This window comes from Mycobacterium sp. JS623, from assembly GCF_000328565.1.
Lineage (GTDB): Bacteria > Actinomycetota > Actinomycetes > Mycobacteriales > Mycobacteriaceae > Mycobacterium.
In genome coordinates this window covers 6,240,339-6,295,825 of the sequence record NC_019966.1, presented here as the reverse complement: position 1 = coordinate 6,295,825, position 55,487 = coordinate 6,240,339, and the positions used below count along the sequence as shown (strand labels likewise).

At 65.7% G+C, this 55,487-nt stretch carries 58 protein-coding genes (1 of these 58 only partly in view); 28 read left to right on the top strand and 30 right to left on the bottom strand.

The features are described from left to right. Positions 1 to 109 precede the first annotated feature (109 nt). Positions 110 to 466, top strand: a complete 357-nt coding sequence (locus MYCSM_RS30580; RefSeq protein WP_015310062.1) for an STAS domain-containing protein — start codon at positions 110 to 112, stop codon at positions 464 to 466. Positions 467 to 487: 21 nt separating this feature from the next. On the opposite strand, the gene MYCSM_RS30575 is transcribed toward MYCSM_RS30580, so the two are convergent. After that, positions 488 to 2,122, bottom strand: a complete 1,635-nt coding sequence (locus tag MYCSM_RS30575; RefSeq protein WP_015310061.1) for an L-lactate permease — start codon at positions 2,120 to 2,122, stop codon at positions 488 to 490. Positions 2,123 to 2,274: 152 nt separating this feature from the next. Between MYCSM_RS30575 and MYCSM_RS30570 the strand changes: the two genes are divergently transcribed. Genes MYCSM_RS30570 through MYCSM_RS30555 form a run of 4 tightly spaced genes read left to right on the top strand, consistent with a single transcriptional unit; the run spans position 2,275 to position 6,092 of the window. Then, on the top strand, positions 2,275 to 2,538 hold the full coding sequence (locus MYCSM_RS30570; protein WP_015310060.1) for a hypothetical protein: 264 nt from the start codon (positions 2,275 to 2,277) through the stop codon (positions 2,536 to 2,538). A gap of 37 nt (positions 2,539 to 2,575) precedes the next feature. Next, positions 2,576 to 4,162, top strand: coding sequence for a S53 family peptidase (locus tag MYCSM_RS30565; protein WP_015310059.1), 1,587 nt, complete (start codon positions 2,576 to 2,578; stop codon positions 4,160 to 4,162). Beyond that, a complete protein-coding gene (locus MYCSM_RS30560; RefSeq protein WP_015310058.1) occupies positions 4,159 to 5,373 on the top strand; it encodes a hypothetical protein in 1,215 nt (404 codons plus the stop codon). Before MYCSM_RS30565 ends, MYCSM_RS30560 begins: the two co-directional genes overlap by 4 nt. After that, positions 5,370 to 6,092 carry a hypothetical protein gene (locus MYCSM_RS30555; RefSeq protein ID WP_015310057.1) on the top strand — a complete coding sequence of 241 codons (723 nt, stop codon included), beginning with the start codon at positions 5,370 to 5,372 and terminating at the stop codon, positions 6,090 to 6,092. Before MYCSM_RS30560 ends, MYCSM_RS30555 begins: the two co-directional genes overlap by 4 nt. Here MYCSM_RS30555 and MYCSM_RS30550 read toward each other — a convergent pair whose 3' ends face one another. Then, on the bottom strand, positions 6,093 to 6,695 hold the full coding sequence (locus tag MYCSM_RS30550) for a sigma-70 family RNA polymerase sigma factor (protein WP_015310056.1): 603 nt from the start codon (positions 6,693 to 6,695) through the stop codon (positions 6,093 to 6,095). 460 nt (positions 6,696 to 7,155) lie between these two features. Between MYCSM_RS30550 and MYCSM_RS30545 the strand changes: the two genes are divergently transcribed. Together MYCSM_RS30545 and MYCSM_RS30540 are read left to right on the top strand one after the other, a co-directional pair. Further along, positions 7,156 to 8,430 (top strand): GAF domain-containing sensor histidine kinase, encoded by a 1,275-nt coding sequence (locus tag MYCSM_RS30545; RefSeq protein WP_335337502.1) that lies wholly within the window; start codon positions 7,156 to 7,158, stop codon positions 8,428 to 8,430. 123 nt (positions 8,431 to 8,553) lie between these two features. Beyond that, entirely contained in the window at positions 8,554 to 9,942 is a 1,389-nt protein-coding gene (locus MYCSM_RS30540; protein ID WP_015310054.1) for an HNH endonuclease signature motif containing protein, read from the top strand. 111 nt (positions 9,943 to 10,053) lie between these two features. Here MYCSM_RS30540 and MYCSM_RS37425 read toward each other — a convergent pair whose 3' ends face one another. The 3 genes from MYCSM_RS37425 to MYCSM_RS30530 all read right to left on the bottom strand — a co-directional run bounded on the left by MYCSM_RS37425 (position 10,054) and on the right by MYCSM_RS30530 (position 13,023). Continuing rightward, positions 10,054 to 10,221 carry a hypothetical protein gene (locus MYCSM_RS37425; protein ID WP_015310053.1) on the bottom strand — a complete coding sequence of 56 codons (168 nt, stop codon included), beginning with the start codon at positions 10,219 to 10,221 and terminating at the stop codon, positions 10,054 to 10,056. A gap of 116 nt (positions 10,222 to 10,337) precedes the next feature. After that, positions 10,338 to 10,802 (bottom strand): hypothetical protein, encoded by a 465-nt coding sequence (locus MYCSM_RS30535; RefSeq protein WP_232425692.1) that lies wholly within the window; start codon positions 10,800 to 10,802, stop codon positions 10,338 to 10,340. A gap of 28 nt (positions 10,803 to 10,830) precedes the next feature. Then, on the bottom strand, positions 10,831 to 13,023 hold the full coding sequence (locus tag MYCSM_RS30530; protein WP_015310051.1) for an elongation factor G-like protein EF-G2: 2,193 nt from the start codon (positions 13,021 to 13,023) through the stop codon (positions 10,831 to 10,833). 204 nt (positions 13,024 to 13,227) lie between these two features. Here MYCSM_RS30530 and MYCSM_RS30525 point away from each other — a divergent pair, with 204 nt between their 5' ends. Next, on the top strand, positions 13,228 to 13,803 hold the full coding sequence (locus MYCSM_RS30525; RefSeq protein WP_015310050.1) for a DUF305 domain-containing protein: 576 nt from the start codon (positions 13,228 to 13,230) through the stop codon (positions 13,801 to 13,803). Between the two features lie 59 nt (positions 13,804 to 13,862). Continuing rightward, positions 13,863 to 14,231: a nuclear transport factor 2 family protein gene (locus MYCSM_RS30520; RefSeq protein ID WP_015310049.1), complete on the top strand. Its 369-nt coding sequence runs from the start codon at positions 13,863 to 13,865 to the stop codon at positions 14,229 to 14,231. Positions 14,232 to 14,235: 4 nt separating this feature from the next. On the opposite strand, the gene MYCSM_RS30515 is transcribed toward MYCSM_RS30520, so the two are convergent. Next, positions 14,236 to 14,646, bottom strand: a complete 411-nt coding sequence (locus MYCSM_RS30515) for a TIGR03668 family PPOX class F420-dependent oxidoreductase (protein WP_015310048.1) — start codon at positions 14,644 to 14,646, stop codon at positions 14,236 to 14,238. Next, positions 14,646 to 15,293 (bottom strand): hypothetical protein, encoded by a 648-nt coding sequence (locus tag MYCSM_RS30510; RefSeq protein WP_015310047.1) that lies wholly within the window; start codon positions 15,291 to 15,293, stop codon positions 14,646 to 14,648. The genes MYCSM_RS30515 and MYCSM_RS30510 overlap by 1 nt, the downstream gene beginning before the upstream one ends. A 196-nt stretch (positions 15,294 to 15,489) precedes the next feature. Here MYCSM_RS30510 and MYCSM_RS30505 point away from each other — a divergent pair, with 196 nt between their 5' ends. The 4 genes from MYCSM_RS30505 to MYCSM_RS30490 all read left to right on the top strand — a co-directional run bounded on the left by MYCSM_RS30505 (position 15,490) and on the right by MYCSM_RS30490 (position 19,569). Continuing rightward, positions 15,490 to 16,617: an ABC transporter substrate-binding protein gene (locus tag MYCSM_RS30505; RefSeq protein ID WP_015310046.1), complete on the top strand. Its 1,128-nt coding sequence runs from the start codon at positions 15,490 to 15,492 to the stop codon at positions 16,615 to 16,617. Positions 16,618 to 16,643: 26 nt separating this feature from the next. Further along, positions 16,644 to 17,486, top strand: a complete 843-nt coding sequence (locus MYCSM_RS30500; protein ID WP_015310045.1) for an ABC transporter permease — start codon at positions 16,644 to 16,646, stop codon at positions 17,484 to 17,486. Then, entirely contained in the window at positions 17,483 to 18,304 is an 822-nt protein-coding gene (locus MYCSM_RS30495; RefSeq protein WP_015310044.1) for an ABC transporter permease, read from the top strand. Before MYCSM_RS30500 ends, MYCSM_RS30495 begins: the two co-directional genes overlap by 4 nt. 227 nt (positions 18,305 to 18,531) lie before the next feature. Further along, positions 18,532 to 19,569 carry an ABC transporter ATP-binding protein gene (locus tag MYCSM_RS30490; protein WP_015310043.1) on the top strand — a complete coding sequence of 346 codons (1,038 nt, stop codon included), beginning with the start codon at positions 18,532 to 18,534 and terminating at the stop codon, positions 19,567 to 19,569. Here MYCSM_RS30490 and lysA read toward each other — a convergent pair. The 3 genes from lysA to MYCSM_RS30475 form a co-directional block, all read right to left on the bottom strand. After that, the gene (gene lysA / locus MYCSM_RS30485) at positions 19,504 to 20,910 is read right to left on the bottom strand and encodes a diaminopimelate decarboxylase (protein WP_015310042.1); all 1,407 of its coding nucleotides are present in this window, start codon (positions 20,908 to 20,910) and stop codon (positions 19,504 to 19,506) included. The two genes, MYCSM_RS30490 and lysA, sit on opposite strands and share 66 nt — an antisense overlap. A gap of 86 nt (positions 20,911 to 20,996) precedes the next feature. Continuing rightward, positions 20,997 to 21,572 (bottom strand): orotate phosphoribosyltransferase, encoded by a 576-nt coding sequence (pyrE, locus tag MYCSM_RS30480; protein ID WP_015310041.1) that lies wholly within the window; start codon positions 21,570 to 21,572, stop codon positions 20,997 to 20,999. A 14-nt stretch (positions 21,573 to 21,586) separates the two neighbouring features. Next, positions 21,587 to 22,387, bottom strand: coding sequence for a HugZ family pyridoxamine 5'-phosphate oxidase (locus MYCSM_RS30475; RefSeq protein WP_015310040.1), 801 nt, complete (start codon positions 22,385 to 22,387; stop codon positions 21,587 to 21,589). A gap of 174 nt (positions 22,388 to 22,561) precedes the next feature. On the opposite strand from MYCSM_RS30475, the gene MYCSM_RS30470 reads away from it, so the two are divergent. Continuing rightward, positions 22,562 to 23,524, top strand: coding sequence for a hypothetical protein (locus MYCSM_RS30470; RefSeq protein ID WP_157681423.1), 963 nt, complete (start codon positions 22,562 to 22,564; stop codon positions 23,522 to 23,524). A gap of 22 nt (positions 23,525 to 23,546) precedes the next feature. Here the strand turns inward: MYCSM_RS30470 and MYCSM_RS30465 are convergent, their stop codons facing one another. Continuing rightward, entirely contained in the window at positions 23,547 to 23,936 is a 390-nt protein-coding gene (locus MYCSM_RS30465; RefSeq protein ID WP_041315317.1) for a hypothetical protein, read from the bottom strand. A 228-nt stretch (positions 23,937 to 24,164) separates the two neighbouring features. On the opposite strand from MYCSM_RS30465, the gene treS reads away from it, so the two are divergent. The 5 genes from treS (at position 24,165) to MYCSM_RS30440 (ending at position 31,242) form a co-directional block, all read left to right on the top strand. Beyond that, on the top strand, positions 24,165 to 25,943 hold the full coding sequence (gene treS / locus MYCSM_RS30460; protein WP_015310037.1) for a maltose alpha-D-glucosyltransferase: 1,779 nt from the start codon (positions 24,165 to 24,167) through the stop codon (positions 25,941 to 25,943). Next, positions 25,940 to 27,292, top strand: coding sequence for a maltokinase N-terminal cap-like domain-containing protein (locus tag MYCSM_RS30455; RefSeq protein WP_015310036.1), 1,353 nt, complete (start codon positions 25,940 to 25,942; stop codon positions 27,290 to 27,292). Before treS ends, MYCSM_RS30455 begins: the two co-directional genes overlap by 4 nt. A 105-nt stretch (positions 27,293 to 27,397) precedes the next feature. Next, complete coding sequence (locus MYCSM_RS30450) at positions 27,398 to 28,762, top strand: flavin monoamine oxidase family protein (protein WP_041312874.1); 1,365 nt, start codon at positions 27,398 to 27,400, stop codon at positions 28,760 to 28,762. Between the two features lie 43 nt (positions 28,763 to 28,805). Next, positions 28,806 to 29,294 carry a YkgB family protein gene (locus MYCSM_RS30445; protein ID WP_041312872.1) on the top strand — a complete coding sequence of 163 codons (489 nt, stop codon included), beginning with the start codon at positions 28,806 to 28,808 and terminating at the stop codon, positions 29,292 to 29,294. Between the two features lie 19 nt (positions 29,295 to 29,313). Further along, positions 29,314 to 31,242, top strand: coding sequence for an ArnT family glycosyltransferase (locus MYCSM_RS30440; protein WP_015310033.1), 1,929 nt, complete (start codon positions 29,314 to 29,316; stop codon positions 31,240 to 31,242). Position 31,243: 1 nt separating this feature from the next. Here MYCSM_RS30440 and MYCSM_RS30435 read toward each other — a convergent pair whose 3' ends face one another. The 3 genes from MYCSM_RS30435 to MYCSM_RS30425 form a co-directional block, all read right to left on the bottom strand. Then, positions 31,244 to 31,996, bottom strand: a complete 753-nt coding sequence (locus MYCSM_RS30435) for an ABC transporter permease (protein ID WP_041312870.1) — start codon at positions 31,994 to 31,996, stop codon at positions 31,244 to 31,246. Between the two features lie 67 nt (positions 31,997 to 32,063). After that, positions 32,064 to 32,900: an ATP-binding cassette domain-containing protein gene (locus MYCSM_RS30430; RefSeq protein WP_015310031.1), complete on the bottom strand. Its 837-nt coding sequence runs from the start codon at positions 32,898 to 32,900 to the stop codon at positions 32,064 to 32,066. Next, entirely contained in the window at positions 32,897 to 33,349 is a 453-nt protein-coding gene (locus MYCSM_RS30425; protein WP_015310030.1) for a MarR family winged helix-turn-helix transcriptional regulator, read from the bottom strand. The genes MYCSM_RS30430 and MYCSM_RS30425 overlap by 4 nt, the downstream gene beginning before the upstream one ends. An 84-nt stretch (positions 33,350 to 33,433) precedes the next feature. On the opposite strand from MYCSM_RS30425, the gene MYCSM_RS30420 reads away from it, so the two are divergent. Then, positions 33,434 to 34,063, top strand: a complete 630-nt coding sequence (locus tag MYCSM_RS30420; RefSeq protein WP_015310029.1) for a PAS and ANTAR domain-containing protein — start codon at positions 33,434 to 33,436, stop codon at positions 34,061 to 34,063. Here MYCSM_RS30420 and fabG read toward each other — a convergent pair. Beyond that, entirely contained in the window at positions 34,060 to 34,836 is a 777-nt protein-coding gene (fabG, locus tag MYCSM_RS30415; RefSeq protein ID WP_015310028.1) for a 3-oxoacyl-ACP reductase FabG, read from the bottom strand. The two genes, MYCSM_RS30420 and fabG, sit on opposite strands and share 4 nt — an antisense overlap. A gap of 53 nt (positions 34,837 to 34,889) precedes the next feature. Between fabG and MYCSM_RS30410 the strand changes: the two genes are divergently transcribed. Next, positions 34,890 to 35,255, top strand: coding sequence for a hypothetical protein (locus MYCSM_RS30410; RefSeq protein WP_015310027.1), 366 nt, complete (start codon positions 34,890 to 34,892; stop codon positions 35,253 to 35,255). Here MYCSM_RS30410 and MYCSM_RS30405 read toward each other — a convergent pair. Continuing rightward, positions 35,252 to 35,812 carry a TetR/AcrR family transcriptional regulator gene (locus MYCSM_RS30405; RefSeq protein WP_041315314.1) on the bottom strand — a complete coding sequence of 187 codons (561 nt, stop codon included), beginning with the start codon at positions 35,810 to 35,812 and terminating at the stop codon, positions 35,252 to 35,254. The genes MYCSM_RS30410 and MYCSM_RS30405 overlap by 4 nt on opposite strands. Positions 35,813 to 36,136: 324 nt before the next feature. Between MYCSM_RS30405 and MYCSM_RS30400 the strand changes: the two genes are divergently transcribed. Together MYCSM_RS30400 and MYCSM_RS30395 are read left to right on the top strand one after the other, a co-directional pair. Further along, on the top strand, positions 36,137 to 36,493 hold the full coding sequence (locus tag MYCSM_RS30400) for a hypothetical protein (protein WP_015310025.1): 357 nt from the start codon (positions 36,137 to 36,139) through the stop codon (positions 36,491 to 36,493). A gap of 45 nt (positions 36,494 to 36,538) precedes the next feature. After that, on the top strand, positions 36,539 to 36,886 hold the full coding sequence (locus tag MYCSM_RS30395) for a hypothetical protein (protein WP_083906441.1): 348 nt from the start codon (positions 36,539 to 36,541) through the stop codon (positions 36,884 to 36,886). Between the two features lies 1 nt (position 36,887). Here the strand turns inward: MYCSM_RS30395 and glgX are convergent, their stop codons facing one another. Beyond that, the gene (gene glgX, locus MYCSM_RS30390) at positions 36,888 to 39,044 is read right to left on the bottom strand and encodes a glycogen debranching protein GlgX (RefSeq protein ID WP_015310023.1); all 2,157 of its coding nucleotides are present in this window, start codon (positions 39,042 to 39,044) and stop codon (positions 36,888 to 36,890) included. A 97-nt stretch (positions 39,045 to 39,141) separates the two neighbouring features. Here glgX and MYCSM_RS30385 point away from each other — a divergent pair, with 97 nt between their 5' ends. Then, entirely contained in the window at positions 39,142 to 39,957 is an 816-nt protein-coding gene (locus MYCSM_RS30385) for an enoyl-CoA hydratase/isomerase family protein (RefSeq protein ID WP_015310022.1), read from the top strand. Here MYCSM_RS30385 and MYCSM_RS30380 read toward each other — a convergent pair. The 8 genes from MYCSM_RS30380 to MYCSM_RS30345 all read right to left on the bottom strand — a co-directional run bounded on the left by MYCSM_RS30380 (position 39,954) and on the right by MYCSM_RS30345 (position 47,680). Further along, positions 39,954 to 40,505: an isochorismatase family protein gene (locus tag MYCSM_RS30380; protein ID WP_015310021.1), complete on the bottom strand. Its 552-nt coding sequence runs from the start codon at positions 40,503 to 40,505 to the stop codon at positions 39,954 to 39,956. The genes MYCSM_RS30385 and MYCSM_RS30380 overlap by 4 nt on opposite strands. A gap of 10 nt (positions 40,506 to 40,515) precedes the next feature. Next, the gene (locus MYCSM_RS30375; protein ID WP_015310020.1) at positions 40,516 to 41,187 is read right to left on the bottom strand and encodes a PAS and ANTAR domain-containing protein; all 672 of its coding nucleotides are present in this window, start codon (positions 41,185 to 41,187) and stop codon (positions 40,516 to 40,518) included. Positions 41,188 to 41,197: 10 nt separating this feature from the next. Beyond that, on the bottom strand, positions 41,198 to 42,490 hold the full coding sequence (locus tag MYCSM_RS30370) for a hypothetical protein (protein WP_041315308.1): 1,293 nt from the start codon (positions 42,488 to 42,490) through the stop codon (positions 41,198 to 41,200). Continuing rightward, positions 42,490 to 42,918 (bottom strand): hypothetical protein, encoded by a 429-nt coding sequence (locus MYCSM_RS30365; RefSeq protein ID WP_015310018.1) that lies wholly within the window; start codon positions 42,916 to 42,918, stop codon positions 42,490 to 42,492. The genes MYCSM_RS30370 and MYCSM_RS30365 overlap by 1 nt, the downstream gene beginning before the upstream one ends. Beyond that, entirely contained in the window at positions 42,915 to 43,097 is a 183-nt protein-coding gene (locus MYCSM_RS30360; RefSeq protein WP_015310017.1) for a hypothetical protein, read from the bottom strand. Before MYCSM_RS30360 ends, MYCSM_RS30365 begins: the two co-directional genes overlap by 4 nt. After that, positions 43,094 to 44,938 carry a hypothetical protein gene (locus tag MYCSM_RS30355; protein ID WP_015310016.1) on the bottom strand — a complete coding sequence of 615 codons (1,845 nt, stop codon included), beginning with the start codon at positions 44,936 to 44,938 and terminating at the stop codon, positions 43,094 to 43,096. The genes MYCSM_RS30360 and MYCSM_RS30355 overlap by 4 nt, the downstream gene beginning before the upstream one ends. 84 nt (positions 44,939 to 45,022) lie before the next feature. Then, positions 45,023 to 46,483, bottom strand: a complete 1,461-nt coding sequence (locus MYCSM_RS30350; RefSeq protein ID WP_015310015.1) for an aminotransferase class I/II-fold pyridoxal phosphate-dependent enzyme — start codon at positions 46,481 to 46,483, stop codon at positions 45,023 to 45,025. An 18-nt stretch (positions 46,484 to 46,501) separates the two neighbouring features. Further along, on the bottom strand, positions 46,502 to 47,680 hold the full coding sequence (locus tag MYCSM_RS30345; RefSeq protein ID WP_015310014.1) for a zinc-dependent alcohol dehydrogenase: 1,179 nt from the start codon (positions 47,678 to 47,680) through the stop codon (positions 46,502 to 46,504). Between the two features lie 81 nt (positions 47,681 to 47,761). Here MYCSM_RS30345 and MYCSM_RS30340 point away from each other — a divergent pair, with 81 nt between their 5' ends. Further along, positions 47,762 to 50,080, top strand: a complete 2,319-nt coding sequence (locus tag MYCSM_RS30340) for a hypothetical protein (RefSeq protein ID WP_015310013.1) — start codon at positions 47,762 to 47,764, stop codon at positions 50,078 to 50,080. Then, entirely contained in the window at positions 50,077 to 50,829 is a 753-nt protein-coding gene (locus MYCSM_RS30335) for an SDR family NAD(P)-dependent oxidoreductase (protein ID WP_015310012.1), read from the top strand. The genes MYCSM_RS30340 and MYCSM_RS30335 overlap by 4 nt, the downstream gene beginning before the upstream one ends. Here the strand turns inward: MYCSM_RS30335 and MYCSM_RS30330 are convergent. From MYCSM_RS30330 to MYCSM_RS30320, 3 genes are read right to left on the bottom strand one after another with little or no spacing between them, the layout of a single operon-like run. After that, positions 50,811 to 51,587: an isocitrate lyase/PEP mutase family protein gene (locus tag MYCSM_RS30330; RefSeq protein WP_015310011.1), complete on the bottom strand. Its 777-nt coding sequence runs from the start codon at positions 51,585 to 51,587 to the stop codon at positions 50,811 to 50,813. The two genes, MYCSM_RS30335 and MYCSM_RS30330, sit on opposite strands and share 19 nt — an antisense overlap. Continuing rightward, positions 51,584 to 52,414 (bottom strand): DUF427 domain-containing protein, encoded by an 831-nt coding sequence (locus MYCSM_RS30325; RefSeq protein ID WP_015310010.1) that lies wholly within the window; start codon positions 52,412 to 52,414, stop codon positions 51,584 to 51,586. Before MYCSM_RS30325 ends, MYCSM_RS30330 begins: the two co-directional genes overlap by 4 nt. A gap of 12 nt (positions 52,415 to 52,426) precedes the next feature. After that, a complete protein-coding gene (locus MYCSM_RS30320; protein ID WP_015310009.1) occupies positions 52,427 to 53,809 on the bottom strand; it encodes an acyl-CoA dehydrogenase family protein in 1,383 nt (460 codons plus the stop codon). 36 nt (positions 53,810 to 53,845) lie between these two features. Between MYCSM_RS30320 and MYCSM_RS30315 the strand changes: the two genes are divergently transcribed. Then, entirely contained in the window at positions 53,846 to 54,373 is a 528-nt protein-coding gene (locus MYCSM_RS30315) for a hypothetical protein (RefSeq protein ID WP_015310008.1), read from the top strand. Here the strand turns inward: MYCSM_RS30315 and MYCSM_RS30310 are convergent. Further along, entirely contained in the window at positions 54,313 to 54,951 is a 639-nt protein-coding gene (locus MYCSM_RS30310) for an FMN-binding negative transcriptional regulator (RefSeq protein WP_015310007.1), read from the bottom strand. The genes MYCSM_RS30315 and MYCSM_RS30310 overlap by 61 nt on opposite strands. A gap of 62 nt (positions 54,952 to 55,013) precedes the next feature. Here MYCSM_RS30310 and MYCSM_RS30305 point away from each other — a divergent pair, with 62 nt between their 5' ends. Further along, positions 55,014 to 55,322 (top strand): hypothetical protein, encoded by a 309-nt coding sequence (locus MYCSM_RS30305; RefSeq protein WP_015310006.1) that lies wholly within the window; start codon positions 55,014 to 55,016, stop codon positions 55,320 to 55,322. A 12-nt stretch (positions 55,323 to 55,334) separates the two neighbouring features. Here the strand turns inward: MYCSM_RS30305 and MYCSM_RS30300 are convergent, their stop codons facing one another. Then, on the bottom strand, positions 55,335 to 55,487 hold the 3' portion of the coding sequence (locus tag MYCSM_RS30300) for a DUF222 domain-containing protein (RefSeq protein WP_015310005.1). The gene runs 147 nt beyond the window's last position; only the last 153 of its 300 coding nucleotides appear in the window; its start codon lies off the right edge, out of view — the gene reads right to left on this strand; it ends in the stop codon at positions 55,335 to 55,337.

The following is a 55,487-nucleotide window of genomic DNA, read 5'->3' as shown; positions in this document are numbered from 1 at the left end:
GCCCCGATCGAAATCCATGAGGTCTTCGAGCCGACCCTAGTCTTTGGGCCGGGAGTCCAACCGTCGAAGTGACCAAACTCCGGTGGCGATTGCCTATTAGGCTCTCCCCATGCCCGCCGAGGAAGCGATCGCCACCGCGCTCGCCTACCAGAACGGGATCGCGGTGCTCAAGGTCGATGGGGATATCGACCTGGCCACGGTCCCCGCTTTGGAAGCCGCGATCGACGAAGCGCTGATATCCAAACCGACGGGGCTGGTCATCGACCTGTCCGAGGTCGGGTTCCTGGCCTCAGCAGGCCTGCAGGCCCTGGTCGCCACCCACAACAACGTCAGCCAGAGCGCACAGTTCGCGGTGGTTGCGAACAGCGCCGCGACCAGTCGCCCGATCCAGCTGACCGGCCTCGACCAGATCTTCGAGCTGTACCCGACGCTCGAGGAGGCGTTGACCGCCGTGCGGGCCAAATAGCCTGCCCGACAACCGGTTTGGTCACGGCACCATCCAAGACAGCACCGACGCTTGCAGTGCAGACAACACGCACAAGAACGCCAGGAACGCCACACTCCACACCACCACGCGGCGGAAGATGTCGCCTTCCTTGCCGTTCATGCCGACGGCCGCCGCCGCGATGGCCAGGTTCTGCGGCGAGATCATCTTTCCGAGCACGCCGCCCGAGCTGTTCGACGCGGCCATCAGCACATCGGACAGCCCGGCCTGCTTCGCCGCGGTCACCTGAAGGGCGCCGAACAGCGAGTTCGCGGATGTGTCCGAGCCGGTGACTGCAACGCCCAGCCAGCCGAGCACCGGCGAGAGCAGGGCGAATGCCCCGCCTGCGCCCGCCATCCACGTGCCGAGTGTGATCGTCTGGCCCGACAGGTTCATCACGAACGCGAGCGCCAACACCACCATCACGGTCACGATCGCGAACCGCAGTTGCACCAGCGTGGCGCCGTAGGCCTTGATCGCGCGCGGCACGGACAGTTTCAGCACGATCATCGTGAGCAGGCCCGCGATGAGCATCTGGGTGCCGGGGGTGGTAAGCAGATTGAGGGTGAATTCGGTGAGCGACACCGGTTTTCCCTTGGGGCTGACGACGTGCAGGCCCGGCCATCCGAACTTGATGGTCGCCCTGTCGAGCAGCTTCTTGACGGCAGTGATCTGACAGATGACGAAGACCGCGATAATGATCGCGTAGGGCGCGTACGCCTTGGCGACCTCTGCCCGGCTGTCGGGATTGGTGACCCGCTGCGCGAATTCGGGGGTCGGTTCGTCGGCGGCGCCGCCCGCGACGACGGAAGGAGCCGGCTCGGCGCGCGGCCGCCAGACCCGCACCATCACGACCACTGCTGCCGCCGACAGCAGCGACGCGACCACGTCGGCCAGCGGTACCGAGATGAAGTTCGAGGTCGCGTATTGCGCGATAGCGAACACAATGCCGCAGACCAGCGCCACCGGCCAGGTCTCGCGCAGACCACGCCATCCGTCGACGATCGCGACCAGCGCGAGCGGCACGAACAGCGCGAGGATCGGCGTCTGCCTGCCCACCATCGCGCCGAGTGTGTCGCTTGGCAGGTCGGTCACCTTGGCAAGGGTCAGGATCGGGGTGGCCATCGCGCCGAACGCGACGGGTGCGGTGTTGGCGGTTAGCGCAAGAGCCGCTGCCTTGAGTGGGCGGAAGCCGAGGGCCATCAGCATCACCGATGTCACCGCGACGGGGGTGCCGAACCCGGCCAGCGCCTCCAGCAGCGCGCCGAACGAGAACGCGATGATGACCGCTTGCAGGCGTTGGTCGTCGCTGACCCGAGCGAACGACCGCCTCAAGACGTCGAAATGCCCTGTCTGAACGGTCATTTGGTAGACCCAGATCGCGTTGATCACGATCCAGAGAATCGGGAAGAACCCGAACGCCGCACCTTCGGTCCCAGCGAGCAGCGTCTGACCGAGCGGCATTCCGTACACCAGGATCGCGAGCACGATCGCCAGCGCCAGCGACACCAACGACGCCACCCAGGCGGTCACCCGCAGCGCGCCCAGCATCACGAACAGCAACAGCAGCGGCAGCGCAGCGATCAGAGAGCTCCACGCCAGGGAATGCGCTACCGGGTCGAGAACCTGTTGGTACACCGGGAGGGGATATCCCGTGGACGTGCCGTTCAACCCTCACGCGCTGAGCGACGGCTGCGTAATCACTGTGCGACTGCTAAAACATTGGATTAGAGTTCGGTTTCGCCGCATTGATCTTCAAATCCGCTGGCAGAGGTCGGGAAGGACAAATCATGGGTCGGATCGCTCGCCGTGTCGCGGCGCTTGTCGGAGGTGCCGCGGTTGTCACGATGGTGGGCTTGACCGCCTCGTGCGCCAAGGAAGAGCAGAAGGCGCCGGAGACGTCGACCACCACGACCACCACGACCACCACGTCAGCGGCCACCCCGGCCCCGCCGGCGCCGACGGAGAAGTCGATCAACCCGACCGGTGGCAACCTGTTCACGCCGCCGGTGAAGGCGCCGCCGCCCGCGACGGCCGTCCCCGGCGATCACTAGAACCGCCCCTGGCCAGCTCGGACGTACGCTGGCTTACGTGGTGGCCCGGCACTTCACAACGCTGGCGCTGATCGCTGTCGGCGTGTTCGCGCTCGTCTCCGACTTGCGCCCGTCGGTGTCGGGCACCGCCAGCCTGATCAGCGGGCCATATGCGTACCTGTTGGCCAGTTCCACCGACCTCGGGCCGTCGCACCGCACCGACACGCAGCTGACCGCTGCCCTGCGCAATTCGAGCCGGCCCGATGCGCTGTACGGCTGGGCCGATGACAACGACCTCGACGTCCGGTGGCGTCCAGGCGAGGAGTGGGCGGTCGTCGAGGGTGCTGCCGAGAATGTCGCGAAGGCCTTCGACGTCGAGGTGCACGACTACCGCGGCCAGCGCGGGCAGGTGTTCTACGCGTCACCGCAGCAGCCGGCGATCCCCGACTCGCTGCGTGCTGAGGTCACGGAGTTCGGCAGGATCCTTGGCTACACGCCGCACCACACGTCGCGGCCGTCGATCCTGCCGCTGGATGTGCCGGACAAAGGGCTGACGCCCGCAAGTTTGTTGACGACGTACAACGCGGGCAAGTTGGCGGCCGCGGGGTTCACCGGCAAGGGCGCCACGATCGTCTTCTTCGCGTTCGATGGTTTCGAACAGGCCGACCTCGACAGGTTCGCCACCACCTACAAGCTGCCAAAGTTCACCCCGACGGTGATTGGCGGGCAGCCCGGCGAGGCGCGCGGCGAAACCACGATGGACCTCGAGGTCGCCCATGCTGCAGCGCCCGATGCGCGAAAGGTGGTGTGGAACGCCCGCTCCACCGTCGAAGGCGCCGGCGGCTACGAGAAAATCGGGCAGATGCTCGAGGACGCCGACCGGCAGTTCCCCGGTGCGGTGTGGAGCTTTTCGATCGGGTGGGGCTGCGACAAGCTGATCACCGCGGCCGATCTCGCGCCGGTGCAGTCGGCGTTGAAAACCGCGCATTCGCACGGCACGACGGCCTTCAACGCCAGCGGCGACCTTGCAGGGCTGGAATGCAAGGGCGGTGAGGACTGGTCGTCGCCGCCGGGTGCGAGTGACGTCGGGCTGGATTCAGTGGCCTCGCTGCCGGAGATGGTCGATGTCGGCGGCACCACGCTGTCGACCGACACCAACGGGGTGTGGCAGGCCGAGCAGGCGTGGTTTGACGTACCGCTGTCGCAGGGCACTGGCGGTGGGGTGTCGTCGTTGTTCGACCGGCCGGATTGGCAGCGCACCGTGATGGCGCAGAAGGATCCGACGCGCAGGCTGACCCCCGATGTCGCTGCGGTCGCCGACCCGTTCACCGGCGTTCGGATCGTGTTCGACCAGCAGGACCTCGTCGGCGGCGGGACATCGCAGTCCGCGCCGATCTGGGCAGGCCTCGCCGCAGTGATGAATCAGTACCTGCTCGCCAACGGCGGGCGGGCGCTCGGCGACCTCAACCCGCTGCTGTACCGAATCGCCGAAGGTGCGCCGCTGCCAGGATTTCGCGACGTGGTGTTGGGCGGCAACGCCGTTGAAGACGCCGCCCCGGGCTACGACCTGGTGACCGGCCTCGGCACCCCCGACATCGACAACCTGGTGCGCAACCTGCTGATCGTGCAGAAGGCGACGCAATGAGTACGAACGACGAGAACGTGGGCGCCCAAGTGCCGCAGACGGAATGCCGGATCTGCAAGGTCGACGTGCCGGCCGGCGAGTACTGCGGACTGTGTGGCTGTCATCTGGAGCCGCGCCCCGGCGAGGGGCCGGATTGGTTGCGTATTCGTGACTTCGGCGCGGCGCCGGGCGAGCATCTGCTACAGCCGTCGCTTGCCAGTTCGCTGTTCCCGCATCTGCCGGCACGGTCGCGCAACGTATTCCGCGTCGGGCTCGCCTTGGTTTTGGTTGCCTTGGTGGTGTTCGCGGTCTTGCGAATGCCCGGCGCCCTGGTAGCGGTCTCGTCACTGGGCTTCCCGTTCCTGTTTCTCATCTATCTGCGCGAGTCCGATGCGCACCGCGACATTCCTGTGCGCACATGGGTACTGACCGGAGTGCTCGGCATCGTGCTGGGTGTGGGCTGGGTGTTGTTGACCGGCGCGATGGTGGCCCGGTCGTACGGAATTGGGTTGGGCGCAGGCGTCGTTGGAGCACGCCTGTTGAGCATGGGCATCGGCATCCCGCTCGGCGGAGTGATCCTGATGCTGGCGCCCGCGGTGGTCGTGCGGCTGCTGCACCCGCCGACGCGGGAAGCGTTGGAGGGCTTCATGGTTGGGGCGCTCGGTGCGCTGATGTTCACCGCGGCCGCGACGTTGACGCGGCTGGCCCCGCAGTTCGGCAGCGGAGTGGTCAGCAAGCGGCCGATGGACAGCCTGCTCGTCGAGGCGGGAATTAGGGGAGTGGCGGTGCCGCTCACCGCGGCGGCGGCGGGCGGATTGATCGGTGCCGCCCTGTGGTTCAGGCGCCCGCCGAGCAAGGAGAAGCAGCGCCCCGGTGTGGTGCGCGCGCTGCTGGTGTCGTTCGCTGTGGCGGTGCTGGCCGTGTATTTGGGGCTTGGTCTGGTCGACGTTTCCCATTTCCCGCAGGTGCTGATGCTCGTGTTGTATCTGGCCGTGGCGGGGCTCGCGCTGTTGTTGTTGCGCATCGGGTTGCACCTTGCGCTGCTACACGAGGCGCACGACGAGATCCATTCCGACCAGCCGCTGCTGTGCCCGCACTGCGGGCATGTCGTGCCCGATATGGCGTTCTGCCCCGCCTGCGGTGTCGCGACGCGGGCATCGTCACGGTCGTCGCGAACCGCACGCCGTGACACGCGCCCGGTGCGCAGCGAACAGGAGACCGACGGATCGTGAGCTCTCCCACCTTCTTTCCGGGTTACGCGGTGCCGCCGGGTACCTATGTCGCGCCCCCGGTGCGCCATTCCCGTGTCAGGGTGCTGTTGATCTGGTTCACCGCCATCGCCGTGGTGGCCGCGGTGCTCGTCGGAGTGACGCTGCTGAGATCCAAGCCACCCGCCCGATACATGTGCCCACCCAACTGCGGGCATCCGCCGACGGGCACGCCAGTGGAAACCAATCCGCGGTTCACCGCAGCGGACGGCGCCTTCTCGGTGTCGTATCCCGCCGAGGGAACGGCATACAAAATCACCACCAAACCCAATGGCGTCACCGCGGACCTGCAGGCAGGCGACGGCGGCACGCTGCAGTTGTTCAGCGAGCCTGCGGGGAACCGGTCGCCGGAGCAGATCGCGAAAAGCTTGATCAGCAAGACATTTCCGGACGCGCGCACCGCATACCAGATTCCCAATGCGATGGTCGGCTATCAGCCCGGCTACGGCGAAGCGGCCGACTGCTGGCCGCAGGGGGCCAACAGCAGCTACATGAAGATGCGGGTACTGGTGATGGTGGCCGTCAAGAATGACCTGGCCTTGGTCGCCGCCGCGGTGGGCCCGTTCCGTCAGTTCGGGCCGACCTTCGGAAGCGGTAAGCCATCGGGCGCGAATCTCCAAATCGCCTTGGACATGGGCAAGTACGTCAATAGCTTCTCGTGGCGCGGCGACCCGCCGCGGTGATCAGGCGACGTCGGTAAGACCGTAGCCGCGGTCCCTGGCCACCTCGGCCAGCAGGGAGCGCAGCCGGTGGCGCCCGCGGTGCAGCCGGGACATCACCGTTCCGATGGGGACGTCGGTGATCTCGGCGATCTCTTTGAACCGGCGGCCCTCGATATCGGCGTAATAGACTGCGGTGCGCAGCTTTTCGGGTAGCTGGCGCATCGCCGCCCTGACGTCGGTGTCGCCGAGCATGTCCAGCACCTGATCCTCCGCGGAGCGCAGTCCGGTCGAGGTGTGGCGCGCCTCGGCGAGCAGTTGACCGTCGGTGATCTCGTCGGTGAGCCACTGCGCGGGCCGTCGCTGTTGCTTGCGATAGCCGCTGATGTGCGTGTTGCGCAGGATGCGATAAAGCCAGCCGCCGAGGTTGGTGCCGTCGCGAAAGCCATGGAATCCGGCGAACGCCTTGGCCGCGGTCTCCTGCAGCAGGTCCTCTGCCTCGGTGCGGTTGCGGGTCAGCTTCATGGCCTGCGGGTAGAACGCTGAGATCAATGGGACGGCGTCGCGCTCGAAGCGCGCGGCCAGGTCGTCATCACGGAATTCGGATGGTGCGGCGGTACTGAGCATGCGTCACTCCTGTTGGCGACGGATCTTGTTGTATGCTCACAACTCTCGCTATGAGCCTTGGCGCTGTCTGCATGGCTGGCCCCCCAACGCCGGTACTGATAACCCGACCTGGTGTATACCGGTTAACCCCCATACCGGGGCCGGTGAACAGGACCTCCCAGGCAACCACCACTGCCGTCGCGGCGAGAATGACCGTCACGACGACATGGCGGACCAGGCGTGTGTCGGTGGTGGTGTCCATGTCGAGACACGATTGCGGGTTTCGCGGTGCGGGTCTTCGACGCTGGCGGCCATTCATGATTACCGCTAGCGGCACTTGACAGCCTCGCAGCCGTCCGACAGCACCTGCACAGCCGTCCGACAGCCGTCCGAGCTATCAAGGGGTGTGACCGGCCGGGTGTTGTCGTTGCTTGTGCGACCGACCGCGCCACCGATGTGGGTGGGATTGTTGGTTGCGGCTGTGGCGATTTCAGCCGAGACGCTCATGGTGGTCGTGCTGCGGACCCTTGCGCCGATGGATACCTTCGGCGTGGTCTATCTGCTCGGTGCCCTGGTGGTCGCGATCGGCTGGGGCACCGGCTTGGCCGCGGCGACGTCGGTGGTGAGTGCGCTGGGATTCGGCTACTTTCGCGACTGGCCGAACGACAGCTTCGATCCGGCCGACCTGCGCAACTGGGTGGTGATCGGTGTATTTCTCGTCATCACGTTGATGGCGAACACGCTGGCCGGGGTGGCACGGGCCAGAGCGGTAGAAGCCGAACGGGCCGCTGAGCGGCAGGCGGCGCTGCGTCGTGTCGCGACCGCGGTGGCGCAAGGGTTGCCGCCGAGTGACGTGTTCTCAACGGTGACAAGGGAATTGGCGAGCGCTCTGCGTGCTGAACATGCTGCATTGTTTCGTTATGAACCCGACGGCACCGCGGTGCTGGTTGCTGAGTCAGGTGGGCTCACGATGTCCGTCAGGCGGACTGCCCCGATCGTCGTAGACGGACAAGAATGGGGCATCGCGGTAGTGAGTTCATCCCGTGCCCAACCATTTCCGCGCGAAACCGAGGCGCGGCTGGCGGACTTCGCTCGATTGGTGGCGATGGCCATTGCGAACGCGCAGGCTCGGTCGGATCTGACTTCGTCGCGGATGAGGATCGTGACCGCTGCCGACGATGCGCGCCGTCGGCTCGAGCGCGATCTACATGACGGGGCGCAGCAGCGGCTGGTATCGCTGGCGCTCAAGGCTCGCATGACCGAGGTGGCGTTGCCCGATGGGCAGCATGCGGTCAGGGGGCAGCTGAACGAGATCGTGCAGGGTCTCGGCGATATCTGCGAGGAGTTACGCGCGATCTCGCGCGGCATCCATCCGGCGATCCTGTCCAAGGGCGGGCTCGAGCCTGCGCTGCGGTCGCTGGCGTGCCGTTCGGTGGTGCCGGTTGATCTGGATGTCGACGTGCCTGGCAGGCTGCCCGATAGTGTCGAGGTGGCAGCGTATTACGTTGTGGCGGAGGCACTTACGAACACGGCCCGGCATGCGCGCGCCGAAGAGGTCAAGGTCAGCGTGCGGACTGCCGATGGCCAACTGGACTTGATGATCTCCGACGACGGAGCCGGCGGCGCCGACCCTTCGAACGGATCGGGGCTGATCGGACTGGTCGACCGTGTCGAGGCGGTCGGCGGTCACCTGTGGGTCAACAGCCCGGCCGGGGTGGGTACGTCACTGGCGGCATCGATTCCCTGCGCGGCTTAGCATGTTGGTCTGACATTCTCTGTGCTATTCGGTGGGTTGTCCCCAGGTGCGATTTCATCCACAGATTTGTGAGGAATCTTGTAGCGGGCCGGGTTTTGACGCGTCGCTGGATAGCGTTGGGGTATGGGCGGATTGGTTACTGGGGAGGCGGCGCGGGAGCGGTTTGACGCGCTGGCCGAGCAGGTCGATGCCGCCTATGCCGAGATGCGGGGGTTGTCGTCTGATGCGGTAGGCAACGAGTTTCGGGTTGCCCTCGCCGAGCGGCTGGAGGTCCAGGAGCGCACTAATCGGGGGTTGATGTATCGGTTCTTCGGTGAGATCGCCGATCCGCCCGATGAAACCGCGATGGTGCCTGCCCTGGTCAATAGCTTGGCCGCGCGACTGCGGATCGCCCCGCGGGAGGTCAAACGCCGGATGAAGACCGCGGCGCGGTTGTCACCGCGCCGCCCACTCTCGGGTCCGCCGCTGCCACCGCAGCTGCCCTATGTGGCTGACGCGGTGGCCGCCGGTGTGATCGGTGAGGATCATTTGCAGGTGATCGGGCAGGCTCTGGAGAAGTTGCCCTCGTGTGTGTCGGCTACCGACCGCGTCGATGTCGAGCGCAGCCTGGTGCGCGAAGCGACCAAGAACGACGCCGAGATCGTCAAGACCCTGGCGCGGCGCATCGATGAGATCTTCAACCCCGACGGCGACTACGACGAATCCGACCGGGCGCGGCGGCGCGGGATGGTGCTGGGTCCGCAGGGCCGGGATGGGTTATCGCGGTTCGCCGGCTACGTCGATCCCGAAGGCCGCGCCTACATCGAGGCCGTCACCGCCGCCGCCCGGCCGGGCCGCCACCTACCCGACGGCAGCGTCACCGAAGCCCCCGATGACCGCAGTGGGGCGCAGCGCTGCCACGACGGCCTCAAACTCGGGCTCAAGGCGGGTATCGCCTCGGGCGGATTGGGAAGTCATCGCGGTCATCCGGTGACAGTGATCGTGCGCACCACGCTGGCCGAACTCAACCAGGCCGCCCACGCGGTCACCCATCCCGACATTCCGATGCCCTCGCCGGCGCGTACCGGTGGGGATGGCGTGCTGCCGATGCGCGACTTGATCCGAATAGGCGCCGATTCGATCCACTATCTGGCGGTGTTCGACGACCACACCGAACGACCCATCTACCTAGGCCGCCAGACCCGTATCGCGACCGCCGATCAGCGCATCATCTGCTATGCCCGCGACGGCGGCTGCACCCGGCCCGGTTGTCTGGCACCGGGCTATCACAGCGAGGTGCACCACAGCCCGGACTGGACACCGGATGGCAGAACCGATGCCGATTGCCTGTTCTTCGCCTGCGAGCCCGACCACAAGTTGGTCACCGACGGGCACTACCAAACCAGCGTCACCGACACCGGCCGACTGGCCTGGACCGACGGCACCACCGCCCCCGAAGTCAACCACGCGCACCACCCTGAAGAACTCCTCCACGGCAACACCGACCCACCCGAGGGCGACCAGGAGGAATGATGCTGGCGGGCAGAGTGTTTCGACTCACCGATGCCACGGTAAACCCCACGGATGCCACCAACGATCCGCGGGCCAACCGCCGTGGTAGTAGGCGTGTCCGTAGCCCCGGTCTCAGCCATGCCCATGCCCGTAACCGTGCCGGTCGGCGGGCTGAACCTCTGCGGTCGTCGAATGCGCCTGGCCCGACTCGGCGTTGGCGGCGCCCGCGCCGATGCCGAGGGTGAACGCCCCGACCACACCTGCAATCGCGACACTCCCAATCAGTCGGTTCAGATTCATAGCAGGACTCCTTCGAAATCAATTACAAGTAACGAAGATTGAGTGCTTCCCTGAGTCCAGGCTTCTCCGCGCACCGACAGGCGTCGCCCAGGTTGGCGCCCACAAGCCGCCCCCTGCTAGCAGGCAGGCGTGGCGGTCAGTACGGCCTCGACCGCGGACCAGTCCGGCGTGTGGACAACCCAGTCCGGGATTTCGCCGTCCTGCGGACCGAAAAGATAGAGATGCGGCACGACCTCGCGAATGGCGCGGTGCACATCGAGCCGGTCGTCGATCATGTGAGTGATCCCAAGGTCGCGACAGTGAACGGCCTTCTCGGCGCGCTCGCGGCAAAACCTCACATTGCCGCGTGGTAGGCCGGTGCGGCCGTAGAAGTCGTGGCGGTCCAACCACGCCACGGTCTTACGTTGAGTCTCCTCACCGCATTTCGAGATGATCCACACCCTGCCCTCGAACAACTCGACGAGCCGCGGGATGACCTCGAACGCGCCAGGCGTCGCCGGCGACTCCATCGCCTCTTCCAGGCTGGAGCCGAGAAAGCTGGTGTCGGCCGCCTCGTCCGTGCCCAGGCCGCCTTCGATCACCCGGCCGAAGTCGATGCCGAGAACCGACTCAGGCAGACGTTTTCACCTTCGCCGCTGCGGACTCGGGCATCGGCTCGTAGCGGGCGAACGCCCGGGTGAACGATCCGGAGCCGTGCGACAGTGATCTCAAATCGATTGCGTAACGGGTCAATTCGACCTCAGGGATCTCCGCCTTGATCACCGTGCGGTCCTCGCCGACCTTGTCGGTGCCGAGTACTCGACCCCGTCGCCCGGCCAGGTCGCCCATCACGGCGCCGACCATGTCGTCGGGCACGAGCACCGATACGACATCGACCGGCTCGAGCAGATTCACCCGCGTGGCCGCGGCCGCTTCGCGCAGCGCCAGCCCGCCGGCCATCTGGAACGCGAAGTCCGATGAGTCCACGCTGTGCGCCTTGCCGTCGAACAGCGTCACCCTGATATCGACGACGGGAAAGCCCGCGCCGACCCCCTTCTCCATCTGCGCGCGTACGCCCTTCTCGACGCTGGGAATGAAGTTGCGCGGCACCGCCCCACCGACGACCTTGTCGACGAACTCGAAGCCCGAGCCCTCCGGCAGCGGCTCCACCTCAATGTCACACACCGCATACTGACCGTGTCCGCCGGACTGCTTGACGTGCCTGCCGTGTCCTTTAGCGTTGCCGCCGAACGTCTCTCGTAGCGGGACCCGCAGCTCGATGGTGTCGACCGCGACGCCGTACCTCCGGTTCAGCGCGTCGAGCACGACGCCGACGTGCGCCTCGCCCATGCACCACAGCACGATCTGATGGGTCTCCGGGTTCTGCTCGATGCGCAGCGTCGGGTCTTCGGCCGCCAGCCGCTGCAGCCCGACCGACAGCTTGTCCTCATCGGTCTTGGCGCGGGGCTGCACGGCCACCGGCAGCAACGGCTCCGGCATCGTCCACGGCTTGAGCACCAGCGGATCGGATTTGTCCGACAGCGTGTCACCGGTCTCGGCCCGGCTCAGCTTGCCGATCGCGCAGATGTCGCCGGCCACCACCACGGGCGCGGGCCGTTGCTGCTTGCCAAGCGGGAACGACAGCGTGCCGATGCGCTCGTCCTCGTCGTGGTCGGCGTGAGCAGCCATCGCGCCGGAGTCGGCGTGGATGGCAGCCGAGGCGAGGAATCCTTCCGAACCGAAAAACTGCGAGAGATGGCCCGACACATGAACTGTCGCGTCGGGAGTGATGGTTCCGGAGAACACCCGCACCAGACTGACCCTGCCGACGTAGGGGTCCGACGTCGTTTTGACGACCTCGGCGAGCAGCGGTCCGTTCGGGTCGCACGTCAGCCCGGTGCGCGCCTTGCCTTGTGGGGTGAACACCTCCGGCAGCGTGTGTTCCGGCGGCGACGGGAACGCGCTGGTGATGATCTCCAGCAGTTCCAGCGTTCCGACACCGGTGCCGGCGCAGGCGGGCATCACCGGGAAGAACGAGGCGCGAGCCACCGCCTTCTCCAAGTCCTCAATCAGCACCGCCTGGTCGATCTCTTCGCCGCCGAGGTAGCGCTCCATCAGCGTCTCGTCCTCGGATTCCTCGATGATTCCCTCGATCAGGGTGCCGCGCAGCTCCTCGATCGAGCCGGAGTACGACGCGTCCGGCGCATGCGTCCCGCTGCGCTTGCCGTTGGCGTACTCGTAGTGCGTCTGTGACAGCAGCCCGATCAGCCCGGTGCACGGCGTATCGGCGGCCAGGTAAAGCGGAAGCACCTTGTCGCCGAACGCCTCCTGCGCGGCCGTCAGAGCGCTCTCATAGTTCGCGCGGGCGTGGTCGAGTTTCGTGATCACCACGGCGCGCGGCATGCCCACCTGGGCGCACTCGAGCCACAGCGACTTGGTCGGATCGTCGACGCCCTCGTTGGCCGCGATCACGAACAGTGCGCAGTCTGCGGCGCGCAGCCCGGCCCGTAGCTCGCCGACGAAGTCGGCATAGCCGGGCGTGTCGATCAGGTTGACCTTGACACCATCGTGTTGCAGCGATGCCAGTGCCAGGCCGACCGATCGCTGCTGTGCGATCTCGGCCTCGTCGAAGTCACACACTGTGCTGCCGTCGACAGTCGAGCCCTGTCTGGTGAGAACCCCGGAGGCGACCAGCAGGGCCTCGACGAGTGTGGTTTTGCCGCCACCCGATGGGCCCACCAGCACCACGTTGCGGATGGCGGCCGGACTGTCCGCGGTGGGGGCGGCTCCGGCGCCCGCAGAAGTTGTCGTCTTGTCAGCCATGACATTCCCTCCTGATGGCAGCGGCTCTGCTACCGAGGCGTGTGTTAAACCACAATTCCCCCAACCGACACCGAGCACAACCGTTTCGATGACTTTCGCGGGGGTGGTAGAAGCGGGGGCGGTAGAAGTCAGACCCGCCGCCCACCGACTACGCCGTGCGCGTGACACTGCTGCGAGCGCGACGGTAATCCGTACGCTGGGTGCATGCCGTCCGTCGGGATGCGCATCATCGCTCTCCTCGGTGCGGTGGTTGCGACCGCCGTCGTGAGTTCATGCGCGGCTTCGTCGCCGCCTTCGGATCCGCATGCGACCCAGCACAATGCGGCCGACGTCACGTTTGCCAGGAAGATGATTCCGCATCATCAGCAGGCACTCGACATGGCGGCGATGGTCCCGTCCCGAACCACAAACCGCCAACTCGTGATCATGGCCAAGCACATTGCGCTGGATCAACAGGCGCAGATCGAGACGCTGCAGGGATTGCTCCAGCAGTGGGGCGAACCGGCTGTCCCGGATCACATGGGGCACGACGACGGGATGGGCATGGACGGCATGGTCGACACGGCCACAATGGACAAACTGCCCACGCTGAAGGACGCCGAGTTCGACGACCTATGGCTGAACTCGATGATCATTCACCATGAGGGCGCGGTCGCGATGGCCGAGCCGGAAATTGCGCAGGGCCAGAACCCGGCGGCCGTCAAGATGGCCAAGATCATCGTCGAGTGGCAGCAGTTCGAGATCGGCCAGATGCATGGCATGTTGGGTCCATCGGAGTGACCGTGCAACTACCCGCCGGGTAATCGACACACGGCCGCCGCGCGGCGAGGGTTACAGCCATGACCACGTATGACGAACTCGCACAGCGCTACATCGACACCTGGAACGAGACGGACGCCGATGCCCGACGGGCCGCCGTCGATCAGCTCTACACCGAAGACGCCCGCTACATCGACCCGCAGGCCGCCGCTGAAGGACGTGAGGCGATCGCCGCCATGATCGGCGCCGTGCAGCAGCAGTTCGCCGGCTTCGTGTTCCGGTTGGCAGGCCCGGTCGACGGACACCACAACCAAGCGCGGTTCGGCTGGGAGCTTGGGCCTGCGGGTGCAGAGGCACCAATCGTCGGCTTCGACGTCGCCGTCACCGACGCCAGCGGTCGCATCCAGACCGTGCTCGGATTCCTCGACAAGGTGCCCGCCGCGGCCTGACTGGTTATGCCTGCCAGGACGCCCAGCGCTGCACTTCGACCGTGACGACCGGTCCGTCGAGCGCAATGCGTTGGTACTGAACGTATTTCTTACGGAGCAGGGCGTAGCCGGCGGCCATCTCCTCGCCGCTGTAGTGGACCGCCGCTTCGCCGTCCGCACGCACCCACCACAACTGCGTCCAGTCGTCGTCGTAATGATCGACGAGCATGCTGACTTGGGGGTTGCCTTCGATGTTCGCCAACCGGCGAAGCCGTTGCGTGGACTTACGTTTGGCGTCGACGGCGGTGTAGACGACATCGTTGTGGACCGCGAATACCACCGGGACCAAATGCGGTGCCCCGTCGGGTCCCACCGTGGCGAGCATCGCCACCGGCGACTCCGCGAACTTGGCCGCAGCGGCGTCGTCGTCGGACATCAATGTCCGTTGCGCGGACCGCGTTGCTGCGGTGCGACGCTGATCGGCAGGCGAGTGATGGGGGTGCGTGTCACGCCGATCTCCGGCGGCTTCGTCGGCCGCGGCCCGTACGTCCCGGTGGACCCGGCCCCCGGGTTCACCGGCGAGGCCACGGTCTCAGTCGGCGGCGGCGGCGGTGGCGGCGCGGGCGGACCGGGCGGGGGCGCCTCGCTGCTCGCCACCGGAACCGGAGCGACGCTCGTCGGCGCGGTCGGCGTCACCGACGAGGTGTTGTCGTTGACGGTGGCTTCAGAGCCGCGGAATACCAGCAGCACACCCGACACCACGATCGCTGCGACAGCGGCAGACGCTGCGACGATCGCCGTCATCGCCGGTTTGGTGCGGTACCACGGCACCGGCGCCGGCGTGAAGCTCCAGGTGTCGTGGTTGAACGCGTCGAAGTGACCCGCGTCGTCGATTCCCGGCTGGTTATCCCAGAAGTTGTCGTCCGGGTCGTCCCACTGATCGTCGCCAGGACCCTTCAACGGGTCGTCGGGTTCCTCTGCCGCCTGCAGCTCGAACTCCGGGTCATGGCTGGTCAACCCGCCCTCATCGGTCGGGTCATCCCAGAGGTAGTCGAAGTCCCCCGAGGCTTCGCGTTCAACCACATAGAGATGCTAACGCCCGTACCAGGGCAAATGGGCAGTCGGCTGGAATCGGACGGAGTCTGGAGGAACTCTCAGCGGCATCGACGCAGCCACGATAGGGTTCGGTCGCCCCGCCGGATCTTCATTCATCGCGCAGATCAGGCGCCGTCACCGCTGCGTCACCGTGCCGTCTCCTACCCATCGGAAGGTTTCGCCAATGAACAAGTCCATTCTGGCAGTCTCGGCCGCATCGGCCCTCGTCTTCGCGAGCTTGATCGGCTGCGCTCCGCCGCAGAAAGACAACTCGGGCGGTGAGAGCGCCAACGGCGTGAAGGTCAGCGAGGCGAAGTCCGCAGCGGATCTCGGTGGCATGGACGCCCTTGTCGCGGCGGCCAAGAAGGAGGGCGAGCTCAATGTGATTGCGCTGCCGCCGGATTGGGCCAACTACGGCGCGATCATCAAGGCCTTCGGCGACAAGTACGGCATCAAGGTCAACTCCGCCCAGCCCGACGCCGCCAGCCAGGACGAGATCAACGCCGCCAACCAGCAGAAGGGCAAGAGCTCCGCACCCGACGTTTTCGACCTCGGTCAGTCGGTCGCGCTTGCCAACACCGCGACGTTCGCGCCGTACAAGGTCGCGACATTCGACGACATCCCCGCGGCGTACAAGGATCCCAACGGCACATGGGTGAACGACTACGGCGGCTACATGTCGATCGGCTTCGACACCTCCAAGGTGCCGCCGATCGGAGGCGTCAACGACCTTCTCAAGCCCGAATACAAGGGCAAGGTCGCGCTCAACGGCGATCCCACCCAGGCCGGCGCAGCATTCTCCGGCGTGCTGATGGTCGCGTTGTCGCAAGGTGGCTCGGCCGACGACATCGCGCCGGGAGTCGAGTTCTTCCGCAAGCTCAAGGAGGCGGGCAACTTCCTGCCCGTCGACCCCACCCCGGCCACCATCGAGTCCGGTCAGACTCCCGTGGTGATCGACTGGAATTACCTGAACGCCGCGACCACCGCGAAGCTGCCCAGCTGGCAGGTCGTCGTTCCGAACAACGGTGTGGTTGCCGGCTACTACTACCAGGCCATCAACAAGGACGCCCCGCACCCTGCCGCTGCCCGGTTGTGGCAGGAGTTCCTCTACAGCGACGAAGGGCAGAACCTGTACGCCGCGGGCGGGGTGCGGCCGGTGCGCGCCGACCAGATGATGCAGGCGGGCACGATCGACAAGGCCGTCGTCAGCAAGATCCCGGTCATCGACGGCCCGGTGACCGTTCCCTCGCCCGATCAGACCGCAAAGGCCACCAAGTACCTGTCGGAGAACTGGGCGAAGGCGATCGGCTGACGTTGCGTCGCGCGCGAGGAGCGGAATTGAAGAAGCTGAGGGATGGGCTGCCGCTACTGCCGTTCCTCGCGGTGGTGGTGATCTTCCTGATCATCCCGACCGTGACGGTGATCGGCAGCGCGTTTTTCGCCGACGGGCAGTTCTCGCTGACGCGGATACAGGCGCTGTTCTCTGACACGGCGCTGGCCGCACTGTGGAAGAGCGTGCTGCTATCGGGCAGCACGGCACTCATCGGCGCGGTGCTCGGCGCCGTGCTGGCGTGGTTGATCGTGAGCAGCCCGCCGACATCGATGGTGCGCCGCGCGGTCATCTCGCTGTGCAGCGTGCTGGCCCAATTCGGCGGTGTTGCACTGGCATTCGCATTCCTGGCCACGGTCGGTCTCAACGGGGTGTTGACGTTGTGGGTGCAGCAGGTGTTCGGCTGGAACCTCGCAGGCTCCGGCTGGCTGTACAGCCTGACCGGCCTGATCCTTGTCTACACCTATTTCCAGATCCCGTTGATGGTGATCGTGTTCGTGCCCGCGCTCGAGGGGCTGCGCGATCAGTGGCGCGAGGCGGCGGTCAGCCTCGGCGCATCGACGTGGCGCTACTGGCGCGAAGTCGCGGTGCCGTTGCTGACGCCCGCGTTTCTCGGATCGGCACTTCTGTTGTTCGCCAACGCTTTTGCGGCATATGCGACGGCCGCGGCCCTTGTCAGCCAGGGCAGTCCGATCGTGCCGCTGCTGATCCGATCCGCGTTGACCAGTGAAGTGGTACTCGGCCAGTCAGGCTTCGCCTACGCGCTGGCGCTGGAGATGATCGTCGTCGTCGCGGCGGTGATGGTGGCCTACAACGCGCTGGTCCGACGGACGGCCCGGTGGCTGCGATGAGGCGCACAACGCTGGGCGGCAAGATCTTTCGCGCGCTTCTGTGGATCGCCTTCGGCCTGTTCTTCCTGTTCCCGCTCTACGCGATGGCCGACTTCTCCACCCGCAACCTGATCGCAGGTGGGCGCACCTTGCGGGCCTGGCAGAACCTGATCGCCGACGAAGCGCTGTACCAGTCCATCGTGATCTCGTTGCTGCTGGCGGTTTTCACCGTGGTGGCGATGCTGTTGGTGCTCGTGCCGACGATGATCTGGGTTCGGTTGCGCACGCCATGGGCCAAGGGCATCGTGGAGTTCCTGTGCCTGCTGCCACTGACGATCCCGGCCTTGGTGATCGTCGTCGGGCTGCGCAACGTGTATCTGTGGGTGACGTACTTCCTCGGCGAATCCGCACTCACCCTGACCTTCGTCTACGTCGTGCTGGTGTTGCCATTCGCGTACCGCGCCATCGACGCCGCGCTGTCGTCCATCGACCTCAAGACGCTCGCCGAGGCAGCGCGCTCACTGGGCGCCGGATGGTCGACGACGATACTGCGGGTCGTGGTGCCCAACATCTGGTCCGGAATCCTTTCGGCCGCATTCATTTCCATTGCAGTGGTGCTTGGCGAATTCACCATCGCGTCGTTGTCTGGCTACCAGACGCTGCAGGTGCAAATCGTCCAGATCGGCAAGACCGACGGCCCGACATCGGTGGCCGCATCGCTGGCCGTGTTGCTGTTCGGCTTCGTCCTGCTGCTCGTCCTATCGTTGGTGACCCGTGGCCGTCGCCGCGCCCCAGCGCTGGATGTCGTAGCACCCACACCGACGGGAGTCGAGGCATGAATTCCCGAAGACGACCGCGAGTGAGGATCGCAGCGAGGCACGAGCGAGGACCGGAGCGAGTGGGAGTCGAGGCATGAATTCCCGAAGACGACCGCGAGTGAGGATCGCAGCGAGGCACGAGCGAGGACCGGAGCGAGTGGGAGTCGAGGCATGAATTCCCGAAGACGACCGCGAGTGAGGATCGCAGCGAGGCACGAGCGAGGACCGGAGCGAGTGGGAGTCGAGGCATGAATTCAGGAGTCGCCGTCGAACTCGATGACCTGACGCGGGTCTATGGAACGGTGAAGGCGCTCGACGGGCTGACCTTGCACATCGAGCCCGGTGAACTCGTCGCGCTGCTCGGGCCGTCCGGCTGCGGAAAGACGACAGCGCTGCGCATCCTCGCGGGCCTCGACGAGGCGACGTCGGGCACCGTTTCCGTCGGCGGCCAGGACGTCGGCAATGTGCCGGCCAACAAGCGCGATATGGGCATGGTGTTCCAGGCGTACAGCCTTTTTCCACATCTCACAGTTCTCGACAATGTCGCTTTCGGCTTGAAGATGCGTGGAAAGGCCAAGGGCGACCGCACTTCTCGCGCCGCCGACATGCTGGATCTTGTCGGGCTGTCAGCGCATACGCACAAGTACGCCAGCGAGCTCTCCGGTGGCCAGCAGCAGCGTGTCGCGCTCGCCAGGGCCCTGGCGATCCAGCCACGCGTGCTGCTTCTCGATGAGCCGCTCTCGGCGCTGGACGCCAAGGTGCGGGCCCAGCTGCGAGACGAGATCCGGCGCGTCCAGCTCGAAGTCGGCACGACGACGCTGTTCGTTACCCACGACCAGGAGGAGGCGCTGGCCGTCGCCGACCGGGTCGGCGTGATGAGCCAGGGCAAGCTCGAGCAGCTGGCCGCGCCCGCCGACCTGTACGCCAACCCCGCAACGCCGTTCGTCGCCGAGTTCGTCGGGCTGAACAACAAAGTGCCGGCTGAGGTTTCGGGCGGGCAGGCGCATCTGCTCGGTACCTCGGTGCCAGCACTCGAGGGATCGGTCGCCAAAGGGCTGGCCATGGTCCGACCCGAATCCGTCACCATCACTGCCGATCCTGCTGGCAACGCCACGATCAGCTCGGTGGCGTTCCTCGGGCCGATCTCTCGGGTTTATGCCGCACTGGCCGACGGCTCGGTGATCAGCGCGCAGATGGCCAGCTCCCAGGCCAAGGCCTTCTCACCCGGCGACCCGGTGACCGTCGGCGTCGAGCCGACCGGTGTGCTTGTCGTGAACGCCGCCTGACCATCCGCGGTCGCGCGCCAGCAGGTCCGCCGTGGTCTCGCGCCGCACGAGTTCGGTCGTCTTCCCACGCCGAACCGCGATGATCGGCGGCCTGCTCACCATGTTGTAGTTCGACGCCATGCTGTGCTGATAGGCGCCTGTGCACGCCACCGCAAGCAGGTCACCGGGGTGAACGTCGGCGGGCAACTCGACGTCGCGGGCGATCTCATCACCCGATTCGCAGTGCCTGCCTGCGACCGTCACCCTCCGCGTCGGCCCAAGCGTGTGCCGATTCGCCAGCGCCACAGTGTATTTCGCCCCATACAGCGCGATCCGCGGATTGTCGGACATGCCCCCGTCGACGGCGACAAACGTGCGGCCGCCGGGTTGCGACTTCACCGAAACCACTCGATACAGTGTCACGCCGGCACGGCCGCTGATCGCCCGGCCCGGTTCGACGACGAGACGCGGCCGTGGAAACCGTTCGGCCGCACATGCCCAGTCGAGCGCATCCTCGATGACGTCGGCCAACTCGGTTAAGTCCAGCTCGGGATCACCTGTGACGTAAGGGATTCCGTATCCACCGCCGATATTGAGCTCATGCAGCACAACGCCATGACTGCGCCGGACATCGGCCATCGTGGCGATCATCCGGCGGATCACCTCGCCGTAGAGCGTGGCGTCGACGACCTGAGAACCGATATGGCAATGCAGCCCGACCAGTTCGAGCGCAGGCTGGTGCAGAATGCGTTGCGCCGCCGCGATGGCGGCCCCGTCGCTGAGGGCAAAGCCGAACTTCTGGTCGTCGACACCCGTCGTCACCGCCGGGTGTCCGCCGATGTCGATGCCTGGCGTAACCCGGATCAGAACCCGCTGCGGCCGCCGCGCCACGCACGACAGGTAGGCGATCTCCATCGCCGAATCGATGACCACCCGCCCGATGCCAACGGCTGCGGCGTTGCGCAGCTCGTCGACTGGTTTGGCGTTGCCGTGCAGCACGATCCGCGCCGGAGCCATGCCGCCCGCCAAAGTAATAGCCAGCTCACCTCCCGAGCTGACGTCGACGCCCGCGCCCTCCTCGGTCACCCAGCGCGCGATGTCGACAGTCAGCAGGGCCTTTGCGGCGTAACGGATCTCGACGCCGCGCAGCGCGGTGTGATAGTTCTGTAGCCTGCTGCGGAAATCGATCTCGTCGAGAACATATGTCGGAGTGCGAAACTCGTCCGCGACGTTGGTCAGCGGCACGCCGCCAACACACAGGCGACCCAGCTCGTCGACCGTGGTCGTCAACGGCCAGATCGCCGGGTCTATTCGCTGCGTCGCCGCGTTCTGCAGGGACGGAAGAAAATCCAGCATGGTCATAGGGCCACGGTGCGCTCACTCACAGCCGAGGGCACAGATCTTGACGGCCTCTTGACACGCACGCAGGCAATATTTATGCCGCGCGGTCAGACGTCTTTGACCGGCTCGATCCCGAGGTCCTGATAAGTCACCAGCGCTACGAACGGGACTCCGCGTGCGGCGAAGCGTTTGGTGGCAACGTCGCCGCGGTCCACCATCGGAATCACGCCGGTGACGACGGCGCCCGCCGCCGTCACCCGGTCATAGGCCTTCTCCGTCGAGCCACCGGTGCTGATCACATCGTCGACGAGCAGCACGCGCATCCCTGGTTCGATTCGGGTGCCCTCGATCCACTGTTCGCGGCCGCGCTGCTTCTGCTCCTTGCGTACCGAGAACCAGGCCTTGCCGGTGACCATCGCAATCCCGAGCGCGAGCGGGTCCGCGCCCATGGTGAGTCCGCCGACGGCGTCGAACTCGATGCCGTTTCGGTCGGCGAGGTCGGCCATCGCACGGCTGACGACTGCCAGCCGCTCTCCGGTGTCGACGGCGAACTTGCCGTCGATGTAGTCGTGGGACAGTTGGCCGCTGGCCAACTTGAACGGTTCCTCGCGATGCTCATAGCCGCGTGTTCGGATGAGATCGAAGGCCGCTTGCCAGGTGTCCGGGCGGTCGGTGACAGACATATCCAGAGCCTATTTCAGGCCTGCCGAGCGCGATGCGTCAACTCGACGGTGGCCGAACGCAATTCGTCGATCGAGTCGATGGCACTGGCGTAACCGATGCGGGTGTAGGCCACGCCGCGTCCAGTGACGACCCGCAGGTCCAGCCCGTAGCGGTCGGCGCCGGTGCAGGTGGCCGCGGTGGTGTCCGGGTATCCGCCGAATGCCTGCGCCATGGCGACCAGCGCGTCGGCGTGGTCGTTGTTCAGATGCGTGATCGCCCCCTCGGCGTGCGGCGAAACGGGATCGGGCGCCGCGGCGGCGTAGTCCGCGCCGGTGGCCGAATCCATCCGCCCGTATCCGCCGACCCAGCGGACCCGTTGCACGCGCAGCACCCACAACGAGAAGTCGCTGTAATCGATGTAGTACTTCGCGGCGGCGACGGCGGACAGGTGCGCCTCACGGGCCGCACCGCGTTCCTCGCCGGTTGGTGCCTCGACGACGCCTGCCAGCGTGACGCGGCCGCTGGCCAGCGGATCGGATTCGCGCTGCGGCGCCACGATCGCAATGCTGGCCCGCGGGTCCGCGGCGAGGTTGCGGCCGTGCTCGGCAAGATTGGACACGCACAGCACCGGCGCGCCGCCGAGCAGTCCATAGGTGACAAACGACGCCCACGGATCACCTTCTGCGGTCAACGTCGCCAGCGTGCCTGTATTCGTCGACGCGGCGATCGTGCGAGCCTCTTCGGCCGCCGACGGTCGAATCGAATTAGCGACAGCGGAAAGCGGGGGAGGGACCGAGGGCGCATCGCCGGGGTCCCCGTGATCACGGGACGCCACGTCGGCACGATACCCAACGGCACGGTCGTCGCGTCAGCTCCGGCCAATTGACGCGCGCCGCCAACAATTCTTGAATTCGGCGACAAATTTCGCATCTACCAAAAGAGGTAAATGTGCGAGAATAACACCACTTATGGTCTTGGCAGACAACGATTCTCATCGGGGGTGAGCACCGTGGCACATCCGGCTATGCGAATGTTCGCAGGTGCTGGCGTGCTGAGCACGTGTCTGTTCATGAATGGTGGAATCGCTTTCGCGGACACCGGCGATGCGGCGGGTGCTGCACCCGATGCCGCCGCTGCCACCAGCAAATCTGACGACAACAATTCCAGCTCGGGCGCGGCCGGTGCCAGCAATCCCGACCCACCGAGCAGCACGGTCGGAAATGGCCGGGACGACGTCGACATAAAGACCGGAGAAGACGACAAAAAGAATAACGGCGTACCGTCCGCGACAAAGAAATTCAAGGGATCGTGGACCATTCCCATCCTGCGCATCCCCAAGCAAGACGAGCTACCGGCGCGTGGGTCGCCAAATCCGGGGCTTTTCTACCCAACGCTGGTGATACCGGTGCCGACTCTCGGCGAGTTGTTCGCCGCGATGCAGCCGCAGCCGCCGACCCCCGCGCCTGGCCCCACCTTCAAGACGCAGGAAGAGGCGCCGCCGGTTGCGGACTCCGGGGGTGGTGCCGTCGACAAGTCGTCGGTGGGTGTGGCGGCCGAGCCGCCGGTGCTGCACGCGCCGTTGGTGATCGCGCCGCTGCCCATCCCGATCCGTGGCGCGGCCCCGCCCGTCGCTCCGCCTGGCACGACGAACGGAGAGGGCCCCGCACAAGTCGTCGCCGCCGCCACAGGAGCCAGGGCGCCTGCGATCCGCGGCTCAGTGCAGCCGACGACCGCATGGCAGCCGGCGACTGAACCCCGCACGCCGTCGATGGCGGTGACGAGCGGGCAGCCAACCCGGGTGGGCTACCCGCGCTATCTACGCGAGCCGACGCCAGGGGAGCTTGCGCTGATCGCATTGCCGGGCGTCGCTGGACTGCTGATGCTCACCGTGTCCGGCGGGTTCATCGGCTACCGGCAGGCCAACAGCGCACGCCTGCTCCGCACGCAGAGCGCTGCGCGCTTCCTCCGCTGAGCGATTCTTACGCGCAGCGACGCTAGCCGCCGAGTGCGGCGATCAGATCCTTGATCCGGCTGGTCTCTTCTTCGGTGGCGGGTTCCTCCGCCTCGACCGCCTCGATGAGGTCCTTGCGCAGCCCGACACCGTTTGCCGCTTCCTTCGTCGACAGCTTGGCGCGGCCGCGCGCGACGTACAGCCGCTGTCCCAACGTCGCACCCGGCCCGTGCGCGGCGGTCTCCATCAACTCGTCGTAACGGTGCCGCACACCGCTGAGCGCGACGATCACCGACGGGGTGACCCTGCTGCGCCCTGCCGCCTCAGATAACGAACCCGAAAGTTTGCGGAGGCCGGCGAGGATGATGCCTGCGCGGTGCGGGTACTCGGGGTCGTGCGCATCTGGAAGCGCGTCGATTGCGGCGGAATACATGTGCATCGCCGCGTCGGCCATGCCGACAATTACTGGGGCTTCACCATCATTGGGCGTCGAATCAGCCACGGCCACTCGATTCTTAAGTCGTACGCAAACGCCAGTGATGGCCAGATCGCCACGCTGACGGATCTAGGACGCCGAAACCGTAACCCGACTTGATTGTGGTTTCAACTGGTGCCCCGGGAGCGGTTCAGTTTCGTCAGACTTGGGTAGGTTTGAAGGCTGATGGACCCAAGCAGCGTGGTACACGATCCTGCCGAAGGCAGCCATGTCGAGGACGGCGTGGTTGAGCATCCAACCGCCGAAGACTTCGGGCACGCGCGCGCCCTGCCGGAGGACCGCACGTGGTTCAAGCGCGCGGTGTTCTACGAAGTGTTGGTGCGGGCGTTCTACGACTCGAACTCCGACGGTTCGGGTGATCTACGCGGGCTGTGCGAACAGCTCGACTACCTGAAGTGGCTTGGCGTCGACTGTCTTTGGCTGCCGCCGTTTTACGACTCGCCGTTGCGCGACGGCGGGTATGACATCCGCGACTTCTACAAGGTGCTGCCCGAATTCGGCACGGTGGACGATTTCGTCGAGTTGCTCGACGCGGCGCACCGCCGCGGCATTCGCGTCATCACCGACCTCGTGATGAACCACACCTCCGACTCGCACGCGTGGTTCCAGGAGTCGCGCCGGGATCCCGACGGACCGTACGGCGACTACTACGTCTGGAGCGACACCAGCGACAAATACAGCGACGCGCGGATCATCTTCGTCGACACCGAGGAGTCGAACTGGACGTTCGATCCGGTGCGACGGCAGTTCTACTGGCACCGCTTCTTCAGCCATCAGCCCGACCTCAACTACGACAACCCCGAAGTCCAGAACGCGATGCTCGACGTGCTGAGGTTCTGGCTCGACCTCGGCATCGACGGCTTCCGGCTGGACGCGGTGCCCTACCTGTTCGAGCGGGAGGGCACCAACTGCGAGAACCTGCCCGAGACGCACGCGTTCCTCAAGCACTGCCGCAAGGTCATTGACGACGAGTTCCCCGGCAGGGTGCTGCTGGCCGAGGCCAACCAGTGGCCAGCGGACGTTGTCGAGTACTTCGGCAACCCCGACACCGGCGGCGATGAATGCCACATGGCGTTCCACTTCCCGCTGATGCCACGCATTTTCATGGCGGTGCGCCGGGAGTCGCGCTTCCCGATTTCCGAGATCCTGGCCAATACCCCCGACATCCCGGACATGGCACAGTGGGGCATCTTCCTGCGCAACCACGACGAGCTGACGCTCGAGATGGTCACCGACGAAGAGCGCGACTACATGTACGCCGAGTACGCCAAGGATCCGCGGATGAAGGCCAATGTCGGCATCCGCCGCCGACTGGCGCCGCTGCTGGAGAACGACCGCAATCAGATCGAGTTGTTCACCGCGCTGCTGTTGTCGTTGCCCGGTTCGCCGGTGCTGTATTACGGCGACGAGATCGGCATGGGCGACATCATCTGGCTCGGCGACCGCGACGGTGTGCGCACGCCGATGCAGTGGACGCCTGACCGCAACGCAGGGTTCTCGACCGCCACGCCCGGTCGGCTGTACCTGCCGCCGAACCAGGACGCGATCTACGGCTATCAGGCCGTCAATGTCGAGGCGCAGCGCGACAGTTCGAACTCGTTGTTGAACTGGACTCGGACCATGCTCGCGGTGCGCGGACGCCACGATGCATTCGCGATCGGCACGTTCCGCGAATTGGGTGGGTCCAACCCATCGGTGTTGACGTTCGTGCGAGAGATCGACGAGGACAACCACAAAGACACCGTGTTGTGCGTGAACAATTTGTCGAGATTCCCGCAGCCCATCGAGATGAACCTGCAGAACTGGAATGGGTATACCCCGGTAGAGATGACCGGGTACGTTGAGTTCCCCCGCATCGGCCAGCTGCCTTACCTGCTGACCCTGCCTGGCCACGGTTTCTACTGGTTCCAGCTGCGGCCGCCAGAACCTGGAGAGCAGCAATGAACCTGCCGTTCGACGTATGGATCATCCAGCAACGCTGGTATGCCGGCCGGAATCGCCAACTGACGTCCGCGCAGCCCGGCGTCGTGGTGTCGCTGCGAGACGACCTTGAGTTGGTGCTGCTCGACGTCGCCTACACCGAGGGGCCGGCCGAGCGGTACCAGGTGATCGTTCGTTGGGACTTCGGAGCCGCGGAGGCGGCGACAGACAGCGGAAGCCCGATCTCCGAATATCTCTCCGTCGCGACGATCGGGTCGGATGACGATCGCACCGCCTACGACGCGCTGTACAACCCGGCGGACGCGAAATACCTACTGTCGCTCGTTGATTCGTCGGCCACGGTCGGTGACGTGCGATTCGTCGAGGAGCCCGGCGTCACCCTGCCGGTGGACGCCGCGCCGCGAGTGGCCAGCGCCGAGCAATCGAACACCAGCGTGATCTTCGAAGAGAAAGCCGTGTTCAAGGTGTTCCGGCGGATCACGCCGGGCATCAATCCGGATATCGAACTGAATCGGGTATTGGCCCGTGCGGGCAACGAGCATGTGGCGCGGCTGCTGGGGTCTTATGAGACGACGCTCGACGGCCAGCCGTATGCGCTTGGCATGGTCACCGAGTTCGCCGCCAACTCCGCTGAAGGTTGGGACATGGCGACGGCAAGTACCCGTGACCTGTTCGCCGAGGGCGACCTCTATGCCGACGAGGTGGGCGGCGATTTCGCCGGAGAGTCCTACCGGCTCGGCGAGGCCGTCGCGTCCGTGCACGCAACGCTTGCCGAAGAACTCGGCACGTCGACGATCCTGTTCCCGGCCGACACCGTGCTGGAGCGGCTGTCCGCAGCGGCCGCGGCGGTGCCAGAACTGCAGGAGTACGTGTCGTTGATCGAGGAGCGCTACGGCAAGCTGGCTGAGGAGACGATCACCGTCCAGCGCGTGCACGGCGACCTACACCTCGGCCAGGTGCTGCGTACCCCCGAGCGGTGGCTGCTGATCGACTTCGAGGGCGAACCGGGCCAGCCGCTCGATGAGCGTCGCAGGCCCGACTCCCCGCTGCGCGACGTGGCGGGCGTGCTGCGGTCCTTCGAATACGCCGCCTACCAACGTCTGATGGAACAGTCCGGCGATGGGGAACGCGATCGCCAGTTGGCCGCGCGGGCCCGGGAATGGGTGGACCGCAACGCCGCGTCGTTCTGCGAGGGCTACGCCGAAGTCAGCGGCGCCGACCCACGCGACTCCCGGCACCTGCTCGAGGCCTACGAACTCGACAAGGCGGTGTACGAGGCTGCCTACGAGGCGCGGCACCGGCCGAGCTGGCTGCCGATCCCGCTGAAGTCGATCGCCCGGATCGCCGGCTAGCAGAGCATGCCGAGAGCGACTGACATCGACTGATGTGTGCGCTATTTCCCTGCTGAAAGCAACAAAACCACGCGCGTAGTGGGGTGCCGGCGCAGCATGGCAATTATGACAGACGTTAATTATTGCGTAGTTGGGGCGGGATTCGCTGGGCTCGCGGCCGCATTGCGGCTCAAGCAGTCCGGCGAATCGGTGGCGCTGCTGGAGGCCAGGGATCGGGTCGGTGGCCGGACATTTACCGAGGTCAGGGACGATGGCGTGTGGATTGACCACGGCGGCGCCTGGATCGGGCCGGGGCAGGACCGGATCAAGGCGGTGATGAGCGAGTACGGCGTACGGAGTTACAAGCAGTACCTCGACGGCAAAGCCATGATGATCATCGACGGTCGGCAATATCGCTACTCGGGCACTATTCCGTGGTCATTGAGTCCGTGGGCGTCGGCCAACCTCGGCGCCGTGTTCTTAGAACTCGGGCAGATGTCGAAGTCGATCCCGCTCGAGGCGCCGTGGGAAGCGAAGCACGCGGAGAAGTGGGACCAGATCACGCTGGCCAAGTGGTTGAGCTCCAACACGGTGTCCAAGGCAGCGCACGACCTGCTCGAGACAGCGCTGGCCGGCTGCTACACATCGGCCGCCTCGGAGGTCTCGATGCTATTCGCGCTGTACCAGATGGCCTCGGGGGGCGGGCCCGGCTTTCTGCTCGGCGTCAAAGACGGGGCGCAGGATTCCCGAATCATCGGCGGCATGGGTGCGGTGTATCGGCCGATGGCCGCCGAGATCGGTGACTCGCTGCACCTGTTACAGCCGGTGCGCCGCATTGATCAGGACGCCGACGGTGTGACCGTCCGATCCGACGAGATGACCGTCCGGGCACGCAGGGTCATCGTCGCGGTGCCGATTGCGATTGCCAGCCAAATCATTTATGAGCCAATGCTTCCCGTCGATCGGTCCTTCCTGCATCAGCGCATGCCGAGCGGGGCGATCTACAAGATCAACATCGTCTACGACGAGCCGTTCTGGCGCCACGACGGGTTGTCCGGTCAGTCGGCGGCTCCCGGCTCGCCTGCGACGGTCACCATCGACGCGTCGACTGACGCGGAGCGTCCAGGCGTCCTGTGCGTGATCGTCGAGGGCCCGATAGCGCGGCAGATCGGAACCCTCGATGCGGACGACCGCAGGCGAACGATCCTGGCCGAGCTCGTCGGGCGCTTCGGCGACAAGGCCGCGTCGCCCGTGGACTACATCGAGCAATGCTGGACGACCGAGCGCTACTCCGGGGGCGGCATGCTCAGCCACGCCCCTCCCGGCGTGCTGACCGAGTTCGGACACGCGTTGCGCACACCGTGCGGTCGAATTCACTGGGCGGGCACCGAGAGTTCGGCGGTCATGTGCGGATGGGTCGACGGCGCAGTCCGTTCGGGTGAACGCGCCGCGACCGAGGTCATGCAACGGGAAACAGTCGCGGTGGGTTGAACGTCTGGCGTAACGATCGATGCCCGGCGCGACACCACCGGGTATGACTGTCAAAGAGATTCACATCGACGAAATCGGCGGCCTGGCTGCCCGTTACGGCCTGGTCATAGTGATCGCAGCGTTTGGGCTGCTGAAGTTCACCAACTACGAAGCCGGGGGGATCGAGCCCCTGGTTTCCGAAAGCCCATTCATGAGCTGGCTGTACGGAATCTTTTCGGTGTACACGTTTTCGGTCCTGCTCGGGGTGTTCGAACTCACTGCGGCGGTGCTGATCGCCGTCAAGCCGTGGTGGCCGAAGGCGTCGGTGTTCGGCAGTGCGCTCGCCGTCCTGCTGTTCGTTGCGACCATCAGCTTCCTGTTCACCACGCCGGGGGCCTTCGACGCCTCGGTCAGCTATCCAGCGCCGTCGCTGACCACTGGATTCTTGTTCAAGGACGTCGCGCTGCTTGGCATTTCGGTGTGGACGATAACGGATGCGCTAACCGCAACCCGCAGGAGTCTCGCCGGGTCCTCACAGGTTCACGCAACCTAGCGATGCGTGACTGGATGGTGTGAGTTCACCACCACTTTTGGACGGCCCAGAGACGCAAGCACCGCCCGCTGACGACGCAGACCGGCCGCGGCCCACCCGAGCGACCGCGATCACGTGGGACCGGGTGGGCCTCGCCGTGTTGTTGGTCGGCACAGCGGTCATCTACCTGTGGAACATCACCATCAACGGGATGGGCAACCAGTTCTATGCCGCTGCGGCGCAAGCGGGTTCGAAGAATTGGGAAGCGTTGCTGTTCGGCTCGCTCGACCCGCACAACTTCATCACCGTCGACAAACCTCCCGTCTCACAATGGGTGATGGGACTGTCCGGCCAGATATTCGGCTTCAGCAGCGCGAGCATGATGATCCCGCAGGCGTTGATGGCGGTCGCCTCCGTCGCCTTGTTGTACGCCGCGGTGACTCGCATCAGCGGCCCCCGCGTCGGGTTGCTTGCGGGCGCAGTGCTGGCGCTGACGCCGGTGGCCGCGTTGATGTTTCGGTTCAACAACCCCGACGCGGTGATGGTGCTGCTGATGACCGCTGCGGCGTACTGCACCGTGCGCGCCGTGCAACAGGCGAGCCCGAAGTGGTTGGCATGGGCGGCGGTGGCACTGGGATTCGCATTCCTGGCCAAGATGCTCGAAGGGCTGATGGTGGCCCCGGCACTCGCCGCTGCCTACCTGATCGCGGCGCCGACGACGTTGCGTGCCCGGCTGCGACACATCGGCGTGGCAGCGGTCGCATTCGTCATGTCGGCGGGCTGGTTCGTGGTGCTGACGCTGCTGTGGCCTGCATCCTCGCGGCCGTATATCGCAGGCTCGACCGACAACAACTTCATGAATCTGGTGTTGGGCTACAACGGTTTTGCCCGCGTGCTCGGAAAGAATCACATGGACTTCGGTACGCCCGACAACGTCGTTGGTACCTCGGCGGGTGCGCAACTGCACAACGGTGGACATGGCGGCTTCGCATTCGGCAATCAATCCCAGGGGTTGCCGCGGTTGGTCAGCGGCGAATTCGGTTTCGAGATCGGCTGGCTGGTGCCCGCGGCGTTGTTGGCGACCGTTATGGTCGTGCTCTCCCGCGGACGTGCCCCGCGAACGGATCTGACCCGGGCCGCCGCGATTGTGTTCGGCGGCTGGCTGATCGTGGACGGGCTGGTACTGAGCTTCATGCACGGCACGATCCACGCGTACTACTGCCTGTCGATCGCCCCTCCCGTGGCAGCGATGTTCGCCATCGGTGTGCATGAGCTCTGGCAGCGGCGAGAAAAGTGGTTGTACCGAGCCGGTTTGGCTGTGCTGCTTGGCGGGACGGGCGCGTGGGCATGGGTCGTCCTCGGCCGGAACGCAAGCTGGCTGCCCGCCCTGCGCTGGACGATCCTGGCGCTGGCAGTCCTCGCGGTGGTCGCGCTGCTCGTCCCGTGGACTTACCGGGCCGATCGGCGCTTTGCCTTCGGCGCGTTGGGCATTGGATTGGTCGCGGCGCTCGCCGGTCCGGCCGTCTATGCGGTCGTCACGATCGGTCAGCCGCATGAAGGCGGCGGACCATCGGTCGGGCCCGCCGACGCGTCGCGGCAGGGTCACTTTGGCTTCGGCCAGAACAAGGACAACCCTGCCCTCGACACGATGCTGAAGAACACCAACACCGAATGGTCGGCCGCGATCAGCCGCTCGTCGAGTGCCGCTGGCCTCGAATTGTCCACGGACACAGCGGTGATGGCGATCGGCGGCTTCTCCGGAACTGACCCGGTACCGACGCTGAGCGAGTTCAAGACCGACGTCGCGCAGCACAAGGTGGCGTACTACGTCGTCGTGAACGACCACGGCCACGGACCCGGCTGGGGCAACAGCCGTGGTCACGCCGACATTGCGAAATGGGTCGCGGCGACGTTTGAATCGACGTCGGTTGGGGATGCGACGGTGTATGACCTATCGACACCGAAGTGAGTTAGCGCACCAGCCGTCGCAACAACGCCGAGGCCATTGCGATGCCCGCGACCGCCGCGACTACCAGCACAGCGACGTCGAGCCAACCGTTCGTCGGCGTGCCGATCAGCAGTCCGCGCAGCGCGTTGACTTCATAGCTGAGCGGGTTGACCGCCGACAGCCAGCGCAGCCATTGCGGCATCACGTCGACCGGGTACAGCGCGTTCGACGCGAAGAACAACGGCATGGTGATGGCCTGCCCGATGCCCATCAGCCGGTCCCTGTTTTGCACCAGCCCGGCCAGCGTCATCGAGAGGCAGGCGAAAAACGCCGCTCCGAGCATCACAACGCCCATTGCGCCAAGGATTTTCAGCGGATTGACGGTCATGTGCACGCCGAGGAGATACGCCAACGCCAGCACGCCGATGACTTGCACCACCGACCGCACACCCGCCGCGAAGGACTTACCGGTGATCAGCGCCGACGACGGGGCCGGTGTCACCATCAACTTCGCGAGGATGCCCGCATCGCGGTCCCAGATGATTTGGATGCCGTAGAAGATCGAAATGAAAAGCGCCGACTGCGCGATGATGCCCGGCGCCAGGAACGCCAGGTAAGGCACATGGCCGGTGTCGATGACGCGCAGCCGGGAAAATGTCTGCCCGAAGATCAGCAGCCACAGCGCGGGCTGCACCATCCTGGTGAGCAATTCGGTGCGATCGTGCCGCAACTTCTGCAGTTCTACGATCGCGAAAGCGCCCATCCGCATGGCCATTCCGCGGACCCGGCGCCAGCCGTGCGGCGCGCGTACGATCCGAACGTCTGGGCCTTCTAGGTTCTGCTCAACTGACACGACGCGCCGTCCTCCTGCTGTTGCGGACCGCGCGCAACCCGGCCTGCGACGTATCCTCGCCCAGATCCGAACCCGCGTAGTGCCGGAAGACGTCCTCCAGCGTCGTTTCCGGAACCTCGTCGGCGGCGACATCTGCCTGAGCGGAGACGGCTCGCTTCAACTCTGCAGGCGACCCGATGGCCTGCAATCGACCGTGATGCATCAGCGCCACCCGGTCACACAGTGCGTCGGCCTCGGCCATGTAATGGGTGGTGAGCAGCACTGTCATGCCGTACTCCTGCTGCATGCGGCCCACCTGGGCCCAAACACTGTCGCGCGCAATGGGATCCAGGCCGACCGTCGGCTCGTCGAGAATCAGCAGCGACGGCCGGTTGACCAACGCCTGCGCCAACTCCAGCCTTCGCACCATGCCGCCGGAGTACGTCGCCGCCAGGCCGTCGGCGACGTCGAGCAGCTGCATCGCACCCAGTGCCTCGTCGACGCGATCGGCCCGCTGGCGGTGCGGCACGTCGTAGAGTCGCGCGAACAGCTCGACGTTCTGCCTGCCCGTCAACGCCGACTCAATCGAAAGCTGTTGCGGCACATAGCCGATGTTGTGCCTGATGTCCATGGTGTGGCTTCGCGAGTCAAGGCTGAAGATGGCTACCTGGCCACTCTGCACCGGGGTCAGGGTGGTCAGCACGCGCACCACCGTCGTCTTTCCTGCACCGTTGGGGCCGAGCAGGCCGACAGTCTCTCCGCACCGCACCTGCAGGCTGAAGTCCTCGACAGCGGTGAAATTGCCGTAGCGGTGAGTCAGGTGCGCACAATCGATCGCAAGAGTCATGGTTGCCTCTCGTGCAGCATGCGGGTCATCTCGGCGAGTACCTCCAATCCGCGCTCCAGGCTGTCGAGCTGCGCGGGATCCAACTGATCGAGCACCTCCGCTAGCGCGGCGCGGCGCGCTGCCCTCGACTCGTCGGCGATGCGTTGTGCAGGTTCGGTGAGCCGCAGCCGGCCCACCCTGCGGTCGTCGGCGTCAACGGTGCGGATGAGCAACCCGTCGGCCGCCAGCTTGGACACCAGCGTCGAGGCGGTGTTGGGCACCAAGGCCAGCTCGGTGGCGGCCTCCCGCACGGAGATACCCGGTTGGCGGCCGACCAAGCGCAGCATCTCGGCCTGCGATTGCGTCACCCCGGTGGTGTCGAATCCGCTGCCGGTCGACCGTCGCAGTTGCCGCCGGAACCGGCCCACCACGTTGAACAGCTGGGCGATCAGATCGGTGCGGGTGTCCATCGTCCGATGTTACCTCTGTTACAGAGGCATTTTCTTGGTGGGCGGAAAGGGACATACTCCAGTTAGGCGAAAGGGGGAGGCAGCATCGACGCGGAGCAATCGCCGCCGGAATGGCCGGCAGCGGGAAGTTTCAGATACCACGCCCAGGAGGACCGTTGGGAGTGGTCCGACGAGGTGGCCGCGATGCACGGCTATCAACCGGGGACCGTCAACCCGACGACCGAACTCGTGCTGTCGCACAAACATCCCGACGACAAGCCGACGGTGGCACAGCTGATCGATCAGGTCCGGCGCCTCGGCATCCCGTTCTCCAGCAGGCACCGCATCATCGACACGGCAGGCAACGTCCACGTGGTCGTCGTGGTCGGCGACCGGTGGACCGACGGCGACGGCGAGGTGATCGGCACGACGGGCTTCTACGTCGATGTCACCGAAGACTTCGACGCCGACGTGCAGCGCTCGCTCAACGATGTGGTGGCGACGATCGCTGCGCGCAGGGCCACGATCAACCAGGCCATCGGCATGCTGATGCTGGCCTATGGGGTGACCGCCGAGAAGGGGTTCGCCATGCTGGCCCAGCGCTCACAACAGACGAACGTCAAGCTGCGCGAGCTGGCCGCTCAGTTCGTCAAGGAGGCGGCCGGCGCACCGTTGCAGGACACGGCGCGCATCGACGAGATCCTGGCCACCGTCCACGAGCGCCTGCCCCACTAGGGCGTGACGGCGTCCGGCGATTCGGGAAGCACTTGACCGCCATCGACGGTTATTGCCTGGCCCGTGATGTAGCCGGCTTCGTCGCTGGCGAGAAACGCCGCCGCGTAACCGATGTCCTCGGGGGTGCCGAGCGCACCGGCGGGGATCGCTCGCGCCATGCCCGCCAGGTAGTCGTCGCCGAGGTCGGCGAGACCTTCGGTGAGGATGTTGCCCGGCAGCACTGCGTTCACGGTGATCTTGTGCGGAGCCAGTTCGATGGCGGCAGTGCGCATGAAACCCAACTGTGCGGCCTTGGAGGCGCCGTAGTGCGACCAGCCGGGTAGACCGGTGATCGGCCCGGTGATCGACGACGTCAGCACCACCCGGCCGCGGCCCGATGCGATCAGCGCATCGAGGCAGGCCTGCACGCTGTAGACGGTGCCCTTCACATTGATGTCGAGCACCTCGGCGAGCTGGGCGGGGGTCATCGAGTGCAGCGGAGCGTCCGGGAAGATGCCCGCGTTGGCGCACAACACGTCCAGCCCGCCGAAGGCCTCCACCGCCTCCGCTGCCATCGCGGCACAGGAATCGGGGTCGGACACGTCCACCGTGACGCCGATGACCTTGCCTGTGCCAAGGCCGTCGAGGGCGGCGACCGCCGAATCGAGGTCGGCACGCGAACGCGCCCCGACCGCGACGTGCGCGCCCGCCGTTGCGAACACCGACGCGATGCCGCGGCCGATTCCCTTGCTGCCGCCGGTGACCAGAACCGACTTGCCTGCCACTGAGAACATGCCGATCAGTGTCGGCTATCGACGCCGGCTCCGCAGGGCGGACAATCAAGTCCATGGCCTCTTATTCACTCAATGCGGCCGCGGTGGCCAAGGCGCGCTCGCTCATCGATGGTCGCCAATTCGTTCTCGACAGCGACTGGGGTGAGGTGCAGCCGCGCGCAGACGCGCAAAACGATTTCCTGCAGTCGCATTCCTGGGACGAGTACGCCGAATGGCATCTGGGTTTGACCGAGGGCGCGAATGACGAGACGAAGGCGCGATATGCGTTCGTGTACGGGGATTTTCGCCGAATCCACCGCACCGGCCTGATCGCGTGTGTGTACCGGGCATCGGAGTGGCGGCACAAAGACATCGAGCTCGCGGCGCATGACCTGCTGCAGTACCTCGACAAGAAGACGGGTCTGGAGCCGACGACCTAGGGCCGCAGCATGAAATCCAGAAACGCGTCCTGCAGCTCGGGCGGCGCGGCGGGGGCTGAATCCGTTGAGTGCAACGACCCGACACCCGCCGAGAACACCACGAACGCGCGCAGCGCGGCGTCTGGTGCAGCGAATTCACAGTCGATGAACGCCTGCCTGATAGCGCGCAACAAGCGCGCGTCGCTCTGTTGAACGCTGGCCAGTACTGCGGCGTCGGTCAGCGCCCACACCCGCATCGCGCGCTCGAGCTGCCATTGCTGCGGGTTGAGCCACGTCTGGATCATCACCGTCAGGCGTTGCCGAGGTTCGACATCGGGCATGTGCTCGAAATGCCTGCGGCTGCGGTCGTGCAGGCTGGCCCACGCCTCGATCAGCGCGCCGCGGTATGCCGCGAAGTCGGTGAAATGCCAGTAGAAACTGCCCTTGGTCACTTCCAGCCGCGCGCACAGCCGGTCAATCCGCAACGTGCTCGGACCGCTGTCGGCAAGGACAGCAAATCCGGCCTCGATCCAGTCGTCGGCCGTGAGCCGACGACCAGAATCGCGCGGCCGCGCCATGGTGGGCAGCATACGGCGATCGACCGGCGGCACTGTTGACACCGTGGGAAATTACGCATCGGAGGGTGCTGGCAACCGTGACCGCCAGGTAGGGCGCCGCCGCTCTTCGGCTCCTACTTCCGGCCCGCCCGGCCGGCGGCGTCAGCGAGATCTTCGAGAAAATCCCGAGTGCCAAAGCGGCGGCCACGGTTGCTGCAGCGCTTAACCGTACCATACGGCCTGGTATGGACGCGGGAACCTCGATTTGCAAGCGGCCTGCCGCGCAACACTTCTGAACAACGCCGGGCTCTTTCAGTGCCTGGCTTCCTCGGGCAACATGGGGCCATGGCCAGTGACGCCTTCGACGACAACCCGCTGGAGCCCGACGAGCAGCTCGACTCCGACGAGATCCGCAATGACGACGGTGACGAGGTCGTCGACCCGCCCGATGAGTGGATTGAGGCCAAGGACAACGAAACGCTCGACGAGCGACTTGCCGAGGAGATTCCCGACAACGACGGCTATGCGCAAGATGACGACGAAGCGCCGCGCGACGCCCATGACTCCGAGGCGGGCGGAGGGCTGGTGTTGGTCAGTAACTACGACATCGACCACATCGACACCGAACGGCACGGCCGTGAGGACGGCCAGATCGACGGCGCCCCGGAGGACGGGGAGTCGTTCTACGACGTTGTCGAGTGAGCTTCTTGGCGTTTAGCGATCGGGCTAGTGGGCAACCGCTCAACCGTGGATAGCGTTGACCCGGAATTTCCCGACTCGCCCAACGACACCGGCGGAGTGGACGACACGCTGCGCCCCGCGGAGGCGCTCGACGCAGACGACGTCCGCAACGACGATGGTGACGAGGTCGTTGACCCGCCCGAGCACTGGGCCGCGGCCGACCATATCGCCGAGGAACCCGACGGTGAATCGCTCGACGAGAAGTTGGCCGCCGAGGAACCCGAGCCGTCGGCGCAGCCGTTAGATGAGGGCGTGGCGATGGATCGGATCGATCCCGAGGACCACGGAACCGACCAGGGACAGGTCAGCGGCACCCCCGAGGACGGAGATTCGTTCTTCCCGGTCGTCGAGTGAGCTAATCCGTCGCGGCCTGCAGCACCATCAACGCGCGCGCGTCGACGGCCACCTTCGCACCCGCGGTCACCGTCTTGGCCTCCTCGGCGATCGTGGTGTCCGCGGTGTAGATCACCGGCACCCATGAAGCAGCGAATTCTGTTGGTGGCAAGGTGAATTCGATGGGCTCGTAGTGGGCGTTGAAGTACAGCAGGAACGAGTCGTCGGTGACGCGTTGGCCGCGTACGTCGAGGTCGGGAATGCCCTGGCCGTTGAGGAAAACCGCGACCGACTTCGCGAAGCCCGATTCCCAGTCCTCGCCGGTCATTTCGGAGCCGTCGGGTGCGAACCATGCGATGTCGGGCAGGCTCCCGTCGCCGCGACGGCCGACTGGCTTGCCGCTGAAGAACCGTCTGCGCCGGAACACCGGGTGCGCGGTGCGCAGTGCCGACACCGCGCGGGTGAACTCGATCAGCTCGGTGTCTGCCGTGGCCCAGTCGATCCATGACAGCTCGTTGTCCTGGCAGTAGACGTTGTTGTTGCCCTGCTGGGTACGGCCGAGTTCGTCGCCGTGCGCGAGCATCGGCACACCTTGGGAAAGCAGAAGGGTGGCAAGGAAATTGCGTTGCTGGCGGGCCCGCAGCGCATTGACGTCCTTGTCGTCGGTCGGGCCTTCCACCCCGCAGTTCCAGGACCTGTTATGGCTCTCGCCGTCGCGATTGTCCTCTTTGTTGGCCGCGTTGTGTTTTTCGTTGTAGGACACCAGGTCCCGCAGGGTGAAGCCGTCATGTGCGACGACGAAGTTGATCGACGCGACGGGGCGGCGGCCGGTGTGCTCGTACAGGTCGGCCGATCCGGTCAGCCGGTAGGCGAACTCGTCGAGGGTGGCGGGCTCGCCGCGCCAGTAGTCGCGCACGGTGTCGCGGTACTTGCCGTTCCACTCCGTCCACTGTGGCGGGAAGTTGCCCACCTGATAGCCGCCGGGGCCGACGTCCCACGGTTCGGCGATCAGTTTGACCTGGCTGACCGTCGGATCCTGTTGCACGAGTTCAAAGAACGCGCTCAGCCGGTCCACATCGTAGAACTCGCGCGCCAGCGTGGCCGCCAGGTCGAATCGGAAGCCATCGACATGCATCTCGGTCACCCAGTACCGCAGCGAGTCCATGATCAGCTGAAGCGAATGCGGATGGCCGACGTTGAGGCTGTTGCCGGTGCCCGTGTAGTCCATGTAGTACCGCTTGTCGTCATCGACCAGTCGGTAGTACGCGGCGTTGTCGATGCCGCGCATCGACAGTGTCGGGCCAAGATGGTTTCCCTCGGCGGTGTGGTTGTAGACCACGTCGAGGATCACTTCGATGTCGGCCTCGTGCAGCGCCCGCACCATGGCCTTGAACTCCTGCACCTGTCCGCCGGGGTTCGGACTCGAGCTGTACTTTGCGTCAGGCGCAAGGAATCCGATGGTGTTGTAGCCCCAGTAGTTGGACAGCCCCTTCTCGACCAGCGTCGAGTCGTTGACGAAGTGGTGCACCGGCATTAACTCGATCGCGTTGACACCCAACGACTTCAGGTGCTCGATGATCACCGGATGTGCGACGGCGGCGTAGGTGCCGCGGATGTTCTCGGGAATGTCGGGATGGGTTTGGCTCAGCCCCTTGACGTGTGCCTCGTAGATGACGGTGTCGGCGTACTCGTGCTGCGGCGGCCGATCGACACCCCAGTCGAAGTACGGATTGATCACCACCGCCTTCGGCATGCTCGCCGCCGAATCGTCGTCGTTGCGGCTGTCGGGGTCGCCGAAGTTGTAGCCGAACAGTGACTGGTTCCACTCGAAGGTGCCGTCGATCGCCTTCGCATACGGGTCGATCAGCAACTTGTTCGGGTTGCAGCGCTGGCCGGCGGCGGGGTCGTAGGGCCCGTACACCCGGTAGCCGTAGCGCTGGCCGGGCTCGATGTTCGGAATGAAGCCGTGCCAGACGAAGCCGTCGACCTCGGGCAGCGTCACGCGCGTCTCGTCGCCGTTGTCGAACAGGCACAGTTCGACCTTTTCAGCGGCCTCGCTGTACACCGCGAAGTTCGTTCCCGAACCGTCGTAGGTGGCGCCGAGCGGGTACGCCTTGCCTGGCCAGATTTCCAGCGACGGGGCCGCAGATTGCTCGGCTTTCGGGGTGGCGGGGGGCAAGGTGCACGCTCCAGACGGGTACAGACGGGACGAGAAAACGGACCAGAGCGACAATACGGGGCACCGGCGGCCCGATCTCGCCCAACGGAGGTACCCAATGTCCAGCCAAGCCAACCCGCCCGGGTACCGCACTTTGCTGTTCGACGTCGACCGCGGCGTGGCCACGATCACGCTGAATCGGCCACAGCAACGCAACGCGATCGGCGACGGGATGCGCGACGAGCTGGCCGACGCCTACCGCGCGTGCGACGCCGACGACTCGGTGCGGGTGATCGTGCTGACCGGCACTCCGCCCGCGTTCTGCGCGGGGGCGGATCTCGCGGGCGGTGAGCGAACCTTCGCCGAACCCGGACCGGGCTTTTCCGCGGCGGGTATCGATGTGCCGGCGTGGTCGCTGGCCAAGCCGGTGATCGCCGCGGTCAACGGACACGCGATCGGGCTGGGCCTGACGTTGGCGCTGCAGTGCGATATCCGGTTCTTCGCCGCCGATGCGCGCTATGGCGTCGTGCAGGTGCGGCGGGGGGTCATCGGCGACGCCTACTCGCACTGGGTGCTGCCGCGGTTGGTCGGGATCGCCAACGCGGCCGAAATCCTGTTGACCGGAGCAACTTTCGACGGGCATCGGGCGGTGCAGCTGGGTCTTGGCAGCCGGGTGCTCGACGCCGCTGAGGTCCTTCCTGCGGCTCAGGCGCTGGCACTGGACATCGCGACGAACACCGCGCCGAGGTCGGTGGCCGCCAGCAAGCGGCTGTTGTGGGATTCGTTCGACCTTGATCGTGAGGCTGTCGGCGTCCGCGAAACCGAAATCCACCTAGCCCTCATGGGCCACGACGACGCCATGGAAGGGGTGCGCGCGCACATGGACCGTCGCCCGCCGCGATGGACCGGCGTCCCGCGCGACCCGACGATCTAAGCCACCTCGACACCGACCGCCCGCAGCTCCTCGACGGCCTTCTTGGTGGTGTCCGGTGCGACGCCCGCGGTGAGGTCGAGCAGCACCCGCGTGGAAAACCCCGCCTCAGCCGCGTCGGCGGCGGTGGCGCGCACGCAATAGTCGGTGGCGATGCCGACGACGTCCACCTCGTCGACGCCGCGCTCTCGCAGCCAGTCCGCCAGCGTTATACCGGACTCATCGGTGCCCTCGAAGCCGCTGTAGGCCGCCGAGTAGTGGCCCTTCTTGAAAACCGCCTCGACGGCGGCAGGGTTGAAGTCGCGATGGAAGTCCGCACCAGAGGTGCCGACCACGCAATGCGGTGGCCAGGATGCCGCATAGTCGGGTTTCTCGGCGAAGTGCTCACCGGGGTCGATGTGGAAGTCCTTGGTCGCCACGACGTGGGCGTAGCCGGGATCGCCGGCAAGCAACTCGGAGATCCCGCGCGCGACGGTGGATCCGCCTGTGACCGCCAGTGAGCCGCCCTCACAGAAGTCGTTCTGAACGTCGACGATGATCAGCGCCCGCATGTGACCTACGTTAAGAGCCCCGCCCCGCCGCGTCGACCCGGTGATGGGCAGTGAGCAACAAATGGTCGAAGGTGGCCCGCGGAGGCAACGTCTCCTCGTACGTCAGCTCCGCGAAGTCGGCCAGCAGCTGCTCGGCCAGGATGCGCAGCTTGACCTTCGTCTCCTGGGAGCGCCAGTTCAACAGATCGAACGCGGCGTCGGCGTCGATTCGGTACACCACCATCAGCATGCCCTTGACCTGTTCGATGGCCGCCCGGTTTTCGGTGATCTCGGCCACCGCAGCCGATACCAGTTGCGCGGTGATGGCATCCGTCGGCGTCACGTCCACGTAGAAGCCGTGGCTGCCGATCAGCTCCCCACCCTCGTCGTAGAGCTGGTCGCCGATCACGACGACGGAGTGCACATTGCCGGCTGTGTCGATGATCCGGTGCCGGGTCGAAAACGTGCGATGCGTGTGACGCACCTCGTCGAGCGTGGCCGCGACCTGTTGATAGTCGTCCGGGTGCTTGTGCGACAACACCAGTTCCGTCGTGGGCGTCACCGTGCCCGGTTCGTAGCCGTGCATCAACCGCACCTGATCCGACCACTCCCAGCGCTCGTCGTCGAAGTAGAAGCGGAACCAACCCACGCGCTGAGGGGAGCCACCGGCCAACGCCTGCTCCAGGTGATCGCTGCCCGGCACGGACGTCACCCTACCCGCCGAACAGCAGGTAGAGCCCGGTAAACGTGTAGCCGACCATCACCAGCATCATCGCCAGTTGCCCCGTCAGCTGATGGCCGGTGGGCAGCAACCGCAGCGCCCTGTCGTGCGCGGCGATCACCGCCGCGATGTGACCGGCGACCACACCCGCAACCTTGGTGCTGGCCAGCACCGACGGATGCATCGACAGCACGTAGTGCACCTGCGCGTCGAGACTGAACAGTTGAATCACGGTCTGTTGGCCGCGTTCGACGAGGTACGTCAGATAGTGGGCGAACACATAGCCGATGACGATCGGGATCAGCGAATGCGCCATCAGGCCGGGCAATTCGCGGCGACGCCGCGCGTCGACACCGCCCGTCGCGCGCGCCGCGAGCCAGAACGTGCCGGCGACCACACCGGCGAACACCAGCAGGCCCGCGGTGCGGAACAGCGTCGCCGTAAGGGCCGAATGCGCGTGGTCGTCGACGAAGCCGCGCCACTGGGGAGAAGCCGAAAAGCTGTCGAACGCAGTCGATCCCAGCAACACGGCGAGCACCGCGACAGTGCCGGGGCGCACCGGCAGCGACAGCAGGTGGTCGAACGGGTTGCCGATTGCGATGCGGCCGTCATTGTTGCGGCGAAACAGCGACAGCCGCGACGCCACCACGCTGTACACCTCGAACGGATCGGCGCGCGCACACCAGCGTTGACCGCAGATCAGCGCACCGGCCAACGTCACGGCGACATAGCTGACCAACCAAATCTTGATTGCGCCAAGGGATCCCGGGTCGGGGCTGGCGAGCTCGAGCCAGACGAACGCGAACAGGCCGGCCGCCGCAGGCCAGTAGCCCGCCCGATCGGGATAGCGCAGACCCAGTGACCGCCGGCGCATCAGCCGGTGCACGGTGCGCACGGGCGAGATCGCCCGCCATACTGGTCCAATCGCTAACGACAGCGCCACCAGCCCGACCCACAGCAACACGTAGAACACGCCTGGCAGTGGGTTGTCCGAGTCCTGCGGGCCGAACCAGCCCGCGATCGCCACCCATGCCCCGAACACCAGCGCCGCGATCGCGACGGCCCAGCGGGTGGTGGGCGCGTCCACGAGCGTCGTCACCCAAAGCGGCAGCAGACGGCCCTGTTTTTCGGGGTCGAACCGGGGCCGCCGCCAGGCGAGCGCGACCACAGCGAACGTGAACGTCAACGCCCATGCCGCACCAATGAGCGCGTAGCTCAACGGGATTGGAAGATCGGTCGAGCCGCCAAGGCCGTGGGCCAATACCGCGGTAGACCGATCCGTGATCACTGCACCTGAATGGTTGCGATGGTCTTGTTCAGCTTGTGCAGCTCTATATCGACCTTGCCGGGCACATCAACGGTGAACTGGAAACTCTGCATCGGCTTGGCCTCGACGTTGAACTTGTGCTCCGGTGTGGAGTGCACATGGAGCTCGTCGGCGGCGTCGCTGTTGACGCGCACGATGATCTGCTCCTTGACGGCCGCCTGTAATTGCTGATTGGTCGGCGTGACGGTACCGCCCTTGATGTCGACATCGATTTCGAGCCGGGCCGGAGGCGCCTGCTCGTTCGACATGTCCGACGGGCCGACGGTCGACGGCTGACTGCTCGGTTGAGCGCTACCCGTGGCGTTGTTTGAGCTGGTGGATCCGCCGCATCCGGCGGTGATGAGCGCAGCGGCCGTCACGATCACAAGGGTCCTGGAAGTTGTCATGGTGAACCATCCTGGCCTGAGGCATCCGATTTCTCACGTTGAGGGTCCTCACCTTTGCGGCGGTCCCGCACCGCCACATAGATCACCACGCCGGCGACGGCTATCGCCGGCGCGAACGCAGGTATCGCGAGCAGCAACCCGTGATGGGCGAGTATCTCGACGTGCGGTTGTCCGGTCACGCCTGCGCCGTCGGTTGAAGCTCGACCTCGCTGCCCGAGCCCTCGGTGCGGTTGATTCGCCCCGCGCCCCAGCTGAGTCCACCCAGCATGACGAGAGTGCAGAACAGCACGACCACGCAACCGACTGTCCACAGCACCGCCGGTGTCTCGGGGTTGCGCTCGCGCTGCAGGATCGTGATCTCGGCAACGAACGGCCGTGTGAACGAGGCCTCTGCAGGAACTTCTTTCGCGCCGATGCCCGGATCACCGGCGAGGTAGATCGGCACTGCAGTCAACGTTTTTCCATCGTGCAGCCGCAGCAGCGTCTTCCAGGTACCCCACACCGGAACGGGTTCGGTGCTGCGGTAGTGCCCTGGGCCGACCTTCTCGAGGTTGTCTATCACGCGGCCACGCTCATTGTTCAGATGACCCTGCCAGGCGAGGATCGCTACCCAGTTTGGATTCTCGCTGATGAAGTTCGGCGGATTGATCTGGGCGTCGACGTTCACCATGCGCTGGCCCTGGGGGGCCGGCGCATCAGCGAGAGTGACTGTGGCCGTGACGTTTTCCGGGACGTGGTAGCGCAACCCAGTGGCTGTCGCACCGCCTAGCGCCAGGATGGTCAACACCACGAGGCCGATGCTGATCGCACGCGAAGGCAGCCGTTGTGACGTGACGACCAGGCCGAACATCGCACCACAGCAACCGGTCAGGACGGCAACTGGGATGGCCATGGCCAATGCTTCAGGCCAGATGCTGGTGGGCCACGCGAAGTAGTACACACTGTCGATCCACAACGATTCCAGCCAGAGCCCAACCGTCGCGACCGCCAGGCCGCTTACCGCGCCGAAGACAACGGGCCGTTTGTAAAGCGGTGTCAGCCCGACCAATTCGACGACGATCGCCGATCCGAGATACAGCGCAAACCAGTTGATCGGCGCGCCGAGAATCGGGCCGACGACGAGCGCGACGCCGCCGCGCAGCACGATCGCCAACAGGGCGGCGAGGATTGCCGCGCCGCGACCCAACATGATGCGGGCAGCCACCAATGCGAACGCGCCCGCCGCAGCGATGAGCATCGGCTGGAACACCTGGCGGAATTGCGGTACACCGAAATCGAATTCGATTTGATAAACCGACAAACCGACGAGGATGCCGCCGAAGCCGAGGTACTGGACGAACTTGATGCCGATGCCGCCCGTCGGCGCATCATCGCCCATGGCCCGCAGACCCTCATGGTTGAGCAGCACCGCTGATAGCGTGGAGAAGCCGGCGCCGCCGATCATCATCAGGTGGGTCGGTCCCCACAGCGTCACGTCCTGGCCGAAGATGCGGTGCCAGACGTCATCGAGGGGGAAACCGAGCAACGCATACAGGCCGCAGCCGGCCATCAGGATGCCGCCGACGGGGGCATACCAATCCCTGGTGATGCGGACGGCGGATGGACCCGGCTTCTCGTACGGCAGCACACACGCCATGCAGCCGGCGATGAACAACAGGAACAGCCCGAACAGGATGAAGTAATGCGCGGGGTTGGCCAGCGGGCCCGGGTCGCGGCCCTTGCCGATGTGCAGGCTGACATCCCAGATGAAGCCGAACAGCGCGCAGATCAGGGTCGCGATGAACAGCGCCATCGGCAATGCCACCCACGGCGGGCGTTTGAACTTGCGGCCCGCCCACTCGGCGAGGTTGTTGAGCCACGTGATGCGCCGCTGCCGGTGCAGGTAGCCGATCCACAGCAGCCCCGCGGTGACCACCAGCGCGGCCACCGACATGCCGATCACTTGGTCGAGTGCCGCACCCCCGCCCTCACTGCCTTGGGCAAGCACCGAAAGAGGCTCTGAGCTGGTTGAATACCCCATTATCATTCCCACCCGCTGAGTGTCGTTGGACGAACTGACTCGTGAGTAATGTTGCCAGAAGCTCCCCAGTCGAAACCAGGGGTATCAGGTAGCCACGACCTTGAACGTCTTCAAGGTCGTGTCGGCCGCGTCCGGCACGTTCATCCCGGCATCAAGCCCGGAGCGCAGGTAGTCGATCACGGCGTCGTTGAGCCGCTCGCCTGGCACCACCGCCGGGATGCCGGGCGGATATGGCGTGATCTGTTCGGCGCAGATCCGTCCGCTGGCCTTCTCGGCGGGGACAGCCTCAACCGCGCCGAAGAACGCGTCTCTCGGCAATAGGACGTTCTCGAGTTCGATCTCCTTCGGTGACGGCAGCCGGATCGGCGGCGGTGAATCGAAGTCATTGGCCGCCTTGCGCCACGCCCACAGCGCATCGAGCAGTCGCTCACTGGTTGCCTTGTCGTCGGCGAACGACATGGTGGCCAGCAGCCTGCGGTGGTCGCTCATGCCGAGGTCGATCTGCTTGTGCTCACGCAGCCAATCGGCGGCCTGATAGCCCGACGTCCCCGTCGCCGATACGTCCATCAAGACCTGGAGACGATCCAGGTCGTGGGAGGCTTCTGTGCCGAGTAGTTCGTCGTCGAGCACCTCGACGTCGGGGATCAGCTCGATGTCGTCGCGCAACCCGCGCACCAATTCCAGTGCATTGCCGAGTAATTCGCGACCATGCTCGACCATCTGCCGGCGCCACCCATCGAGCGCCGCGTACACCATCACGTTCGGGCTGGTTGTCATCAGAAGGTCCGCACACGCCGACAATCGGTCCTTGTCGACCAGATCGCCCTGCGCGTGGAACACCGAGCCCTGCTCGAAGCCAGCACCCATCTTGTGCACGCTGACCACGCAGACGTCGGCACCCGCGTCCATCGCCCACGTCGGCAGGTCCTCGTGGAAGGGCAGGTGCGCACCCCAAGCCTCGTCGACGATCAACGGCTTGCCCCGGTCGTGACAAATCTCTGCTATCGCGGCCAGATCGGTGCACGTGCCGTACGAGCTGGGGCTGACGACCAGCGCGCCCGACGCATCTGGGAACCGGTCCAACGCGTCGCGGTAGTCCTGCGGTGACGGCGGATGCGACAGGTGCCGCTCTTCGTCCCACCGTGGCGTGATCCAGCGCGCCTGCACACCGGAGAAGATGAGGCCTGCCACGACCGACTTGTGGCTGTCACGAGGGACGAGAAGGCTGCCATTCCCGCCGGCGACCGCCATCATGGCCGCCTTGACGGACAGCGAGCTGCCACACGTCGAGAAGAAGGCGAGTTCGGCGCCGACGGCCTCGGCCATCAGGTCTTCGGCGTGTTTCAAATACTTGTTGCGGGTCTTCCGGTCGTCCAGACCCCCGCTGGCGAGTACGTCATCGTGGAACGGATCGTGACCAAGTACGGCCAGCACACGGTCGTCAGTGCCGCGACCCTGCCGGTGTCCCGGCGGCGTGTACCCGTATCGGTTGCTCTTGCGGTAGTCGACAAGGCCATCGAGGATCGGCGCTTCGGATTGATCCATGGTCGGCGGAGTACCCGCTTACGGCGTGAGAACCACCTTGACCATGCCGTCCTGCTTCTTCTGGAATGTTCCATAGGCCTCAGGTGCCGCGGCAAGTGGTAGCCGGTGGGTGGCGAACTGTTCGACTCCGAGCGGATCCTCTGCGGTCAGCAGCGGCATGATGTCGGGCACCCACTTCTTCACATTGGCCTGCCCCATCCGCAGCTGAATCTGCTTGTCGAACAACGTCATCATGTTGATCGGGTCGGCCGCGCCGCCGTAGACGCCAGACAGTGAGATCGTGCCGCCGCGGCGTACCAGAGCGATCGCCGAATTCAGCGCAGCGAGGCGATCGACACCTGCCTGCTTCATCACGACGCGGCCAACGGGCGAGGGAAGGAAACCTGCGGCAGTCTGCATTGTTTCGGCGATCGGCGAGCCGTGTGCCTCCATGCCGACAGCGTCGATCACCGAGTCGGCGCCGCGGCCGTCGGTGTGGCCCTTCACGACGTCTTCGACGTCGTCACTGCGCAAATCGATGACATCCGTGCAGTATTCGCGTGCGCGAACCAGTCGCTCCTCGACCAGGTCCACACCGATCACGCGGCAACCCTTGCGGTGCGCCGCGATCCGGCACGCCATCGAACCGATCGGTCCGAGGCCGAGCACGACGAGCGTGCCCCCTTCGGGGACGTCGGCGTACTCAACGGCCTGCCACGCGGTGGGCAGCACGTCCGACAGATACACGTACCGCTCGTCCGGCCCGTCGTGCGGCACCTTGATGTGGGTGTACTGCGCCTGCGGCACCCGCAGGTACTCGGCCTGCCCGCCGGCCACCTCGCCGTACAACTTGGAGTAGCCGAACAGGGCAGCGCCGGTGCCCTGGTCGCGATTCTGTGTCGTCTCACATTGGCTCTGCAGTCCGTGGTCGCACATGAAGCAGCGTCCGCAGGAGATGTTGAACGGAATCACGACGCGGTCGCCGACGGCCAGGGTGTCGACCTCGCGGCCGACTTCTTCGACCACACCCATCGCTTCGTGACCGAGGATGTCGCCGGGCGTCATGAACGCTCCGAGCACCTCATACAGGTGTAGATCCGAGCCACAGATGTTCGTGCTGGTGACGCGGATGATAGCGTCGGTCGGCTCCTTGATGGCCGGATCGGGCACCGTGTCCACGGATACCTTTCGCCGGCCCTGCCACGTGACTGCTCGCATGTGCGTGCTCCTTGCAGATTTGGTCGTTTCTACGGGCGTGCCCATCTCGGCGATCGTCAAACCTCGGGTCAGGATGGGGGGATGACCGACACCGGAACGGTCGTGGAGTTGCGGGTGCACGGCGTCTCGGGCGCACCGCCAGAAGCACTGCTGGGCTGTCCCGCCGAGGACGTCGAGCGGACAGCAGGCGATGCGGATGCCGGTTTCTATCGCAGAAAGCCAGGGATCGATGCGGCCGCCGGCCCGTCAAAGCCCGACGGATGGCGCAGGGTGATGGAGGCGTATTCCTGGGGCGCGTTGACATCCGGGCGGGCGAGCCGCGCCCTGTGGCTGCTGTTTCTGCCCTTCATCCTGATCGACCTCGCGCACTGGATGTTGCCGCCGGCCGGTAGAAGACGTCCCGCTGCCATCGCGGTGACCTTGCTGCGGCTGATCGCCTTGTCGTTCACGTTGACGCTGATGCTCGCAGCGGCGATCGCGGTGATGGATGTAATCGTCTGGCAGTGTGTGGGTTTGGACCATTGCAGCGCGGGTCCGCTGACATTCCTACGAACCTGGCACCGCGGCTGGCGGCTGGCCGCGAGTGCGCTGCCGCTGGTGGCGGCGATCGCGTTGTTGTGGCGGTTGGGTGCGGAGGAGACGAAGGTCGACACGGGTGGGCGTCTGCCGCCGCCGAATCCTGCTGTGCTGGAGGACGAGCCACCGCCGCTGGCGCAGGACTCGTTTTGGAACCCGGACGAATCGGTGCTGCGGCTGCGTTACTGCCACGTGATGGCGTGGGCGGCCGGGTTGGCCGCGGTGGTGCTGGCCGTACCCGTGCAGTACGCCGCGTCGCCTTTCGCCCATGCGGTCAGCGTCGGGCTGCTGGCAGGCGATGGCCTGATCCTGGCCACCGCCGTACTGGCTACCGCCTCGAGCAAGGCGACTGCGCGCGGCGGCAGCGGTGTCAATCATCTGACGTGGCCCCTGAGCGCTTTGCGCGGGATCTCGCTGGGAATGCTGGCCGCATCGCTGATTTGGGCCAGCATCGCCGACGTGTCCTATCCCTCTGCGCCGGGGCACCTGCCTGGCCTACACATGGCGGTTTACGTCTTGTTCGTCGTGCAGGTGGCGATGCTGGGCGCGTTGTTTGTGTTCACCGCATTGTCAATGCGTGGCACGCTCACCGCGGAGCGGACCAAGCAGGACGGTGGGTACCGGATGACGCTGGGTGGCTTCACCGGACCGTATGTGGCGCTGGTCGGTTGGCTCATCGGTGGCGGGTTCAGCGTGGGCGTCGGCCTCGGGATGGCACAAGTGTTCGGTAAAACCGCGCTGTCCGCCGAGGCGCCTACGACGGGGACCGCGGATGCGGCACTGATCGTGCCGCCACCGTATGTCTGGGCGGCGGTGGCCACCGTCGCGACGGTCATCGTGGCGATCGCCGTGGGAGCCTATGTGTGGCTGCGAGTCATCCCGAAACGCATCGACAGTCAGTTGACTGTCGTGCGCGACGACTATCCCGGCGTCACGGGTGCCAATGAACAGCTCACGAGGATCGCACGAGCACGGGCGTTGGCGTCGCTGACGGATGTCGGCGCACGAAGTCTGGCCACCATGGCCCTCGTCGCGGTGACGGCCGCCACCGTGATGCTGATCGTGAATCTTTCCGTACCGCAGTTTGATTCGTTCAACTGGTCGGGATGGGTCTTCCGCATCAGCGTGTTCGTCTCCGCCGCACTGGCAACTGGGTTGGTGCTGCTGGCCGCTGCGGCCTATCGGAACCGCCAACTGCGACGCGCCGTTGCGATCCTGTGGGATGTGGTGACGTTCTGGCCACGCGCCAACCACCCGTTGACTCCGCCGTCCTACGGCGCGCGAACGGTGTGGGATGTCCGGTTGCGCCTCGACGGCTTCAGACGAGCCGCTGTTCCCGCTGTTCTTGTCGCGCACAGTCAGGGCACCGTGATCGCGGCAGCTACGCTGTTGCAGGCTCATTTGGAAACCGAGCACTATCCACTGCTGACGTTCGGCTCGCCGCTGCGGCGGCTGTATGCGCAGAATTTCCCGGCCTACTTCGGCATCGAGACGTTGCAGCGGTTACGGCATTGGCAGCTGCTCCCCAATGAACAATGGATCAATCTGTGGTGCCTCACCGATCCGATCGGCGCGTGGATCTTCAATGACGACAACACCGATCTGCGGGCTGCGCAGAGCGGTGATATCGATTGCCGCCTGTTTGATGTCACGCGGACAGGGTCGGTGCCGGATCCCGGTGCACCCATCTGCGGGCACTCCGGATTCTGGACGCGCACGGAGTACGAGGAGGCCATGAAGGTCCTACAGTCCACCGTGATGCCCGAGGGATCTGCGCCGGCCGACACCAGTGCAACGGCGCCACCAACGAAAGAGCTGTTATGAGATTCGAGAATCGCACCGCCCTCATCACCGGCGCTGCGATCGGCTTCGGCCGGGCGTTCGCACGGGCGCTGGCCGCCGAAGGTGCCAAGGTGGTGCTCGCCGACATCGACGTCGACGGAGCCGAACATACTGCGGCCGAGTTGGTTTCGGGAGGCGCGCACGCGATCGCGGTGGACTGCGATGTGGCCGACGCCGATCAGGTAGATGCCGCGGTCGCCACGGCTGCTGGGCACTTCGGCGGTATCGACATCGTGATCAACAACGCCGGGCTGCATCTGATGAAGTACAACCAACCGTTCGGTGCGCTGTCGCGCGACGACATCCGCGACCTCTTCGACGTCAACGTGATGGGCGTGATCAACATGACGTTGGCGTGCAGGGACTCGATGCGCGAACGCGGGGGCGGTGTCGTGCTCAACATCTCCTCGATGGCCGGCTACATGAGCGCGACACCGTACGCCGTATCCAAGCTGACCGTTCGCGGTCTCACAGTCGCGTTCGCCACCGAACTTGCGCCGGACCGCATCCGCGTCAACGCAATAGCCCCTGGCCTGATGAACACCGAGAACGCGCTGGCCGATCTGCCGACTCCGTTGATCGACGAGTTCGTTCAGCGACTGCAGCTGGTGCACAGGCTCGGCACGATGGACGACGTCGTGTCGGCGATGTTGTTCCTGTGCTCGGACGAGGCGTCCTTCATCACTGGCGAGACGCTCAAGGTCAGCGGCGGCTACCCGCTGAACTTCTGATCCGCGTAGCGCACGAGGCGCGCCTGCATCTCGGGGTACGGATCGGAAGCCGGCATCGCTGTTGCGTCGCGAACAGCGACGGCGGCCTGCGCGGCGGCGTGGATCGCGGCGCGATACGGCAGCGAGCCCGTCGACACCCTGCGAACACCTAGCGCACCGAGGTCTGCGAGTGAGAGGCGAGGTATGGCAAGGACATTCACTGGCAGCGGGATCGCGGCGGTGAGTTCGCGTAACACGTCGGGGTCGGTGGCGCCAGGGACGAAGATGCCGTCGGCGCCCGCCTCGACGTATTGCGCGGCGCGGTCCAGTGTCGCCGCTACCGTCGCATCCTGATCGAGCCAGTAGGTGTCGACGCGAGCGTTGACGAAGATGTCGGGTGAACGACGTTTGATTGCTTGCACTTTCGCCGCATGCTGGTCCGGGTCGATCAGCTTCTCGCCGGTGCTGTCCTCGATGTTGATCCCGTGGGCTTCAAGCCGGGCGACGTAGTCGGCGACCTGGTCGGGGTCGTCTGCGTAGCCGTCTTCGATGTCCATGCTGACGTAGCAGTCCAGCGGTTGCAGCGCGGCGGCCAGGCCGAGGTTTGCCTCTTTGGTGGAGCGACCGCCGTCGGGCCTGCCGAGGCTGGATGCGACGCCGAAGCTCGTTGTGCCGACGGCCGTGAAGCCACACTCCAGCAGCGCCAGCGCCGATGGCACATCCCATGCATTGGGTAACAGAAGCGGCAGGTCACCAAAGTGCATGTCCCTGAAGGTCATTCAGCACTCCAAGGGGTGCTGGGCCGATCGCGGTGTTTGCCGTCGACGATCACGTCGACACGCTCGTCGAAGAAACATATCCTGTCGCGCACCGGTTCGGCATCGTGCAGCGGCTCGTGATACGTCCACGCGACATCGCGCCGTCCGTCGGGCACCGAGTAGTAGGAGGCGCGGCCCTTGTATGCGCAATAGGTCACGGTGTCGCTTGGCTCGAGGGGCACGGTCACGTCCTCGCGCGGCAGATAGAAGCGGAGCGGCAGCAGCGTCTCGAACAGCAGCGTCGGCCGCGTGGACTCCGCCAGCAGTCGGCCGTCCAGCTCGACGCGGACATGGCGGCTGCTGCGAAGGACGTCGATGCGGCTGAACGGATCGTGCGGGTGGCTGACCACCGGTTCGTCCTCCTCGCGCCATTCGAATGCGGAGAACTCGAGGATGACGTAGTCGGCGAGGTCCGGGTCGTCGGGGCAGAACGCCGCCGCGGCGCCGGTTTCTTCGCCCGCGATGACGTCGTAGTCGGTGCCCGGGCAGGAGTGCGCATCGAACGGCACCGACGGATCGAGGATGGGCCGCGAACTGATCGCCGGAAGGCGAACGCCGACATCCTCGTCGGCGCCGGACTCCGCCCCTGCGGGGACCAGCTGCGCGGTCAGGGCAGCAATGGGGACCGCATAGGTCGGGACGACCCGGCGCGGCTCCCAGACCAGCAGGGCTTCGCAGGTGTCGGCGACCGGTTCACCGCCGACGCAGGCGCGCACCCGCTTCGCGGTGCGCTCGTAGCGCAAGGTGTCGAGATTGCCGCCGAGCAGGTCCATCATCCTGATGGCCATCGCGGACCCCTTTCACTTGCGGGGTGGACGCAGCGCGTTCATCGCCAAGCGCATTATCGGTCCGGGGACGCGATCCTTGGCCGAAAGCGCCGCATCGGCGGCCCTGCTACGCAGCGGTGTGCCACGGCCGAACCACTTGTTGAGGGGTCCACCGGTCGGCTCGAGCTCAACATGCAGGGGTGGTTTACCGTCGGCTGCGCCCAGCGCGTTGGAGATGACCACTCGCTGAATTTCGCTGGTGCCCTCAAAGATGGTGTACAGCTTGGCATCTCGATACCACTTCTCGACCGGATGGTCCTTGATGTAGCCCCAGCCGCCCATGGTCTGGATGGCGCGCTCGGTGGTGCGCACGGCGAGTTCGCTGGCGGCCAGTTTGGCCATCGACCCCTCGCCCCGCTCGAGTGGCACCCCGGATGCAGCCATCCAGGAGGCCCGCCAGGTGAGCAGCCGCGCCGCGTCGAGCGCGGTGGCAAGATCCGCGAGCGGGAACGCGATGCCCTGGTTGTCGATGATCGGCGAGCCGAACGCTTCCCGCCGATTGGCGTATTCGGTCGCGTATTCCAGTGCGGCCCTTGTGATTCCGAGCGCCTGGGCGGCGACCATCGGCCGGGTCTGCTCAAAGGTGCCCATGGTGGCCGAGCCGGAATGCTTGGCGCCCTCGATTGCCTCACGGGCCTTGGCCAGCTTGTGCTCGAGCTTGTCTTGGCCGCCGAGCAGGTTGGCGGCGGGCACCCGGACACTGTTGAACTTCAGCTCGGCGGTGTGCGACGCACGGCAGCCGAGCTTGTCGAGTTTGCGAACGAGCTCCAGGCCAGGGGTGCCACCTGGCACGATGAACAGGGCCTGGCCCCTATGACCGAGTTCCTCGTCGACGACGGCGTTGACGACGTGCACGTTGGCGATGCCGCCGTTGCCGATCCACATCTTGTGGCCGTCGATGATCCAGTCGTCGCCGTCCCGGCGTGCGCGAGTACGCAGATTGCGAACATCGCTGCCGCCCTCGGGCTCGGAGATCGCGAGCGCGGCGAGCTTGAGATCGCCTGGCGTGCCGAAGCATTCGGGCGCCCACTGCAGCATCTGCTCGGGCGAGGCGGCCTGGCCTATCGCCGACAATGCCAACGCGGGCATCACTATCGCAAGGCCGATGCCCGCGCAGCCCCAGAACAGTTCCTCCATGAACATCGGCAGCGACAGCCCGGTCGGGTCGCCGATCAGGTCGCGGTAGAACAGCGGGCTATAAAAGCCGCGAGCAGCCGCTTCTTCCAGCACCGGCCATGGAAACTCCTGGCGCTGGTCGTACTCGAGCGCGACCGGTCTGACGCATTTCTCTGAGAATTCGTGGGTCCGTCGGGCGAGGTCGTGCTGCGCGGCGGTCGGCGTGATGTCGAAGCTCACCAGCGCCGGGTACCCGCCGGCTTAGCCTCGTAACCGATGAACCTCCCTGAGCTGAACCTTCGGCAGCGCGACGGAGTCACCTGCGGACCGACCGTCGCAGTGGTCGCGGGTGCACTGCTGGACCCGGACCGCGGCGCCGGACTGTCGGATCCGGCATGGTTCGCCGACGAACAAGCCCGGGTGCACCGCGAGGTGAACCGGGTGTGGCCGCGCCGATTCGGCACGACGCCGTCCGCGATGGCACGCGCGCTGACCGCCCGCAGCCTCGGCGTGCGCTACCGGTGGAGGTTGTTTCGGGGGTGGCGCGACAGGCTGTCCGATGTTGAGCGTGCGGTGGAAGCGGGACGCCCGGTAGCGATGTTGCTCGGACGGTTCATCCCGCGGCACTGGGTGCTGATCATCGACGTGGCCGGACCCCTGTGGCAGTGCTACGAACCGTCCTCGGGGCAGGCGTACACGGTGTCAGTCGACGCGGTGCGGCGATCGCGGTTGAGCCGACTGGGTTATCCGCGGCCGTTCGCGTTCGTACTGCCCAAAGCGTCGACGCGGTCGGCCACCAACTGATCGTCGGGCGCGTCGGATTCCTTGAGCACCGCGACCACGCCCATGCGGTTGCGCTCGGGTTGGTTTTGCGACATCTTCGCCTTGCCTTCGACTTTCGAGATCACCAACTCGACGCCGACGATCGCCCGCAGCTGTGCGCGCGTATAGCTTTCGGGCGCATCGGTGACTTGCCACGGTTGCGCACGGCCTTGCTCATGCCGATTCGTCAACATGGTCACGAGGTTGAGCACCCAGTCCGCATCGTCGCGTGCCACAAGTCGGCCGTAGACGTTGAGCAACTCGTAGTTCCACGTCGGCACCACCTTGCCCGTCTCCGTCTTCGTCGCGTAGAAGCTGGGCGAGATGTAGGCCTGCGGGCCGGCGAAGATGGCCACCGACTCGCTGCCGTCGGCCGTCCAGTGCCGATTCGCCCGCGACACGTGACCGATGAGCGAATGCCGTTCGGCGTCGTACAGCAGCGGCAGCGGCGTCACCATCAACCCCGACGGGTGCTGGCTGACCAGATGCGCGAAGCCTCCTTGGCCGAGCGCGGCCTGGGCTTCTTCATCGGAAAGGGCGAACTGTCGCGGAATGTACATGGCAGCTTCAGCGTAGGACGATCAGCAACCGAGATTCCTCCTTTCGAACGTATGATCGAACAGTGGGCGAGCTCCAGTCGATCGGCTACAACGGCCAGCCCGTGCAGCAGGCTTTCCGCCGCGTCGATCCGCCGGTCGCGGTGCTGGTGGACCTCGCTGCGCTGTTTCCCCGCGAACCGCATCGTGGCGGTGGCTACAACCCTGCGGGCCTGCAGATGCACTCCGTCGTCGACGGCCGGCTGACCTGCTGGGGCATCTGCGAACAGGGCTACTGGTGGGGGCTGGTCACCTACGACATTGCCTACGGCCCGCGGCGCAAGTCGGTGACCCACTGGATCCCGGCATGGATGCTCAAGCGAAAAGCGGACTAGCCGTGACGTCGGCTAGGCGGACATCGCTTCGGCTATCCGCTTCTGGGCTTCGCCGGGGGAGATCCGCAGCCGTCGGGACAAGACGTCTGCCCAGGACGTCCAGCCGAACATGGCCGGGTCGTCCTGGGTGATCAGCTGGCCGATCAGCCGGCGGTCGAGTGCGAC

Bases quoted from the DNA above. Each gene is read 5' to 3' on its own strand.
- MYCSM_RS30310 (WP_015310007.1), bottom strand. From the start codon at position 54,951: ATGTACATTCCGCGACAGTTCGCCCTTTCCGATGAAGAAGCCCAGGCC.
- MYCSM_RS30350 (WP_015310015.1), bottom strand. From the start codon at position 46,483: ATGGATCAATCCGAAGCGCCGATCCTCGATGGCCTTGTCGACTACCGC.
- MYCSM_RS30425 (WP_015310030.1), bottom strand. From the start codon at position 33,349: ATGGACACCCGCACCGATCTGATCGCCCAGCTGTTCAACGTGGTGGGC.
- MYCSM_RS30335 (WP_015310012.1), top strand. From the start codon at position 50,077: ATGAGATTCGAGAATCGCACCGCCCTCATCACCGGCGCTGCGATCGGC.
- MYCSM_RS30330 (WP_015310011.1), bottom strand. From the start codon at position 51,587: ATGACCTTCAGGGACATGCACTTTGGTGACCTGCCGCTTCTGTTACCC.
- fabG (WP_015310028.1), bottom strand. From the start codon at position 34,836: ATGTTCTCAGTGGCAGGCAAGTCGGTTCTGGTCACCGGCGGCAGCAAG.
- MYCSM_RS30520 (WP_015310049.1), top strand. From the start codon at position 13,863: ATGACCACGTATGACGAACTCGCACAGCGCTACATCGACACCTGGAAC.
- lysA (WP_015310042.1), bottom strand. From the start codon at position 20,910: ATGACCATGCTGGATTTTCTTCCGTCCCTGCAGAACGCGGCGACGCAG.
- MYCSM_RS30445 (WP_041312872.1), top strand. From the start codon at position 28,806: ATGACTGTCAAAGAGATTCACATCGACGAAATCGGCGGCCTGGCTGCC.
- MYCSM_RS30365 (WP_015310018.1), bottom strand. From the start codon at position 42,918: ATGACAACTTCCAGGACCCTTGTGATCGTGACGGCCGCTGCGCTCATC.
- MYCSM_RS30400 (WP_015310025.1), top strand. From the start codon at position 36,137: ATGGCCAGTGACGCCTTCGACGACAACCCGCTGGAGCCCGACGAGCAG.
- MYCSM_RS30380 (WP_015310021.1), bottom strand. From the start codon at position 40,505: ATGCGGGCGCTGATCATCGTCGACGTTCAGAACGACTTCTGTGAGGGC.
- MYCSM_RS30505 (WP_015310046.1), top strand. From the start codon at position 15,490: ATGAACAAGTCCATTCTGGCAGTCTCGGCCGCATCGGCCCTCGTCTTC.
- MYCSM_RS30515 (WP_015310048.1), bottom strand. From the start codon at position 14,646: ATGTCCGACGACGACGCCGCTGCGGCCAAGTTCGCGGAGTCGCCGGTG.
- MYCSM_RS30465 (WP_041315317.1), bottom strand. From the start codon at position 23,936: ATGTATTCCGCCGCAATCGACGCGCTTCCAGATGCGCACGACCCCGAG.
- MYCSM_RS30530 (WP_015310051.1), bottom strand. From the start codon at position 13,023: ATGGCTGACAAGACGACAACTTCTGCGGGCGCCGGAGCCGCCCCCACC.
- MYCSM_RS30550 (WP_015310056.1), bottom strand. From the start codon at position 6,695: ATGCTCAGTACCGCCGCACCATCCGAATTCCGTGATGACGACCTGGCC.
- MYCSM_RS30450 (WP_041312874.1), top strand. From the start codon at position 27,398: ATGACAGACGTTAATTATTGCGTAGTTGGGGCGGGATTCGCTGGGCTC.
- MYCSM_RS30525 (WP_015310050.1), top strand. From the start codon at position 13,228: ATGCCGTCCGTCGGGATGCGCATCATCGCTCTCCTCGGTGCGGTGGTT.
- MYCSM_RS30490 (WP_015310043.1), top strand. From the start codon at position 18,532: ATGAATTCAGGAGTCGCCGTCGAACTCGATGACCTGACGCGGGTCTAT.
- MYCSM_RS30560 (WP_015310058.1), top strand. From the start codon at position 4,159: ATGAGTACGAACGACGAGAACGTGGGCGCCCAAGTGCCGCAGACGGAA.
- MYCSM_RS30315 (WP_015310008.1), top strand. From the start codon at position 53,846: ATGAACCTCCCTGAGCTGAACCTTCGGCAGCGCGACGGAGTCACCTGC.
- MYCSM_RS30405 (WP_041315314.1), bottom strand. From the start codon at position 35,812: ATGGCGCGGCCGCGCGATTCTGGTCGTCGGCTCACGGCCGACGACTGG.
- MYCSM_RS30455 (WP_015310036.1), top strand. From the start codon at position 25,940: ATGAACCTGCCGTTCGACGTATGGATCATCCAGCAACGCTGGTATGCC.
- MYCSM_RS37425 (WP_015310053.1), bottom strand. From the start codon at position 10,221: ATGAATCTGAACCGACTGATTGGGAGTGTCGCGATTGCAGGTGTGGTC.
- MYCSM_RS30570 (WP_015310060.1), top strand. From the start codon at position 2,275: ATGGGTCGGATCGCTCGCCGTGTCGCGGCGCTTGTCGGAGGTGCCGCG.
- MYCSM_RS30345 (WP_015310014.1), bottom strand. From the start codon at position 47,680: ATGCGAGCAGTCACGTGGCAGGGCCGGCGAAAGGTATCCGTGGACACG.
- MYCSM_RS30580 (WP_015310062.1), top strand. From the start codon at position 110: ATGCCCGCCGAGGAAGCGATCGCCACCGCGCTCGCCTACCAGAACGGG.
- MYCSM_RS30435 (WP_041312870.1), bottom strand. From the start codon at position 31,996: ATGGCCATGCGGATGGGCGCTTTCGCGATCGTAGAACTGCAGAAGTTG.
- MYCSM_RS30495 (WP_015310044.1), top strand. From the start codon at position 17,483: ATGAGGCGCACAACGCTGGGCGGCAAGATCTTTCGCGCGCTTCTGTGG.
- MYCSM_RS30430 (WP_015310031.1), bottom strand. From the start codon at position 32,900: ATGACTCTTGCGATCGATTGTGCGCACCTGACTCACCGCTACGGCAAT.
- MYCSM_RS30410 (WP_015310027.1), top strand. From the start codon at position 34,890: ATGGCCTCTTATTCACTCAATGCGGCCGCGGTGGCCAAGGCGCGCTCG.
- MYCSM_RS30385 (WP_015310022.1), top strand. From the start codon at position 39,142: ATGTCCAGCCAAGCCAACCCGCCCGGGTACCGCACTTTGCTGTTCGAC.
- MYCSM_RS30355 (WP_015310016.1), bottom strand. From the start codon at position 44,938: ATGGGGTATTCAACCAGCTCAGAGCCTCTTTCGGTGCTTGCCCAAGGC.
- pyrE (WP_015310041.1), bottom strand. From the start codon at position 21,572: ATGTCTGTCACCGACCGCCCGGACACCTGGCAAGCGGCCTTCGATCTC.
- MYCSM_RS30540 (WP_015310054.1), top strand. From the start codon at position 8,554: ATGGGCGGATTGGTTACTGGGGAGGCGGCGCGGGAGCGGTTTGACGCG.
- MYCSM_RS30325 (WP_015310010.1), bottom strand. From the start codon at position 52,414: ATGGCCATCAGGATGATGGACCTGCTCGGCGGCAATCTCGACACCTTG.
- treS (WP_015310037.1), top strand. From the start codon at position 24,165: ATGGACCCAAGCAGCGTGGTACACGATCCTGCCGAAGGCAGCCATGTC.
- MYCSM_RS30340 (WP_015310013.1), top strand. From the start codon at position 47,762: ATGACCGACACCGGAACGGTCGTGGAGTTGCGGGTGCACGGCGTCTCG.